Source organism: Microvirga yunnanensis (genome assembly GCF_025460875.1).
On record NZ_JAMXFI010000068.1, the window covers coordinates 1 to 42,143 of the forward strand.

The window sequence follows — 42,143 nt, forward strand, 5'->3', positions numbered from 1 at the left end:
GATCGACCATGATCAGCCGGCACTCGGCCGGCGAGAGCCGGTAGACCAGCGACAGGATCATGGTGTTGATCGCCACCGACTTGCCCGACCCGGTGGTGCCGGCCACCAGCAGGTGCGGCATGCGGGCCAGGTCGGCGATCACCGGCTCGCCCCCGATGGTCTTGCCCAGGCACAGGGCGAGCTTCTGCTTGGTGGCCTCGAAGTCCTGCGAGGCCAGCAGCTCGCGCAGGTACACGGTCTCGCGCTTGTGGTTGGGCAGCTCGATCCCGATGGCGTTGCGCCCCTGCACCACCGCCACCCGCGCCGAGACCGCGCTCATCGAGCGCGCGATGTCGTCCGCCAGCGAGATCACCCGCGACGACTTCGTCCCAGGCGCAGGCTCAAGCTCGTACAGCGTCACAACAGGACCCGGATTGACCTTGGTGATGGCGCCGCGCACGCCAAAATCCTCGAGCGTCCCCTCGAGCAGGGCGGCGTTCTGCTCCAGGGCCTCGGCCGAGATCGTCGGGACCGACGGCCGCTTGGGCTCGGCCAGCAGGTTGAGCTGCGGCAGCTGGTAGTTCTCCTCGTCGAGCAGGGAGGGCTGCGATTCGCGGGCCATGCGCTTGCCGGGCTTCGGCGCGGCGGGCGCCGGGGCGACGCGGGTCGGGGCGGGCTCCGGCCTTGCGGCGGGATGGAGCGGCGGCAGATGCGGCTCGTCCACGTCCCAGCCGGCCTCATCCTCGTCATGCATCGGCACGGAGGCCGGGGCGGGCCGCGGGCGCACCGGGGCGCCCTCGAGAACGGGCTCGCGCCGCAGGCCGGGCTGCCGGGACGGCCGCCGGGCCGGAGCGGGACCGTCTCCGTCGTCCTCCGCGAGGGCGGAGCGGCGGCTCTCCTTCCAGCGCCGGGCCGAGGCGCGCAGGCTCATGACTCCATGGGCGAGCGCTCCCAGGGACACGATGCCCCAGCCGGGCTCGTCCTGGCCGGACTCCTCCGCCTCGTCCCAATCCTGGATCTTGCGTCGCCGAACCGGCGGGCTTTCCTCGATCTCCTCGGGATCCTCGTGGGCGCGCTCCTCCTGCGGGCCGAGGCCGCAGGCGGCCGTGAGGCTGAAGATCGATACGCCCGCGAACAGGAGGCCCAGGACGGCGCTGGCGGACCCACTGGACAGGCCCGTGATGGCCTTGGCTCCGGCGAGCACCGCATCGCCGACCACGCCGCCGAGCCCGGTGGGCAGCGGCCAGCTCTGCGTCGGCGGCAGGGCGCTGGCGAGAGCCGTCGCGGCGCCAGCGCCGATCACCCAGAGGGCCAGGCGCAGCTGCAGGCGGCCGAGATCGCCCGACTTCATGAGGCGCCAGCCCCAGAGCGCCAGGGGCAGCAGAGCCGCGATGGCGCCGAGCCCGAGAAGCTGCATCAGCAGGTCGGCCACGATGGCGCCGGGCCAGCCGAGGAGGTTGCGGACGGGGAGGTCGGTGGCGTTGTTGAGGCTCGGGTCGTCGACCGACCAGGTGGCGAGGGCCACCGCGACCGCGCCGGCGGCCGTGATCAGGCACAGGCCCGTCAGCTCCTGCGCCCGGCGGGCCAGGAAGGCTCGGAAGGCGCTGAAGAGGCCATCATAGGCGGAAGAAGAACGGCGGGCCGTACGCATCAAACCACTCTAAAGAAACCATGGGACGGGACAGTATTGCCTGGATGCTAGCCGGGCCGGGTTAAGGGTCCTTTAACCGTAAGTGCATCGGGTGGGGAAAAGACGCGCCGGCTTTCCGTTGTTGACCTCGGGCCTCCGAACGATCAGTGTCCCGGCCATGACTCGCAGAGGCCCGAGATCCGCCTGGACGCGCGCCGCTATCGTGGCGGCGATGGCCTATGCGTTCGTGCTGCAGGCTCTGCTCCTGTCGGTCAGCGGTGCGTTCCATGTCGCGGCGGCGGCCGAGGCCCAGGGGATCATCTGCATCCAGGATGGCTCCTCCGGGCCCGATCACGGACCGAAGAAGGCGCACGAGACTCTCTGCTGCACCCTGAGCTGCCACGGCTCGACGGCGGCAGGCCCGGCCCCGGCTGCGGCGGTTCTCGAGCGGATCGCACCGGTCGCCGCGCCGGCCGGTCCGTCCGCCGGGACACCGCATCTGGGCCTCACCTCGAACGTCCTGCCTCTGGGATCGCGCGCGCCGCCTGGCCTCGGCTGAGTGCCGCCCGCTTCGATCCTACAGCATCATTCAAGGACGTATCCGATGACTTCGTCACGCTTCGGCGGCGCGTTGACCGCTGCCGCCCTCCTGATTGCCCAGCCCGCCCTCGCTCATGTCTCGTTCGAGAACGGGCAGGCGAATCCCAATTCCACCTACAAGGCCGTGCTGCGCATCCCGCATGGCTGCGACGGCAAGGCGACCCTCAAGGTGCGCGTGCGCATCCCCGAGGGCATCGTGGCGGTCAAGCCGATGCCCAAGGCCGGCTGGAAGCTGGAGACCGCCAAGGGCGCCTACGTGAAGGCCTATCAGGTCAACGGCGAGGCCGTGTCGGAAGGGGTCACGGACATCGTCTGGACCGGCTCCCTGGACGACGCCTATTACGACGAGTTCGTGTTCCAGGCCCGCTTCACCGACGCCTATCAGCCCGGCGCGACGGTGTATTTCCCCGTCGTGCAGGAATGCGACGGCGCGACCGAGGAATGGACCCAGGTGCCGGCCGCCGGCGAGGATCCGCACAGCCTCAAATCGCCCGCGCCCGGCGTGCGGGTGGCGGGCCTTGCCGCCGCGGCCTCTCAGGTCGTGAAGGCCGGACCGCTCACCCTCGAACAGCCCTGGTCGCGGGCGACCCCCGGGGCCGCCAAGGTCGGCGGCGGCTACCTGCGCATCACGAATACCGGCACGACGCCCGACCGCCTCGTCGGCGGCTCGTTCCCGCTCGCCTCCAAGGTCGAGGTGCACGAGATGCGCATGGACGGCGACGTCATGCGCATGAAGCCGGTCGAGGGCGGGCTCGAGATCAAGCCGGGCGCCACGGTCGAACTGAAGCCGGGCGGCCTGCATCTCATGTTCATGGACCTGAAGGAGCCCCTGAAGGAAGGCCAGACGGTCAAGGGAACGCTCGTCTTCGAGAAGGTGGGGCGCGTCGAGGTGGAATACGCGGTGCGCGGCATGGGCGGCGCCCCGGCCGAGCACCAGCACTAGCCCGGGAGATCGGCGATGACCATCAAGCGTCTTCTCGTGCCGCTTCTCGTCTTCACCACCGGCCTCTTGGTGCTGGTGGTGACGGCGGGCCTGCTCCTGTTCCCGTCGCAGCAGCAGAGCGCCGGCAAGGTGCCGATCGGCGGGCCGTTCCGGCTGACGAGCCACGAGGGCCGGCCGTTCACCGAGGAGAACCTGAAAGGCCGGCCCTTCGTGGTGTTCTTCGGCTTCACCCATTGCCCGGAGGTCTGCCCGACCACCCTGTACGATCTCACCCAGGACATGGCGGCGCTCGGCCCGGATGCCGACCGGCTCCAGGCCGCCTTCATCACCGTCGACCCGGCGCGCGACACGCCGGAGCTGATGAAGACCTATCTCTCGTCCTTCGATCCGCGCATCGTCGGCCTGTCGGGCACCGAGGAGGAGATCGCGGCCGCGGCGCGCGCCTACAAGATCTATTACCGCAAGGTCCCGACCGACGACGGCTACACCATGGACCACTCGGCCACCCTGTTCCTGATGGACAGCAAGGGCGAGTTCTACGGCACGTCCAACTTCCAGGAGCCCGAGGAGACCCGCCGCGCCAAGCTGCGGCAGCTCATTAAGAACGGGTGAGGCGCATCCACGCCCCCCGTCATCACCGGCCACGTGCCGGTGATCCCGATCGGAAAAGCGCTGCGCTTCACATCGTCGGGATGACTGGGACAGGCCCGGCCATGACGCGGCGAGATCCTTGGACCAATCATAGAGAAAAGCCCCGGCCTTTCGGTCCGGGGCTTTTCCGTTCGGGAGGATGGATCGTTCAGTAGTTGTAGGCGCGCTCGCCGTGGTCTGCGAGGTCGAGGCCTTCGTGCTCCTGGTCCTGCGTGACCCGCAGACCGACGATCATGTCGGTGATCTTGTAGAGCACGACGGAGCCGATGCCGGTCCAGGCCAGGGTCACCACCACGGCGATGATCTGGGTCCAGACCTGGCCGCCGATCGAGTACTCGCCGACCCCGTAGCCGCCCAGCGACGGAGCCGCCACGACGCCGGTGCCGATGGCCCCGATGATGCCGCCGACCCCGTGGATGCCGAAGACGTCGAGCGCATCGTCATAGCCGAGAGCGTTCTTCACGCCCGTGACGGCGAAGTAGCAGGCCGCGCCGGCCACCAGGCCGAGCACGATGGAGCCCATGGGGCCGGACAGGCCGGCGGCCGGCGTGATGGCCACGAGGCCGGCGACCGCGCCCGACGCGATGCCCAGCAGCGAGGCCTTTCCCTTGCCGAGGGCCTCCACGGTCATCCAGGCGAGGCCCGCGGCGGCCGGGGCCAGGATGGTGTTGATCAGCGCGAGGGCCGCGCCGCCCGTGGCTTCCAGGTTAGAGCCGGCGTTGAAGCCGAACCAGCCGACCCACAGGAGGCACGCGCCCACGAAGGTGAGCGTCAGCGAGTGCGGGGCGAGCAGGTCGCGGCCGTAGCCGATGCGCTTGCCGATCAGCAGGGCGCCGACGAGGCCCGCGACGCCGGAATTGATGTGGACCACCGTGCCGCCCGCGAAGTCGAGGGCGCCCAGGCCGAACAGGTAGCCTTCCGAGAACCACACCATGTGGGCGATCGGGAGATACACGAAGGTCAGCCACAGGCCGGTGAACAGCATCACGGCCGAGAACTTGATGCGCTCGGCGAAGGCGCCGACGATCAGGGCCGGGGTGATGCACGCGAAGGTGAGCTGGAAGGCCGCGAAGGTGAATTCGGGAATCGCCACGCCCTTGGTGAAGGTGTCGGCGGTGGAATCCGTGGTCACCCCGGCGAGGAACGCCTTGGAGAAGCCGCCGATGAAGGCCCCGATGCCCTCGCCGCCGGACGTGAAGGCGAGCGAGTAGCCATAGAATGCCCACAGGATCGACACCAGGGAGAACACCGCGAAGACCTGCATGAGCACCGACAGCATGTTCTTGGTGCGCACGAGGCCGCCATAGAACAGGGCGAGGCCCGGGATCGTCATGAGGATCACGAGGATCGTCGACACGAGCATCCAGCTGGTATCACCCTTGTTGACCGTGGGGGCGGCCGCGGCGGCGTCCTGCGCCAGGGCGGGATCGAGGGCCGTAAGGCCCAGTCCGAGCGCAGCGAGCGCCGGAACGAGGAGGGGACGGAACTTCATCGGATCTGAACTCCGGACAATCATTGCATGAATGGGATCATAGGGCGTCGATGTCGGTCTCGCCCGTGCGGATGCGGACCGCCTTTTCGAGCGAGGTGACGAAGATCTTGCCGTCGCCGATCTGGCCCGTGCGCGCGGCCGCCGTGATCGCTTCGATCACCTGGCCGACCAGCTCGCTCGCCACCGCGACCTCGATCTTCAGCTTCGGCAGGAAGCTGACCGCATATTCGGCCCCGCGGTAGATCTCGGTATGGCCCTTCTGCCGTCCGTATCCCTTCACCTCGGTCACGGTGAGGCCGTGCACGCCGAGAGCGGTGAGCGCGTCGCGCACCTCTTCCAGCTTGAACGGCTTGATGACCGCCATCACGATTTTCATGGGTCTGGCCCCCTTTTTGAGACGTCTGCCCGACCAATCAGGCAGCCTTTTCCAATTGAACCCGGCCTCGTGGACGGGTGTCGGGGGGATCTACGCAAGAAACATGCCAGGCCTCATTGCCATAGGCGCACGGCCGCTGCCTCTTTCCTAGGCAGGCCCAGCTGGGCTATAAAACAGCCTTATTGATCAAATTTTAGGCAGAACAGGTCAGGTCCGGCGTTCGCGGATGAGCCCTTCCTGGGCAACGGACGCCACCAGGGTGCCGTCCTGCTTAAAAATGAGTCCGCGCGAGAAGCCGCGCGCGCCGCCGGCGCTGGGGGTATCCTGCGCGTAGAGCAGCCACTCGTCGGCCCGGAACGGCCGGTGGAACCACATGGCGTGATCGAGGCTCGCCGGCTGGATCGCCGGGTCGAACACGGTCCGGCCATGGGGGAAGAGGGACGTGTCGAGGAGCGTCATGTCGGACGCATAGGCCAGGACGCATTGATGGATCGCCGGATCGTCCGGCAGGCGTCCGGTGGTCTTGATCCAGACGTGGAAGCGCGGCTCCCCCGGGTCGCGGGAGGTGTAGCGCTTGATCTCCACGGGTCGGATCTCGAGCGGCCGCTCGCGCTCGTAATAGGTGCGCATGGGCTCGGGCATCTGCAGGAGAAGCCGGCCCTTCACGTCCTCCTCGCTCGGGAGCTCGTCGGGTCCGGGCACCTTCGGCATCTCGGCCTGGTGCTCGAAGCCCTCCTCTTCCCGGTGGAACGAGGCCGACATGGCGAAGATCGCCTGCCCGTGCTGGATCGCGAGCACGCGCCGGGTGCTGAAGCTCTTGCCGTCGCGGATGCGCTCCACCTCGTAGATGATCGGGATCCGAGGATCGCCCGGCAGCATGAAGTAGCAGTGAAGCGAATGGGGCGGACGCCCGTCGACAGTGCGGGTCGCGGCCACCAGCGCCTGGCCGATCACCTGCCCGCCGAAGACACGCTGCCACCCGCTCTTCGGGCTCTGCCCGCGGAACAGGTTCACCTCGAGGGGCTCGAGGTCGAGGATGGACAGGAGATCGGAAACGGCACGGGACATGGGGTTCAAGGTCCTTCGATCGGCAGCAGCCATCCATCGGTGAGAGGCGCGAGAAGGTCAAGCTTGACGCTGGTCGATGGATCGCTGACACCCACCTATAATGTCGAAGGCATGGAGAAAGACGGATGAGCGCAGCAACCGGGATGGAGCGACCGCGCATCGTCATCGCGGGCGGAGGGCTCGCCGGGCTGTCCCTGGCGCTGGCGCTGAAGCAAGCGCTCGCCGACGGGGTCGACGTGGTCATGTGCGATCCGGCCCTCCGGCGCGATCCCCATGGGGACAAGCGCTCCTACGCCATCGCGGCGGCGGCGCGCCGGATGCTGGAGGCGCTCGGAACCTGGCCGGGGATCGCCGACAGGGCCCAGCCCATCCTCGACATGGTGATCACCGACAGCCGCCTGCAGGATCCGGTGCGTCCGACCTTCCTGACCTTCGCGGGCGAGGTCGACGGCCATGAGCCCTTCGCCCACATGGTCACGGCGGGCGACCTGACCGCCGCCCTGCTGGAGGCTTGCCGCGAAAGCGGCGTCGACCTGCGCGCCGAGGGCGTGAAGGGCTTTGCCCTCCAGGGCGCGCGCACGAACGTCGCGCTGGCGCAGGGCGGCAGCCTGACGGCCTCGCTCCTCGTGGCGGCCGACGGGGCACGCTCGCGCCTGCGCGAGCAGGCAGGCATCGGCTGGATCTCCTGGCCCTACCGGCAGTCCGGCATCGTGGCCACCATCGCCCACGAGCGGGACCACGAGGGCAGGGCGGTCGAGCACTTCCTGCCCTCCGGGCCCTTCGCGATCCTGCCGCTGAAAGACGAGCCGCAAGCCGATGGTTCGATCCGGCACCGCTCCTCCATCGTCTGGACGGAGCGGGCCGACGCCGTGTCCGCCCTGCTCGAATCGCATCCCGAGGATCTGCTCGTCGAATTGGAGCGCCGCTTCGGGCTCCAGCTCGGAAAACTCAGCTTCGAGACCCGTCCCCAGGCTTTTCCCCTGTCCTTCGGCGTCGCCCGTTCCTTCGTGGCCGAGCGTCTCGCGCTCCTGGGCGACGCCGCTCACGTGATCCATCCCATCGCCGGCCAGGGGCTCAATCTCGGCCTGCACGACGCGGCGGCGCTCGCCGAGACCGTCACCGACGCCATGCGCCTCGGCATGGATCCCGGGGCGGCCGACGTGCTCGACCGGTACGAGCGGGCCCGGCGCGCCGACATCACCGCCATGGGGGTGATGACCGACGGTCTCAACCGGCTGTTTTCCAACGACGTACTGCCCGTGCGCCTGATCCGCGACCTGGGGCTCGGCCTCGTCGACCGGATGCCCGGCCTCAAGCGCTTCTTCATCCGGGAGGCGGCGGGCGTCAGCGAGCGGCAGCCCAGGCTGCTGCGGGGCGAGGCGTTGTAGGACGGCCCCCAGGTCGTCATCACCGGCCCCGTGCCGGTGATCCCGATCAGGAGAAGCGCCGCGCCTCAGCGGATAGGGATGGCCGGGTCAGGCCCGGCCATGACGGGAAAGCGGGTCGATCCCCGCCGGGCGTGACGGGCAGGAGCCCCTGACTCCATCCTGCCGTGCTCGTGCCGGCACAGGTCATGATCCGCCAGCACCTGGATGATCCGGCACTCGCCCACCTGCCCGTGCCGGCAATCGTCGAGCATGTGCCGCAGCTCGGAGCGGAGCAGCTCGAGCTGGGCGATGCGGCGCTCGACGCCCTCCAGATGCCGCAGGACGATCCGATCGGCCGGTTCGCAGGGTCGCTCCGGCGCCGCGCTCAGGCTCAGAAGCTCGCGGATGGCCTCGACCTCGAAGCCGAGCTCGCGCGCATGGCGGATGAAGCCGAGCCGGGCCACGTGATCGGACCCGTAGCGGCGCTGCCGTCCCTCCGTGCGCGGCGGGGCCGGGAGAAGGCCGATCTGCTCGTAATAGCGGATGGTCGGTACTTTCACGGCCGTCCGGCGCGACAACTCCCCGATCGACAGATCCGTCATTTTCTCTCTTGAACCTCCAGTCGCTAGAGATTGTACGAGTCTCGCTGACGGACGAAAAGGAGATTCGGATGAGCGAGGGTCACAGCCATGGAACATGCTGCTCCTCACACGAGCACCAGGCGCAGGATTCCGTGAGCCACCCGCATCAGGACCATTGCCATGGAGAGGCCGCCTGCGGCTGCCACGGCGGCGTGCCGGTCTTCGACGGCGTCGACCCCCGCTACAAGCGGATCCTCTGGACCGTAATCGCGATCAATGCCGCGTTGTTCGTCACCGAGATCGTGGCCGGCCACCTCGCCCGTTCCCAGGCCTTGCAGGCCGACGCCCTCGACTTCCTCGGCGACACGGTCACCTACGGGCTGAGCCTTGCCGTCATCGGCGCGTCCCTGAGGGTTCGCGCCGCCGCGGCCCTGTTCAAGGGCGCGAGCCTGTCGCTCATGGGCGCCTGGGTGCTGGGCTCCACGGTCTACCATGTGCTGATCCTGGGCCTTCCCCGGGCGGAGATCATGGGCGGGATCGGGATCCTGGCGCTCGCCGCGAACCTCGCCAGCGTGCTCCTGCTGATGCGCTACAAGGATGGGGACGCCAACGTGCGCTCCGTCTGGCTGTGCTCGCGCAACGACGCCATCGGCAACGTCGTGGTCATGGCGGCTGCCGTCGCGGTCTGGGGCACCGGGAGCGCCTGGCCCGACCTGATCGTGGCCGGCCTCATGGCCGGCCTGTTCCTGTCGTCGGCGGTGCAGATCCTGCGCCAGGCCTGGGCCGAATACCGGGACGCCGGCGCGGCCGCTCCGGTTCCGGCCGCGTGAGCGCGGCCGGGTGAGGCGCGAGCCTCGCCCGGTCGCCGCCGGGCGGCCGGCCTTTGTGGCTTGGCAATCCGTGCCGAGCAGCGGGCCGTCGCGGCTCCTGCGACGGGCAGACAGTATCCGAATCATATGTAATGTTATATAGCAATATGATCCTGCATTTTTCAGATCGTCCGGACCCTTCATGACCAGCAAAATTTTCGACGCCTCGAACCCCCTCCCGGCCGCCGGCGACGTGACAGGACTCGACCTCGCGGTGATCGACCTCGACGTCACGAGCACCATCAAGGTCACCGACATCGGTCACATCCTCGTCCGGAAGACAAGGACCGTCCTGGCTCAGGCCGACGGACTGCAGCTCCTGGGCTCGTCCGACATCGTCACCAACGAGGGCACGATCGAGTCTCGGACCCCGGCCGGCGCCGCGATCCGCTTTTCGGCCGGGGGGATCCACACGGTCAACAATGCCGGAACGATCAAGGCCGCGGGCCTCGTGATCGAAGGCAATGTCGGGGCCGAGCGAATCGTCAACACCGGCACGTTGCAATCCACGTCCACCGCGGCCAATGCCGTCCTCCTGGACCTGAAGGACGGGAACGACTTCTATGACGGCGTCCTGGGCTTCGCGATCGGCGGGACGATCAAGCTCGGCGCCGGCAACGACACCGCCTATGGCGGCACCGGTTCGGACATTTTTTCCGGCGGGGGAGGCGACGATTATCTCGACGGCGGCGATGGTAACGACACGGCCGACTATTCGGATGCGACCGGCAGCATCAGCGTCGATCTCAGCCGGACGATATCGCAGTTGATCGGCGGCGGGCAAAACCACGACACCCTCGTCAACATCGAGAACGTCACCGGGAGCGGCTCCGACGACACGCTCGTCGGCAGCACGGGCAGCAATATCCTGCGCGGCGGCGGCGGCGACGATACCCTCGACGGCGGGCTCGGCGACGACCGGCTCGAAGGCGGCACCGGCACCGATACGGTCCGCTACAGCGGCTTCTCGGCCGCCACGGCCGACCTGTCGCAACCTGGAGCCCAGAACACGTTCGGATACGGCATGGACACCCTGATCGGAATCGCCAACCTGGAGGGCGGGTTCGGGGCCGACACCTTCACGGGCAACGATGCGAACAACAAGCTGACCGGCAACGGAGGCAACGACACCCTCACGGGCGGGAAGGGCGACGACACCCTCGACGGCGGCTCGGGCGAGGACACCGCCGTATTTTCCGGTGCCAGGGCCGACTACACCATCACACAGAGCGGCGACACCTTCACGGTCGCCGACAACCAGGGAGCCCAGAGGGACGGCACCGATACGCTCAAAGATGTACGGCTGGTGAGATTCCTGGGTTCGAACCAGACCATCGCGCTCGTCAACGGCAACCCTTCCAGCATCCTTCTGTTCCAGAACTCGCTGTTGTCCGAAGACGCGGCGATCGGCGCCACAATCGGGTCGCTCTCCGGCAGCGATCCGGACGGCGACGCCCTGACCTACAGCCTCGCGTCGAACCCGGACGGGCTCTTCGGCCTCGATGCCACCGGCAAGAAGATCGTCCTGGTGAAGGCGCTCGATTTCGAGACGGCCGGGCAGCACACGATCGCGGTCACGGCGAAGGACCCCTATGGCGGCACGTTCACCAAGTCTTTCACGATTTCCGTCTTCAACATCGTCGAGACGACCCCGCTCGCCCGCGTCGGCACCGACAAGGCCGAGCAGCTGTCCGGCGAGTCGGGCAACGACCGGCTCTCCGGCCTGGCAGGAAACGACACGCTCTTCGGCGGCGCCGGCGCCGACACGCTCATCGGCGGCGCCGGCAACGACACTCTCGACGGCGGGAGCGGGAGCGACGTCTTCCTGTTCGACAGGAAGCCGAACGTGAAGTCGAACCTCGACTACATTCAGGATTTCGTTGCGGCGGACGACGTCATCCACCTGTCGCGGCACGCTTTTTCCAAGATTTCCAAAGGCACCCTGTCGAAGAAGGCCTTCGTGGTCGGGGATCACTTCAAGGACAAGGACGACCGGATCCTGTACCTCAAGAGCGCCGGCGCGCTCTTCTATGATCCCGACGGGTCGGGTCCCGCGAAGGCCGTCCAGTTCGCCAACATCACGAAGAAGATCCCGATCTCCCACAAGGACTTCTTCATCGTCTGAGGCCTCTGCAACGAGAAGGCCTGGCTCACCCTGTGAGCCGGGCCCGATGCCTCATGACCGTTGCGGCGGTCGGCCGCTCGCGCGGATCAGCCCTTCGCGTCCGCCTTCGCGCGCTCGATCCCCTCGACGATCAGGCGGCGGGCCTCTTCGGCGTCGCCCCAGCGGATGATCTTGGCCCATTTGCCGGGCTCGAGATCCTTGTAGTGCTCGAAGAAATGCTCGATCTGCTTGATGGTGATCTCGGGCAGATCCGTATAGGTCGCGACCCGGTCGTAGCGCTGGGTCAGCTTGCTCGATGGGACGGCGATGATCTTCTCGTCCTGGCCGCCGTCGTCCTCCATCACCAGAACGCCCACCGGGCGCACGTTCATGACGGCGCCCGGCGCAATGGCGCGGGTGTTGGCGACGAGCACGTCGCAGGGGTCGCCGTCGCCCGAGAGCGTGTGCGGGATGAAGCCGTAATTCCCCGGATACCGCATCGACGTGTAGAGGAAGCGGTCGACGAAGAGCGTGCCGGATTCCTTGTCCATCTCGTACTTGATGGGCTCGCCGCCGAGCGGCACTTCGATCACGACGTTCACGTCGTCCGGCGGGTTCTTTCCAATCTTGATCGCATCAAGGCGCATAGAGCTGTTCTCCGGAACAAGGCTTGAAACATCGTTCCGGGCGAGGCTCCTCCGGAGGAGGATGCCGTCCCGCCGGAACAACGCGGCAGAAGATCGTCTCGAGAGCGGCTTGAACCGAGAGGCCGGACGACCGCTTTCTGAAGCTTGGACGCCTCACTAGAGCATTGGGTTCAAAAGGGGAACCCACTTTCAGGCCCGACGGGACGCGCCTCCTGTGCGGAACGTCTTGCGCGCAAAGCGGAATCGGGCTCCGGGAGGCTGCAACAGGGTTGCGGACCGGCCGTCCCGCGCGCCGTCAGCGGAACAGATAGGCGACCTTGGCGAGCGGCGTTCCGCCGATGCGCTCCTCGACCCGGGCGACCGTGCGCCCGCCCATGCTCTCGTAGAACGCGCAGGCGCGCTCGTTCTCTTCCAGGGCCCAGACGACGATCCGGTCCATCCCCCGATCCTTGAGATCGTTGCGCACCGCGTTGAACAGGCGCCGGCCGAAGCCGATGCCCTGGTATTCGGGCAGCAGGTAGAGCTCGTCGATCTCCCCGCCAGCCGGCAGCGCCCGGTCGCGGCAGCGCCCGTAGGAGGCGTAGCCAACCGCGCCCTCGCCGATATCGAGCACCACGAGCGGGCGCCCGCGCGACACGGTCGAGCGCCACCAGCGCGGGGAGCGCCGGGAGAACATCTTGTCCAGGGTCACGCCGGGGATGATGCCGGAATAGGCCTCCCGCCAGGCCGCATCGAAGACCCGCGAGAGGGCCGGGGCGTCGTCGGGCTTGGCGTGGCGGATACTGACGAGAAGGTCGCTCATGGACATGAAGGCGGCGAGAGGAAGGTCAGGATCGAGTGTCCGCCCGGCAGGGTTAACGGGCCCTTAACGGCACCGCGCCGCCAGCGGCGGAAGCCTGGTTTTGTAGGCGATCGGCCCACTGCACACGGGTGGGCAAAAGGACGCAAGGATCCGGCCGAGGTCGGGAAAGGACTTGATTCACTTGGAAACGTTGCATACCGATGTCGCAACGTTATATGGATTCCGACCCGGATCCGGTAAACCGCTGCCTGAGGAAAGCCGTCCGCAATCATGTTGCACGTCGTGTGCGGCCGCACCGCGCCTGAGCCAACTGAACAGTAACACCAATACGCAATATTGCGAGGAGTTCGTCGATGACCTTTCCGGATCAATGGAGCGACAAACGGACGATCCGGGGTGGGGTCCGGACTCCACTGCACGTGGCAAATTCCCTCCTTGGCCGGCGCGTGATCGGCTCGTCCGCCAGTTCCTCTAGGGAAATGATCGGCTTGCCTTTCATGGCGATCTTGATTGCCGCCAATGAAACATTATAAAGATTCGACGATATCTCCGCAGCCTATTCACTGACGGAATTCCCTAGCGGGACGAGTTCGCATGCACGTGCAGGAGCGTCGCGGCCTCGGAAGATTAACCACACGCCATGCCAACCTTTTCGTAATGGAGCTCGACAATGGCCTTTCCAAGTCAATGGAGTACCGAGCAAGTCGTCGGTAACACGCACTTGTTCAATGCTTATGACGTTGTCACAAGCACGACTGTCCTCAGAGATGGATGGATCGTCACCACATGGCGCGACGTGACGACCAACACAATAAGAGGCCAAGTTCTCAATGCGGACGGCAGTCCAATGGGTGGACCGTTCGACATCAGCGCGCCAGGAGAAGCCGGCAAGGACACTCCTTCCGTGGCTGCCTTGCCAAATGGACGGTTCGTCGTCGCTTATACGAAGCTGAACCAGCAATCGAAAATGCTCACTCTGGTTCAGGAAACATATGACGTATTCTACGGAAGGATCGACTCCAATCCAATCTATTCTAAAGCTCTAGACAGTAATCCCATCGTCAATCCTGTCATTACCACGTTCAACGATGGATCTTTCTACCTGACGTTTAATGATCGTGGCTTGAGATATTTCAAATACCATAATGATGCAGGCACCTCTGGATTCCTTGACACGGACGCAGGTTCCATCAACTTGGGCGAGGCAAGCTCAAGCCAGAACAATATCGCTAATCTTCAATTCAACAACAGCAAGAATATTCTATATGTAGACATCGCAAATCTGGACGGAGTAGTGTTATCCCATCAGGCACTTGTCAATAACACAAATTCGTATAGCGCCGAATTCTCAAGCATAACGACATTAAGTAATGGGAATTTCGCGGTCATAACTCCGGTCTGGAACTCCCAGGAGAATGTAACAGCCATAAAAGTCACGATCCTTTCGCCGCAAGGCGTGGTTGTGCAAACAACACAGCTTTCCGAGGAATCGGGTCAGCTCGCCCGGAAGATAACGTTGGCCCCGCTATCCAACGGTGATTTCGCTTTCACATACACCAGCGGAGCCACCGGCAACGGCATCGTCTTGGGAACATACAAGGGCGGCGTTGCAACGACCGAGCGTTTCTACGATAGCAACACTCAAAACAGCGTTACCAATCCGCAGATCAAGACCCTCAATGATGGGCGCTTCATCGTCGAATGGGTCGTCAAATATGGCCCCGAGGCCGGAGTCGTCAAAGCCAGGATTTTCGATCCCCGCGAAAGTGCCGTCGATTGGACCGGCGGCGATATCGGCCAGCAATATGCCGGCACCAAGTTCGACGATCATCTTCATGGCGGCAGCGGAGCGGACACTCTCTACGGAGGCGACGGCAGCGACACCATCGACGGCGGCAACGGCGCCGATGCCATGGATGGCGGCGCTGGCTGGGATCTCGTCACCTATCTCTTCCTGCCGCCCGAGAGAGGCGGCATCGTCCTCAACATGACCACCGGCCAAACCGGGGGCGCCGCCGCGGGCGATGTGCTGGTCCATGTCGAAGCCGTGGAGGGCACGAATTCAGACGACATCATCACCGGACTGGATCGCGGCAACGGCAATGGTGTCGCGCTCTACGGCCAGAAGGGTAACGACAAACTGACCGGGCAGGACGGCGGCGATCGTCTCTACGGTGGGGACGGCAACGACTGGCTCGATGGAGGAGCCGGCGGCGACAGCCTCGATGGTGGGGCTGGTTGGGACATCGTCTCCTATCTCTACACGCCTCTCGATAGTGGCGGCATCGTCGTCAACATGACGGCGGGGCAGACCGGCGGTGTGGCGGCGGGCGACACCCTGAAGGACATCGAGGTCGTGCAGGGCACCGACGTGGCCGATGTCATCATCGGCTTGGTCCGCGATAGCGGCCAGGGCGTCGAGCTCGACGGCATGGGCGGCAAGGACGCCCTGATCGGCAAGGAAGGAGCCGATCGTCTCCATGGCGGGGATGGTGACGACGTGCTCACGGGCGGCGGCGGCGGCGATACGATCGATGGCGGCGCCGACACCGACACGGCGGTGTTCACGGGCAACCGGCAGGACTATACGGTCACCAAGAATGCGGATGGCACCTACAAAATCGTCGGTCAGGACGGCACCGACCTGCTGAAGGATGTCGAACTCGCCAGGTTCGACGATCAGACGCTGACCCTTGCGGACATGAGCGCCAACAGGAATCCTGACCTCCTGGCGTTCACGGACAATACCAACGCCAAGACGATCGGAGACGACGGCGTGGCCACCGTGCTGGGAACGCTGAAGGCTCATGATCCAGACGATGCAGTCGAGACACTCGCCTTCGCGATCGATGCCAGCGATCCCAACCTGGGCAAGTTTGCGATCGTCAACGGCAATCAGCTCGCGGTGAGCTATGGCACCCTGGCGGCCGGAACCTACACCGTTAAAGTGAAGGTCTCGGACACCCATAGCGGCTCGCTGGTCAAGGATTTCACGATCACGAGCACGCACCTCAACCTGGCGCCCGTCGTCGATAAGGTAGATTCCTGGGGCGCCTCCGTCGGCACCGGCGCGGACGCTGGGAAATTCCTCATCAATGAGAATACCGCAGGCAACATCGCCCGCATCTATGCGCATGATGCGGACGGCGGCACGATCAGCTATGCGCTGAAGACGAACCCGAATAATCTATTCAAGGTTGACCAGGATGGGATTATCGGGCCAACCGGCGGCATAGCACCGGAGGTGACGCAGGACACCGAGTACTCCCTGGTTGTGACGGTTTCGGACGGGCAAGGCGGCGCCACCGACCAGACCGTCGTCATCAAGGTGAAGGACGTCAACAAAGCTCCCATCATCGATGGCCTGGACAACAGGCAGGTCTCGGAAGATGCCCAGCCCGGTGCATCGGTTGGAACTTTCGCAGCGCACGACCCTGAAGATGGCCAGGTTGGCCTCAGGTTCGAGTTGAAGGACATCCAAGGCAATGCCGCCGATGCGAACGGGCTGTTCGCCGTCGATGCGGCAACCGGCCAACTGACGGTCGCCAGGGCTCTCCCGGCCGGAGTCGGCAACCAGACATTCACCATCACCCTCAAGGTGTCGGACAAGAACGGTGGCACACAATCGAAGGCCGATTACCGCACCTTCACCATCACGGTGACGGATGTGGTGAACGGCAATCACGCGCCGAGCCACCTCACGCTGAATGGCGGCACGACCGTCACGATCAACGAGAATGACCCCTTCACCGGCATTCTCGCGGCGCAAGACAGCGACGGCGACGCCAATCTGACCTGGACCTTCGATGATGCGTGGGACAACACCAGCGGCAATCGTCTGTTCGAGATCATCGATGATGGAAACGGTCACAAGCAGCTCAAGCTGAAAGACCCCATCGACTATGAACAGCTACCGGAGAACCTGAAATATGTGACGGTTCATCTGAAGGCCTCCGACGGGAAGGACGGCGGCACCAGCGCCACACAGACCTTCACGATCAATGTCGCCGATGTTGACGAGACGACCCCGCCGCCTCCGCCGCCGCCGCCGCCGCCGCCTCCGTCTAACCATGCCCCGACCGACCTGAAGCTGTCCGCGACCGTGGCAATGGAGTATGCGGCGGTGGGCACGCTGGTGGGGACGTTAGCGGCGACCGATGAGAACAACGATCCCCTGTCTTATGCGCTCCTCGACGATGCCGGCGGCCGCTTCATGCTCTCCGGCAACCGGATCCTGGTCGCCGATGGTTTCCGGCTCGACTACGAGCAGGCGCGTTCGCACAGCATCACCGTTCAGGTCTCGGATGGCCAGGGTGGTGTCGCCACCCAGACATGGGCGATCAACGTTGACGATGTCGCAACCGAGGTGACCGCCGGCACGGCCCACAACGACGTCTTCTACGGCGGCGGCGGCAACGACACGCTTGCCGGCAATGCCGGCCACGACCGCCTGTTCGGCGCCGCCGGCAACGATACGCTCAAGGGCGAGGCCGGCAACGACACGATCGGCGGCGGCGCGGGGCTTGACAAGCTCTATGGCGCGAAGGGTGCGGCGAGCCGGGATGCATTCGTGTTCGACACCCGGCTCACCAGCAAGAGCGTGGCCGCCAGGAACAAGGACACGATCGTCGATTTCGGGCCGAAATACGATTCGATCTACCTCGACGACGCGGCCTTCTCCAATCGGACGATCGCCCAATACCTGAAGGGGAAAGGGGCTGGGCTCGACCATGCGTACAAGATGAAGAGCAGCTTCTTCCGGGTCGGCGACAAGGCGCTCGACCGGGACGATTTCTTCATCGCCAAGAAAGTCAAGCCGACCGAGGTCAAGCTGTACTGGGACGCGGACGGTTCCGGCGCGAAGGCCATGCTGGAGATCGGCACCGTGAAGCTCCAAAAGGGTGAGGGCACGAGCCTCACCTACAAGGACTTCCTCTTCATCTGAACGGGAGACGTTCGCCGGACAGGCGTAGCGCTTCACCGGATCGGGATGGCCGGGACGAGCCCGGCCATGACGTGAGATGGGGAATGCCCAGCCCGCCTCTCGGAGGATGGGCAATGCGGTATCGATCGAGTGCAAGGTCCCCCAAAAAGGACCCGGCAAAGAAAAGCCCGCCCCTGTGAAGGGGCGGGCTCGTTCGTTCGCGGGCGTTTGCGGTGCTTTAAGCCGCGAGCTGACGCAGCACGTAGTGCAGGATGCCGCCGTTGCGGAAGTACTCGACCTCCTCGAGCGTATCGATGCGGCAATGCACCGGCACCTTGCGCACCGAGCCGTCCGCCGAGGTGACCTCCATCTCCATGCGCTGGCGCGGCTTCAGCTCGCCGGCCAGGCCCTTGATGGTGATGGTCTCGTCGCCCTTCAGGCCGAGGGTCTCCCAGGACGTGCCCTGCTCGAACACGAACGGGGCCACGCCCATCCCGACCAGGTTCGAGCGGTGGATGCGCTCGAAGCTCTCGGCGATCACGGCGCGCACGCCGAGCAGGACCGTGCCCTTGGCCGCCCAGTCGCGGGACGAGCCGGTGCCGTATTCCTTGCCGGCCAGGATGACGAGCGGGACGCCCTCGTCCTTGTAGCGCATGGCGGCGTCGTAGATGAACATCCGCTCGCCGGAGGGCTGGTGGATGGTGTAGCCGCCTTCGACCACGTGGCCGCTCTCGTCCTTCACCATCTGGTTCTTGATGCGGATGTTGGCGAAGGTGCCGCGCATCATGACCTCGTGGTTGCCGCGACGGGTGCCGTACTGATTGAAGTCGGCGACGCGCACCTGATGCGACTGCAGGTATTCACCGGCCGGCGAGGCGGCCCGGATGTTGCCCGCGGGCGAGATGTGGTCGGTGGTGATCGAGTCCTGGAAGAGACCGAGGATGCGCGCGTTCACGATGTCCGTGACCGGCTTCGGATCCTTGGCCATGCCTTCGAAGTAGGGCGGGTTCTGCACATAGGTGGAGCCCATGTCCCACTCATAGGTCAGGCCCGGCTCGAAGGTGACCTTCTTCCAGTTCTCGTCGCCCGAGAACACGTCGGCGTAGCGGGTCTTGAACAGCTCGCTGGTGATCGTGCGGTCGATGAAGTCCTGGACCTCGGCCGAGGAGGGCCAGATGTCCTTGAGATAGACCGGCTGGCCGTCCGAGCCCGTGCCGAGGGGATCCTTGGTGAGATCCACCAGCATGGAGCCGGCGAGCGCGTAAGCCACCACCAGGGGAGGCGAGGCCAGATAGTTCGCGCGCACGTCCGGGTTCACGCGGCCCTCGAAGTTGCGGTTGCCCGAGAGCACCGACACGGCCACGAGGTCGTTGTCGTTGATCGCCTTCGAGACGTTCTCCGGCAGCGGGCCCGAATTGCCGATGCAGGTCGTGCAGCCGAAGCCGACGAGGTTGAAGCCCAGCGCATCCAGGTCGCCCTGGAGCCCGGCCTTCTTGAAATATTCCTCGACGATCTGCGATCCGGGCGCCAGGGAGGTCTTCACCCACGGCTTGGAGGTCAGGCCCTTGGCGACCGCGTTGCGGGCGAGCAGGCCCGCGCCGATCATCACGCTCGGGTTCGAGGTGTTGGTGCAGGAGGTGATCGCCGCGATCACCACGTCGCCATGGCCGAGATCGTAGTTCGCGTCCTCGACCTTCACGCGCTTGCCGATCTCGCCGGCCTTGCGGAACTCCTTCTCCATGGCGCCGAGGAACTCGGTCTTGGAGGTGTCGAGCGTCACGCGGTCCTGCGGGCGCTTCGGGCCGGCCAGCGAGGGCACCACATCGTCCAGGTCTAGCTCGAGGGTGTCGGTGAAGACCGGGTCGGGCGTCTCGGCCGTGCGCCACATGCCCTGCGCCTTGGCATAGGCCTCGACGAGGGCGACGCGCTCGTCCGTGCGGCTGGTGGTGCGCAGATACGCGATGGTCTTGTCGTCGATGGGGAAGAACCCGCAGGTCGCGCCGTATTCGGGCGCCATGTTGCCGATGGTGGCGCGGTCGGCGACCGACATGTCGTTGAGGCCGGGGCCGTAGAATTCCACGAACTTGCCGACCACGCCCTTCTTGCGCAGCATCTGGGTGACGGTGAGCACCAGGTCGGTGGCGGTCACGCCCTCTTTCAGCTTGCCGGTGAGCTTGAAGCCGATCACCTCGGGGATCAGCATGGAGACCGGCTGGCCGAGCATGGCGGCCTCAGCCTCGATGCCGCCCACGCCCCAGCCGAGAACGGCCAGGCCGTTGACCATGGTGGTGTGCGAATCGGTGCCGACCAGGGTGTCAGGATAGGCGGTCTCCTCGCCGGTCGCGGTGTCCCTGCGGGTCCAGACGGCCTGCGACAGGAACTCGAGGTTCACCTGGTGGCAGATGCCGGTGCCCGGAGGCACGACGGAGAAGTTCTCGAACGCGGTCTGGCCCCACTTGAGGAAGCGGTAGCGCTCGCCGTTGCGCTGGTATTCCAGCTCGACGTTGCGGTCGAAGGCCTTGGGCGTCCCGAACTCGTCGACGATCACCGAATGGTCGATGACCAGGTCGACGGGCACGAGCGGGTTGATCTTGCGCGGATCGCCGCCGAGGTTCTTCATGGCGTCGCGCATGGCGGCGAGATCCACCACGGCCGGAACGCCGGTGAAGTCCTGCATCAGGACGCGGGCGGGGCGGTAGGCGATTTCCTTCTCGTCCTTGCCCTTGTTGTCGAGCCAGGCGGCCACGGCCTCGATATCGGCCTTGGTGACCGTGCGGCCGTCCTCGTAGCGGAGCAGGTTCTCGAGCAGCACCTTCATGGAGAAGGGCAGCTTCGAGGCGCCGGTGAGGCCGTTCTTCTCGGCCTCCACGAGGGAGTAATAGGTGTAGGACTTGTCACCGACTTTGAGGGTCTGGCGAGCATTGAAGCTGTTGTTGAGCGTCACGGCGAATCCTCGCGTGCATTTGGGTTACGAACATGTGTTCGGCCGAAAGCGCGATAAGCGCGCGCCGCTCCGGGGGCGCCCGGACAGGGGAGTAAGCGCGCGAGGCGGATTGGACGCCTTGGCGCGCGGCGCAGCCAGGGGTGCTATAGATCATTTCGAACCATCCCGCTACACGGTTTAGAACCATTCCGGGGTGCAATCAGGGCAGGGGTCGTCGGGTTTGCGTCTGAGCGTTAACAATTTGGCCTGCGAGCGGGGGGAGCGCCGGATCTTCGCAGGCGTCTCGTTCACCCTGCGGGCCGGCGAGGCCCTGGTGATCACCGGCCGCAACGGGGCCGGCAAGTCCTCGCTCCTCGAGATCCTGGCCGGCCGCCTGCGTCCCGCCGCCGGGGTGATTCTCCTCGAGGAGGCGGGCGAGCGGACCTTGGCCGAATGCCTGCATTACGTCGGCCACCGCGACGCCCTCAAGGCCGCGCTCACGGCCGAGGAGAACCTCGCCTTCGCCCGCGACTTTCTCGGCAGCCCCGCGATGACGCCCTCCGAGGCCCTGGAGGCCGTGGGCCTCGCCCATGCGGCCCGCCTGCCGGTGGCCTATCTCTCGGCCGGGCAGCGCCGACGGGTGGCGCTCGCCCGCCTCCTGGTGGCGCACAGGCCCGTCTGGCTTCTCGACGAGCCGACCTCGGCCCTCGACACCGCCTCCCAGGACATCCTGCGCCTGCTCCTGGAACGTCACCGGGAGGGCGGGGGCATGATCGCGGCCACGACCCATTCACCCTTGTTCCTGGCGGATGCCAAGGAGATCCGGATCGAGCGCAGGCCCACGCGCCTCGAGGGAGAGCCCGAGGAAGAGCCCGCATGATTCGCTCGTTCCGCGCTCTCCTGGTCCGCGATCTGAAACTCGCCGCCCGCGTGGGCGGGTCGGGCGTCATGGGGCTGATCTTCTTCCTGATGATCGTGACGCTCATCCCCTTCGCGCTCGGGCCCGATCTCAACCTGCTCTCGCGCATCGGCCCGGCGATCCTGTGGATCGCCGCCCTGCTGGCCACCCTGATCGGCCTCGACCGGCTGTTCCAGGCCGACCAGGAGGATGGGTCCCTTGATCTCCTGCGCCTGTCGCACGCGCCCCTGGAGGTGGTCGTGCTGGCGAAGGTCGTGGCCTACTGGCTCGTCACCGGCCTGCCGCTGGCGGTTGCCGCCCCCTTCCTCGGTCTCCTGGTCGCGCTCTCGCCCGAGGGCATGCTCGCCATGGTGGCGACCCTGCTGGTGGGCACGCCAGCGCTCACCTTCATCGGGGCGGTGGGCGCGGCGCTCACCGCCTCGCTGCGGCGCGGCGGCCTGATCCTGGCGATCCTGGTCCTGCCCTTCATGATTCCGACCCTGATCTTCGGCGTCTCGGCAGCCAATGCGGCCCTGGGCGGGACGATTCCCTTCGCGACCCCGTTCCTGATCCTGATTGCCCTGTCGCTGATCGCGGCCGTCGTCGGCACGGTCGGGGCGGCGGCCGCCCTGCGCTCGGGGGAGTAGGCAAGCCGATGGGAGGCCGTCTCATTGTCCGAATGCGCCGTCTGCTCACCGGGCCCGTGCCGGCCCCCGTCTGGCCGGCCGGGATCCGGCCGGTCCCGTTCGAGCCGGACCGTCATGCGGAGCAGGTTCATGCGCTTCTCGGGGAGGCCTATTCCCGCGGCGGCGGCTATGTGGAGCCCTTCACGATCTGGTGGCCCAGTCTGCGGCACGATCCGGAATACGATCCGGCCCTGGTCGTCATCGCGGTGGACGGGCGGGACGAGGTCGTCGGCGTGGCGCAGTGCTGGACGAGCGCATTCGTGAAGGATCTCGCGGTCGCGCCGGCCACGCGCCGGCAGGGCCTGGGTTCGGCCCTGCTGCGACAGGTCTTCCGGATCCTGCGGGAGCGGGGCGCCAGCTTCGTCGATCTCAAGGTCGATGCCGACAACCCCTCCGGGGCTCTGCGGCTCTACCGCTCCCTCGGATTCGACGAGGTCGGGTCGTACCGGCTCTCCTGAGCGTCAGGCGGCGCGGGTGTCCTCGTCAGGGACCCGCCCGAACGTGGCGTCGAACCCTTCTGCGCCCTCGCAGGTGAAGGTGAGGACGCGGCCCGCGTCGCGCCGGACCCATTGCTTCTCGATCAGCCGGTCGAGGATCGCCGCGCCCAGGGCGCCCCCGAGATGACTGTGCCGCTCGCTCCAGTCGAGGCAGGCACGGCACACGGGGCGGCGGCCCTTTTCCAGCCTCGTCAGATCGATGCCGAATTCCGTGAAGACGACGCGGCCCTTGTCCGTGAGCGCGAGATCCTGCCCGCCCGCGAGCAGGCCCTGCCGCTGCGCCCCGTTCAGCAGCGCGACGCCGCGCTCGCCAGCGAGATGGTCGTAGCAGATCCGGGCCGAGCGCAGGGCCGCATCCTTGGGGCCGGTGCGGACCCGGGTCGCTCCCGTGCGCTGAGCCAGGCCCATCAGGGCCTCCAGGACCTGCGCCACATCCGGCCCCGAGAGCCGGAAATAGCGGTGGCGCCCCTGCTTTTCGGCGACCAGCAGGTTGGCCGCGTCGAGCTTGGCGAGATGGCCGCTGGCGGTCTGGAGGGTGACGCCGGCGGCCTGCGCGAGCTCGCTCACGGTCAAGGCCCGCCCGTCCATGAGGGCGGTGAGGATGTTGGCCCGGGCCGGATCGCCCAGGAGCGCGGCCACGGACGCGATGATGGGTCCTTCTTTCATACTTCGATCATAGCCGAACCATCGACGTCGATCAATCGTCTAAGAAGGAGGGGTCTTCGACAACAGGATGTTTGAACGATGATCACCTGCTTCATCCGCTACGAGATCGATCCCTTCAAGAGGGAAGCCTTCGAGGAATACGCCCGCAACTGGGGCCAGGCGATTCCCCGCTGCGGCGCGGACCTCATCGGCTATTACGCCCCGCACGAGGGCTCCGCCACCACCGCCTACGGGGTCTACACGGTTCGGAACCTCGCCGAATACGAGGCCTATCGCGAACGCCTGCGCGATGATCCCATGGGACGGGCGAATTATGAATTCGCCCAACGGGAACAGTTCATCCGCCGGGAAGACCGGATCTTCCTCCGGTTGGCCTCGGCCCCTCACGCGGAGTTGATCAGACCATGATCGCGGTCATCTTCGAAGTCTGGCCGGACGGGGACGCAGGCAGGCGGGACTATCTCGGCCTCGCGGCCGCCCTGCGCTCCGACCTCGCCGCCATGGACGGCTTCATCTCGGTCGAGCGCTTCCAGAGCCTGACCGAACCGGGCAAGATGCTGTCGCTGTCGTTCTGGCGCGACGAGGAGGCGGTGCGGGCCTGGCGCAACCTGCCGTCCCATCGGGCGACCCAAGGGGCCGGTCGCGCCGGCACCTTCAGGGATTACCGCCTGCGGGTCGCGGCCGTGATCCGCGATTACGGCCTGACCGACCGCGCCGAGGCGCCGACCGACAGCCGGGCGGTGCATGTCGGCCACCGTAACGGCCTTACGGGCGAAGGCTGATCCCGAAGGCCTGCTCGATGGCGGCCTTGCCGTCCCGCTCGACCCGATAGACGGCGCGGTAGAGGCCCGGCCGGAAGCCGCCGGACGGCTGCTTCACGCCGGCAAAGGCCATCCACTGCGCCTTGTCGCGGTCGAGGGGCGGCGCCTTGTTCTGGGCGACCGGTTGGCCGTCCGGATCGAACAGGGTGAGGGTCTGGACGTCGCCGCCTTTCAGCCCGATGGCCCGCACATAGGCCACGAGCGCCGGAGACCGGGTCGTGGGCGTGTCCTGCTCGACGGCGCCCGATTCGATCGCCGCCATGGTCACCGGCCCCAGGGCGAAGCCCTTGTTGAGGACGCTGCCGCCCTGATAGGCGAGCGCGCGCTGAAGCGAGGCCTCCCACAGCGACGTGCCGCCGCCGCAGGATTTCTCCGGCGCGCCATACGCGAAGGGGTCGACCGGCTTGCCGTCCTTGAGCAGGGTGAAATGCAGATGCGGGAATTCGGTCAGGCCCGACAGCCCGACCTGGCCGATCCTGTCGCCGGCCTTCACCTCCTGGCCCGAGCGCACCGCGACGCTGCCTTTCGCCATGTGGCAATAGGCCGTGCGCCAGCCGTTGCCGTGATCGATCACCACCGCGTTGCCGCAGCCGATCCGGCTGATCGCCTCGCGGGTCTCGGCGGTCACCGCGACGTCGGGAACCCCCTCGCGGGTGCTGGCCACCCGGCCGTCCGCGGCCGCGATCACGTCGATGCCGGCCTTCTGCGCCGCCATGGTCGGCACGCGGATGTCGGTCCCGTCATGGGTGTCGTAGGTGAGGGTGCCGCACTGGTAGTCGCTGGCGCCCGGCGAGGGGTCGCGATCCACGTAATGCTGGATGAAGCAGGTGCGTCCGACCTCGCAGGCGACCGGCAGACGCAGGCTGATCTCCTGCGCGGCGGCAGGAAAAGCGAGGGCGAGGCCGAGCAGGCTGAAAGGTCCAAGGCGCATGATCGCTCCGCAATGACGAGGCGGGATTATAGGTCGGCGTGAGCGGCCATGAAGGGCGGCGAGCTTTCACTCTCCCGTCATCACGGCCTCGTGCCGGTGGTCCCGGTCGAAAGAACGCCGCGCTCCAGACAAACGGGATGGCCGGGACAAGCCCGGCCATGACGTGACAGGGTGTCCGTTCCCGCGCAGCGATAAAGCCAAGCCTCTACGCATATTTCCGGAATGCCCCGCAGGTCTGGACGCGTCTAAAACCCGTTCTGGCGAAAACGTTATGCGGCTTGCGGCGATGTCTCCGTTGCAGGCGCAGCCCTGGACCGCTACATCGACACCATGATCCGAGACCTTGCCAATCCGACCCGCTTCATGAGCCTCAGCGGCACGCTGCTGCCGTGGGTGGGCGGTCTGGCGGCGCTTCTCATGGCGGCCGGGCTCTCCATGGTCTGGTTCACGGCGCCCGCCGACTATCAGCAGGGCGAGACGGTCAAGATCATGTACATCCACGTGCCGGCGGCCTGGCTGTCCCTGTTCTTCTACATGATCATGGCGTCCTCGGCGCTCGGCACGCTGGTCTGGCGCCATCCGCTGGCGGACGTGTCCCAGAAGGCGGCCGCGCCGATCGGGGCGGCGTTCACGCTGATCTGCCTCGTGACCGGGTCGCTCTGGGGCAAGCCCATGTGGGGCACCTATTGGCAATGGGACGCGCGGCTGACCTCCATGCTGGTGATGCTGCTGATCTATCTCGGCATTCTCGCGCTCTGGCGCGCCATCGAGGAGCCGAACCGGGCGGCCCGGGCGGTGTCGATCCTGACCCTCGTGGGGGCCGTGAACGTGCCGATCGTGAAGTTCTCCGTCGACTGGTGGAACACCCTGCACCAGCCGGCCTCCGTGTTCCGCCTCGGCGGACCGACGATCCATGCCTCCATGCTCGTGCCGCTCCTGGTCATGGCCGCGGCCTTCACCCTGCTGGGCATCGCCCTGCACCTGTCGGGCATGCGCACCGAGATCCTGCGCCGCCGGGTGCGCACGCTCACCATCCTCGAGGCCGAGCGCCTCGACGCACAGGCGGCCTGACGCCCATGTCGCACACGTTCTTCATCGCGTTCTCCTACATCCTGACGGCCCTCGTGGTGATCGGCCTGATCCTGCGCGCGGTCATCGACCACCGCATCCAGGTCCGCGCGCTGGCCGAGCTCGAGGCTCGCGGCATCGGCCGGAGGTCCCGCCGTGGCTGACGTTGTCGAGCGCCCGCGCTCCCGCCTTCTCTTCCTGCTGCCCGGCCTCGTCTTCGTGGCCCTGGTGGTGCTGTTCGGCGTGCAGCTGATCTCCGGCCGCAACCCGGCCGAGGTTCCTTCAGTGCTGATCGACAAGCCGGTCCCGATCTTCGATCTCGCGCCGCTCGAAGGCCTTCAGGCCGACGGCCGGCCGGTGCCGGGCTTCTCGAACCGGGACCTCAAGGGCCGGGTCACGGTGGTGAACGTCTGGGCGTCCTGGTGCGCGCCCTGCCGGCAGGAGCATCCGCTCCTGGTGGAGCTGGCCCGGGACCCGTCGGTCCGGGTGGTCGGCATCAACCAGAAGGACAACCCGGACAACGCCCGCCGCTTCCTGGGCGCGCTCGGCAACCCCTATGCCGCGGTCGGGATCGATCCGAACGGCCGCGCCTCCATCGACTGGGGCGTCTACGGCGTGCCCGAGACCTTCATCGTCGGGCCGGACGGTACGATCCGCCACAAGCATATCGGGCCTCTGACGCCGGAGAATTTCTCGGCCTTCAAGCAGCGCCTGGCACAAATCCCGCGCGCTTGAGCCGGTTGATCGCCACGTCGAGGGCCGACAGGAAGGCCGAGCGGTCCTTCTGCGAAAACGGCCTCGGACCGCCCGTGACCTCCCCCATGGCGCGCAGGTCCTCCATCAGGTTGCGGGTGGCGAGCGCCATGCCGACCGACGCTTCCGTGAAGGGTTTTCCGGTCGGGCCGATCACCTCGGCGCCCGCCTTGACGCAGCGGCTCGCCAGTGGGATGTCGGCCGTGACCACGATGGCGCCGCGCTCGGCCCGCTCGGCGATCCAGTCGTCGGCCGCGTCGAAGCCGGCGCTGACCACGACACGCTCGATCAGCGGATCCTGGGGCACCTGCAGGAAGGCGTTCGACACCACGAAGACTTTCACCCCATGGCGCCCGGCGACCCGGTAGATCTCGGGCTTCACCGGGCAGGCATCCGCATCCACGTAGAGGATGATCGGTTGGAACGTCTCGCTCATGGTCCCTATATTCCTGTGGGATGCGGGGATGCCGCCGGGTCGTCCCGGCAGGCCGTGACGGCGTAACCATTCGGTCATCGGCGTTGAGGCACGTCTCGGCCTGCAAGATCAACCCCTTCGGGAGCAAAAAGAAGCCCGTGACCCCCCGATCCCGCATCCGCGCCGCCCTGGGCCTGATCCACTCCCTCCGCACGACCCCGGTGCTGAGCGATGCCACGCACCGGCTGATCCGCGAGGCCGACACGGGCGCGCTGCAGCGGGCCGGGCTCGCGCGCATGGTCACGGCCGGGCTGCTGCTCATGGCCGTCCTGGTCACCACGGCGAGCGTCGAGCTCGCCAACCCGATGGCGCTCAAGCAGGTCTGGGCCGCGGAGCTGACCCTGGTGCTGTTCGGAGCCCTCGGCTGGACCGGAGCCTGGCTCGCCTCGAAGCGCATCGCCATCGAGAGGCTGCCGGTCGTCACGGCCATCCTCGATGCCTGCCTGGTTCTCGGCAACCTGGCCTATACCCATTGGGGCCTCGGGATCCCCGGCAGCCTCTTCTCGGTCTTTCCGGTCGCCTGGGTGGTGCCCATCACCATGGCGGCGGCGGCGATCCACTACCAGCCGCGGCTCCAGGCCTTCGTGGCGGCCATCTATGTGATCGGCCTGTCGCTCCTCGCCTTCGGCAGCGGCTACACGAGCCCGGCGGAGCGCCAGCAGGACCTGTCCGAGATCATCGGGGTGTTCTCCGCCCAGGCCAACCTGGTCCGCCTCGTCATGGTCTTTGCCGCCGCCCTGATCCTGATCCTGGTGGCGCGCCAGGGACGGCTGATGCTGGAGCGGGCCGTGCGCGAGACCACCCTGCGGGTGACGCTGACCCGCTACCTGCCGCGCGAGCTCGCGCCGATCCTGACCGACCAGGCCTTCGCGTCCCTGCGCCAGGGGCGGCGCATTCCCGTCACCCTGCTCTTCGTCGACATCCGCGCCTCGACCACCTTCGGCGAGACCATGGAGCCGGCGCAGCTCGCGGTCTTCATCACGTCGTTCCGGCGGCGGGTACTCCGGGCCGCGAGCCGCCACGGCGGCGTCATCGACAAGTTCACGGGCGACGGGGCGCTCGTCCTGTTCGGCGTGCCGGGCGCGCGCGACGACGATGCCGGCCGGGCGCTCGCCTGCGGGCGCACGCTTCTCACCCTGATCGAGCGCTGGAACGCCAAGCGCGGCTTCAACCCGCCCGTGCGCCTCGGCATCGGCATCCATACGGGCGACGTGTTCTGCGGCGTGGTCGGCGACGAGAGCCGGCTCGAATTCACCGTGGTGGGCGAGACCGTCAACATCGCGTCCCGCATCGAGCAGGCGACGAAGGGCGCCGGTTGCGAGCTCCTGGCGTCGCAGGAAACGGTCGTGGCGGCGGGCGAGGAAGGCCTCTGGACCGAGGTCGCGTGCGAACCCCTGCCGGGCGTGACGCGCAAGATGGTGCTGATGAAGCCGGCCGGGTGAGGGCTCGCATCCAATCCTCCCGGCCATCCCGCTTGTGTTGAGCGCAGCGTTCTTCCGATCGAGATCACCGGCACAGGGCCGGTGATCACGTGGCATTTGCTTAAGCTTCCTCCGCCTTCTTGACCTCGTGCTTGAGCAACAGCGGCGTCTGCGCCAGGGCGAACGCGATGGTGAGCGGCATGATGCCGAAGACCTTGAAGCTGACCCAGAAATCTGTGGTCTGCGTGCGCCAGACGATCTCGTTGAGCGCGGCGAGCGCGAAGAAGAACAGGGCCCAGCGCAGCGTCAGCTTACGCCAGCCCTCCTCGTCGAGCTCGAACACGCTGTCGAGCACGATCTGCAGCAGGGGCTTGCGGAAATACAGGCCGCCGAGCAGCACCAGCCCGAACATGGTGTTCACGATGGTGGGCTTGAGCTTGATGAAGGTCTCGTCCTGCAGGAACAGGGTGAGCCCGCCGAAGACCACCACGACGATGCCGGACACCATCGGCATGATCGGCAGCTTGCGGGTGAGCCCGTAGCTGATGCCGAGCGCGATCACGGTCGCCACGATGAAGACCCCCGTGGCGGCGAAAATGCGATGGTCTTCCGGGAAGCCGAACCGGTCCCCGTAGGCATTGCCGAGGAAGAACAGGGCGAGCGGCCCGAGTTCGAGGGCGAGCTTGAGCAGGGGAGGGAGGCGCTTGTCGTCGGTCATGAGGTTGCTTCTAACCCGGCAATGGCTTTTGCGAAATCCCGTGCGGTGAAAGGCTCCAGGTCCTCGACGCCCTCTCCGACGCCGATGAAGTGGACCGGGAGGCGGAATTTTTCGGCGAGCGCCACCAGGATGCCGCCGCGGGCGGTGCCGTCGAGCTTGGTCATGACGAGGCCGGTCACGCCCGCGGCCTTCTGGAACAGCTCGACCTGGCTGATGGCGTTCTGGCCCACCGTCGCATCGAGCACCAGGAGGGTGGCGTGCGGCGCGGTCGGGTCGAACTTCTTCACCACGCGCACGATCTTCTCGAGTTCGGCCATGAGCCCGGCCTTGTTCTGCAGGCGGCCGGCCGTGTCGATGAGGAGCACGTCGGAGCCGTTCGCCTTCGCCTCCTGCAGGGCGTCATAGGCGAGGCCCGCCGCATCGGCGCCCTGTGCCCGGGCGAGCACCGGCGCGCCGACCCGTTCGCCCCAGACCTTGAGCTGCTCGATGGCCGCGGCCCGGAAGGTGTCGCCGGCGGCGAGCATCACCTTCAAGCCCTGCTGGCGGAACTTCTGGCTCAGCTTGCCGATGGTGGTGGTCTTGCCCGCTCCGTTCACGCCGATCATGAGAATGACGAAGGGTTTCTTCGTCCGGTCGATGGCGAGCGCCTGGGCCACGGGCTGGAGCGCCTTCTCGACCTCGCCGGCGAGAATCGCCTTCACCTCCTGGGGGGAGATCTCCTTGTTGTAGCGGCCCGATGCGATCGCCGCGGTGATCCGCATGGCGGCCGGGACGCCGAGATCGGCCTGGACCAGGGCGTCCTCGAGCTCCTCAAGGGTCGCGTCGTCGAGCTTGCGCTTGGTGAAGAGGCCGGTGACGCTGTCCGACAGGGACGAGGAGGTGCGGCGCATGCCGTCCGTCAGGCGCTGCCACCAGCCGCGCGCCGCCGCAGGCGCCGCATCGGGGACCGGATCAGGCAGCACCTCGGCGGGCGCCGGTTCCGGCGCCGGCAGGTCCGCGGCCGTGATGTCGGGGCGCAGTTCGGGACCCGTTTCGGTCAGGATGCGCGGCAGCGGCTCCTGCGGGTTGGTGCCCTCGGGATCGAGGCCCTCCACGGGCTGGAGGTCCGCACCGGCCAGTTCCGGCGCCGCCTTGGCGTCTTCGGGCGTATCGGGGGAAGCCTCGGTCACGGTCGGGGGCGCGGACGTCAGGTCGTCCGCGGCGTTGGCCGGCGGCGAGGGCATCGTCTCGGGATGGCCTCCGGCCTGCGGCGTCTCCGGCGCCGCCTGCGGGGCGGCCGGGGTCTCGGTCTTGCGCCCGAACAGACGGGAGAGGAATCCGGGCTTGTCGGGCTTGGTGTCAGCCATGGGTGCTGCTGTGCCTTTTCATTCTTGTGCTTGATTGAGCGCTGCCGCCTCGATAGCGCATCGTGCACAAAAGTGGGAAACGGTTTTCGCTTGCGCGGCCCTCTGGGACCGCACCAAACGATGCGTCTGCATTCAGCGTAAGCATCGGATAAACTCTAACAGTGGGTTCCACTTTTGGCGCCGATGCTCTAGCCGAGGCCTCATGAATGCGGAAGAGATAGTGAGCCGATTGCTGTATCGCGATGCCCTGATGCTCGTAATCGACAAGCCCGCCGGCCTGCCGGTGCATCCCGGCCCCAAGGGCGGCGAGACCCTGTTCCATCACCTCGACGCCCTCCGCTTCGGTCTGCCGCGCCGCCCGGAGGCGGCGCACCGCCTCGACAAGGATACCTCGGGCTGCCTCGTGCTCGGCCGCCATCCCAAGGCCATCGCCCGCCTCAACGAGCTTTTCCGCAAGGGTGAGGTCGACAAGGTCTATTGGGCCGTGGTCGAGGGCGGTCCCCGGGCCGAGGAGGGCGAGATCGACCTGGCGCTCGCGCCGAAATCGCCGGATCGCGGCTGGTGGATGAAGGTGGACCCCAGGGGCCAGCCCTCCCTGACCCGGTGGCGGGTGCTGGGGCGGGGCGAGGGCCTCGTGCTGCTCGAGCTGCGCCCCATCACCGGCCGGACCCACCAGCTGCGGGTCCATTGCGCGGCCATGGACTTCCCGATCCTCGGCGATCCCATCTACGGCACCGCCCCGCGCTTCGGCGGCCCGGGCCTGCACCTGCACGCCCGCAGCGTCACCGTGCCGCTCTATCCGAAGAAACCGCCGATCCTCGTGGAAGCCCCGGTGCCGGAGCATATGCGGGAGCGCGTGGAGGCTTGCGGCATCAGGATGGACGGCAGGGGCGGCCCGACCTGACGATCCGCCGCATGTCGTCGCCGGCCTCGCGCGGGCGATCCGCCCGAACGAGCTCTTATGCCGCCAGCAGGTCCTTGCCGTCGTGGCCGGCGATCGTGGTCGGGACGATCTCGCCCGGCGTCACGGGCCGGTCGAAGCGCACCAGGGTGAATCCTTCCGTGCGGCCGAGCCGGTTCGTCTCGATCAGCACGTTGCGGCGCGCGCCGATCTCGCCGCCGAGATGCCTCAGCAGGGCGGCCTCGCCCTTTTCGCGCAGGCGCCGCGCCCGGTCCTTCACCACGTCGCGCGCCACCTGCGGCATGCGCGCGGCCGGGGTGCCGGGGCGGGGCGAGAACGGGAAGACGTGGAGATGCGTGAGGTCGCATTCGTCCACGATGGCGAGGGAGCGCGAGAACATCTCCTCGGTCTCGGTCGGGAAGCCCGCGATGATGTCGGCGCCGAAGACCATGTCGGGGCGAAGGCGCTTCACCTGTTCGCAGAACGCTATGGCGTCCTGTCGCAGATGGCGGCGCTTCATGCGCTTGAGCACCATGTCGTCGCCGGCCTGAAGTGACAGATGAAGATGCGGCATCAGGCGGCTCTCGCCGGCGATCGCGTCCAGGAGGTCTTCGTCCGCCTCCACGGAATCGATCGACGAGATGCGCAGGCGCTCCAGCTCCGGCACGTGGCGCAGCAGGCCCTTGACCAGGGTGCCGAGCTTCGGCTCACCGGGGAGGTCCCGGCCGTAGCTCGTGATGTCGACGCCGGTGAGCACCACTTCGCGGGAGCCGTGCTCCACGAGGGTCCTGACCTGCTCCACCACGGCCCCCATGGGCACGGAGCGCGAATTGCCGCGGCCGTAGGGGATGATGCAGAAGGTGCAGCGGTGGTCGCAGCCGTTCTGCACCTGCACGAAGGCGCGCGTGCGTCCGCGCATGCCGTCGATGAGGTGAACGGCCGTTTCCTTCACGGCCATGATGTCGTCGACGAGAATCTTCTCGCTCGAGCCCACGCCGAAGTCACGCATCCCGGCCCAGGTCTCGGCCTTCATCTTCTCGTGGTTGCCGACGACCTGGCTGACCTCCGGCATGGCCGCGAAGGTTCCAGGCTCCACCTGGGCGGCGCAGCCCGTCACGATGATGCGGGCGTCCGGCTTCTCGCGGGCGAGCTTGCGGATCGACTGGCGCGCCTGGCGGGTCGCCTCGGCGGTCACCGCGCAGGTGTTGACGATGACCACTTCGCCGAGGCCCGCCGCTTCCGCGTGGCGCTGCATGGCCTCCGACTCGTAGGTGTTGAGCCGGCAGCCGAAAGTGACGACCTCGACCGCCATCAGGCCACCTCGGCGAACAGGGCCGGGGAGAGGGTGCCCTCGTGCTCCAGTTCGGTCGGACCGGTCATGAGGACATGGCCGTCGCTCTCCCGCCATTCGATGACGAGGTCGCCGCCGGGAAGCGCGACCACGGCCTTGCGGCCGGTCAGCCCCTTGCGGGCCGCCGCCACGAGGGTCGCGCAGGCTGCGGATCCGCAGGCCCGGGTGGCGCCCGCTCCCCGCTCCCAGACCCGTAAGCTGATGTGCTCCGGGCTGGTCACCTGGGCGAAGGAGATGTTGGCGCGCTCCGGGAAGGCCGGGTCGTGCTCGAAGACCGGACCGATGACGGCAAGGTCGTAGGCCTGGGCGTCCTCGACCCAGAAGACCGCGTGCGGATTGCCCATGCCGACCGCCGAGGGGGCCCGCAGCTCGGGCGCCTCGGGCAGGACCGTGTCGATCGCGATCGTGCGGGTGTCCGGGTAGGGATCGCGCAGGGGAATCTCGTTCCAGGCAAGGCGCGGCGGGCCCATGTCGACGGTGAAGACCGTGTCCGAGACGCGCTCCACCGGCAGCAGCCCGGCCTTGGTTTCCAGCACCAGGTCGCCCGCGACCGGGCGGCTCATGACCGGATCGGTCGTCATCGCCCAGGCGACGCAGCGGGTGCCGTTGCCGCAGGCGCCGGATTCCGAGCCGTCCGTGTTGTAGATGCGCATATAGGCGTCGGTGCCCGGCGTCACCGGATCGTGCAGCACCATCAGCTGGTCGAACCGGGAGCGCGGATCGGACGCGATGGCGCGCGCTTCCGATGCGCTCACGCGATGGGCGGAGCCGCGCAGGTCGAGCACGGTGATCTCGTTGCCGAGACCGTTCATTTTCAGGAAGCGGCTGTTCGAAAGGGCGTTCATGCGGGCGTATATGGCTCAAAACGCCCGAAACCGCGAGAGGGGTCGCGCGCGTCTGCGGCAATATCGTCTGAAGCATCGGACCCGAAAGTGGATTTGCCCTTTTGGGACCGGTCCGATGCGTGCGTTAAAATGCCTGCACGATCCGGGGGATGCTGGTCGCCACGATGAGCAGGCCGACCGCGACCATCAGGGGCCGGGTCGGCACCCGGCTGACCACGAAGCCGCCCAAGGGGGCGGCCAGCACCCCGCCGGCGATCAGACCCGCGGCCGAACTCAGCTCCGACCAGCCCAGGTTCAGGATGAAGGTGGCCGACACCACGGATGTGACGAGGAACTCCGTCAGGTTGGCGGAGCCGATCACCTGCCGCGGGGCATGGCCGCGCCCGATCAGCGAGCTCGTGACGACCGGGCCCCATCCGCCGCCGCCCATGGCGTCGAGCAGGCCGCCGCCGGCGCCGATCCACGGCACCATCCAGTCCCGGACCTCCCGGGGCCAGAGCGGACGGAATGCCTTGAACGTAATGTAAAGGCCGATGGCCATCAGATAACCGGACACCAGGGGCTGGATCGTCTTCGCGTCGATGCTGGACAGGATGAAGGCCCCGACGGCTCCGCCGAGCATGCCGGCCGGCGCGAGGCGGGCCACGAGGCGCCAGTTCACGTTGCGGTGGAGCACGTGCGAGGCGCCCGAGGCCGCCGTGGTGAAGATTTCGGTCACGTGGGTCACGGCGCTGGCCGTGGCGGGCGGCACGCCGAAGGCCAGAAGGCTCGTGGTCGAGAGCACCCCGAACGCCATGCCCAGCGCCCCGTCGACGAGCTGCGCTCCGAAGCCGATCAGCGCAAAGATCAGAAAGTCTTCCATTCCTGAGCAGCCTCGACGGGGACGGACGGGAGCTCGAGCATAGGCCAAGGGGATGACGTTGGGGATGACGTTGCGAGAGGGATCGCGGCGCCCGGCCAGAGGATTTTTTGTGCAGCTTATGAAAGGATGGCCTGCTGCAATCCGTCCTCCATGGAAGCCCGTGGACGGCCTCGCCGCTGCACCAAAACACCCCTATGGTGCTGCACCGTCTCTCTTCTTGATTCGCGGGTAAGGCGTCCTTCACATGCGGCTGCGCTCTTCAGGTCTTCTCCTCGTTTTCGCCCTTTGCTCAGGCGTCGCCCTCGCGCAGACGCCCCCGCCGGCAAGCCCCCCGGCCACCGCCGAGACGCCGGCCTCTCCTGCGGCTCCGGCCCCTTCTCCCGCTCCGGCCGCCCCGCAGGCGCAGGGCGCGCCGACGCCGGTCACACCCGCACCGGCCGCTCCCGCACCCGCCACACCTGCGCCCGCGCAGGAGGCGGGCCGCACGACCCTGTTCCCGAATCCGAGCGATCCGTCCGGCGTGGAGGAGGGCGTGCTCGTGTCCAAGCCCACGGTGGTGCTCTCGGGCACCAGCACCTGGGACGACGCCTTCACCAACCTGAAGAACGCTTTCGCCAAGATCGACGGTGAGCTGAAGAAGGCCGGGATCGCGCCGGCGGGCCGGCCGGTGACGATCTTCGTCGACACCGACGACGACGGCTTCAAGTACGACGCGATGGTGCCCATCGCCCGGGTGCCGGACGGCAAGACCGAGCTCACGCCCGAGATCAAGTTCGGCAAGACCCCGGAGGGCAAGTCCTTCCGCTTCGTGCACAAGGACGCCTATGACGAGATCGACGGCACCTACGAGACGATCACGGCCTATCTCGACATCAAGGAGATCGTCGCCAAGGACGCGTTCATCGAGGAATACGTGAGCGACTTCACCGATTCCCAGGACACCAATTTCGAGGTGAACATCTACGTTCAGCCCAAAGAATGATCGCGCTCTTCGATCTCGACGGGACCCTGACCGACCCGAAGGCGGGCATCACCCGGTCCGTCCAGTATGCCCTCGAAAGGCTCGGACGCCCCGTTCCGGACGCGGGCGCCTTGACCTGGATGATCGGCCCGCCGCTGGTTTCGGGCTTCACGGAGCTCTTGGGCGGGGCCGAGGAGGTGCCGGACGCGGTTCGCTTCTATCGTGAACGTTACGGCGATGTCGGGCTGTTCGAGAACGAGGTCTATGCGGGCATCCCGGCCTTGCTCCGGAGCCTCGAGGAGAAGGGCGTCCGCCTCCATGTCGCGACGTCGAAGCTCCAGGTCTTCGCGCAGCGGATCCTCGAGCATTTCGATCTGTCGCGGTTCTTCGCCGGGATCTACGGCTCCGAGCCCGACAACCGCAACGCGGACAAGCGGGATCTCATCCGGCATATTCTCGACCGGGAGCGCTTCGACCCGGCCGGCGCCGTCATGATCGGCGACAGGAAGCACGATGTCATCGGCGCGGCAGCCAACGGCATCGCGACCATCGGGGTCTCCTGGGGCTACGGGTTCCGGGAGGAGCTGCGGCAAGCCGGGGCCGCATGTCTGGCCGACGATCCGCAGGGCCTCGAAGCGGCGATCCTCAGGCTGACGGGGTCCACGCCTCGCCCGGCCGCAACGGCCTGAACCGGGCCTCCGGGATTTCGGCCGCCCGGAGGGCCGCCGCCAGTTCCTGCGGCGGCTCGTCGACCCCCTCGTTGGTGAGCCGGAACGTCCCCCAATGGTGGCCCAGCGCCTGCTCGGCCTCGATGATCCGCAGCACCTTCACGGCATCCTCCGGGTTCATGTGCTGCGGCTCCATGAACCAGCGCGGCTCATAGGCGCCGATCGGCAGATGGGCGAGCCGCGGCCGGCCGAAGCGCTCGCGGACCGCGCGGAAGATTTCTCCCTCGCCGAAGCCGGTATCGCCGATATGGTAGACCGTGCCGGCCGGCGTGGTCAGCACATAGGCGCACCAGAGCGCCATGCGCCGGTCGTTGATGCCCCGCGCCGACCAGTGATAGGCGGGCTCGAGATGGGCCGTGACCCCGTTGCCGAGATCGACCGACCCGCCCCAGTCCCGCGTCTCCACGGGGATTTGCGGATGGTCGGCCCGGATGACCGCATCGTTGCCGAGCGGCGCGACCACCTTCGGGCGGTGCCGCTGCCAGAGGCGGCCGAGGGTGTCCGTGTCGAGATGGTCGTAGTGGTTGTGGGTAATCAGCACCGCATGGACCGGAGGCAGGTCGTCGAAGGCGATGCCGGGCGGGTTGACCCGTTTGGGACCCGCGAAGGAGACCGGGCTCGCCCGCTCCGAGAACACCGGATCGGTCAGGATGTTGAGCCCCGCCACCTGGATCAGGAACGAGGCGTGGCCGATCAGGGACGAGCGCAGGTCCCGCACCTCGGCCGGGGGCTTGTCCCAGAAGGGGCTCGGGAAGCTGTCCGGCCAGTCCTTGCGCCCGCCGCCGAGCTGCCAGCGCGCGAGCTCCAGAAAGCCCTTGTCCTGCGGCTGGTTGGCCAGGAAGAACCGGACCCCGTCGAAATGATCGGTGACCGGCCCCTGATAGTAGCGGTTCGTCGCCCGGGCGGCGGTCATCCAGCTTAACGCACCGGTTGCGGCCACGACGGGAAGCCCGAGGATTTTGAGAAGGGTGCGGCGGTTCATGGAGGTATCGTCTGCGGTGAAGCTTTAAGCGTGGGGACGACGGCCCGGATCGGCAAGGGGCTCGGTCCCGTTCTCCCGGAACACCCACTCCCATGGTGGCCGGGCTCGTCCCGGCCATCCCGACTTAGAAGGGCTCAGCGCCTCAAATCATCGAGATCACCGGCACGAGGCCGGTGATGACGAGGCGGGTCCGAGCCGCGGGGGCAGCCGGGCCCATCCCGATCAGGACGAGCGCGCCGCCTCGAACGATCGAGATCACCCGCACGAGCCCGGTGATGACGGGGGGCACGCCTTCGCCTCGTCCCGGCCGGCGACCGTCGAGACATCAAGATCCTCCATCGTCTGCCTTTTCCTTGACTTCTCGGTCTTTTCCCCTTAGGGGCTGACCGCAAATCTGTAGAGCGAGCCCTTTGAGCCGCCGACCAGCCCGCGAGGCTGGAGGTCAACGTCCGACAGCGCGATGCGCCCTCGGGCGCGTTTCTCTTTGGGTTTCCTTTGCGCCGTCGCAACCGGACGAGCCGGATCGCGACGCATGAGGATGAACGGATGTCGGACGACGCATTGCGCATCGAGGACGCGGTCAACGAGACCTGCCCGTGGTCGGGGAAGCCGATCGCGGCGGATTCGCTCACCCTCTACCGCGGCGAGGTGGTCGGTTTCTGCAATCCCGGCTGCCGCGACAAGTTCAAGGCGGCGATCGACCACTTTGAAAAGGCCCTTGCGAAGAGCGATGTACCTCTCATCGCAAAAGGAATTGAGTGATCATGTTCGAAGGCCTTTCCGAGAAGCTTTCCACCATCCTCGACTCGCTGACGCGCAGGGGCGCGCTCACCGAGGAGGACGTCAACGCGGCCCTGCGTGAGGTCCGCCGCGCCCTGCTCGAGGCCGACGTGGCCCTCGAGGTGGTGCGCTCCTTCACCGACAAGGTGCGCTCCCGCGCGGTCGGCGCCGAGGTGGTCAAGTCCGTCTCCCCGGGCCAGCAGGTGGTCAAGATCGTCCATGACCAGCTCGTGGAGATGCTGGGCTCGGACGCGGAAATCATCGACTTGAACGCGGTTCCGCCCGTCGGCATCCTCATGGTCGGTCTCCAGGGTTCGGGCAAGACGACCACCACGGCCAAGATCGCCCGGCGCCTGAAGGACCGCGAGAACCGCCGCGTGCTCATGGCGTCCCTCGATACCCGCCGCCCGGCGGCACAGGAACAGCTCGCCGTGCTCGGCAAGCAGGTGGGCGTCGACACCCTGCCCATCGTGGCCGGCCAATCGGCCGTGCAGATCGCCCGCCGCGCCATGGAAGCGGCCCGTCTCGGCGGCTACGACGTGGTGATGCTCGACACGGCCGGCCGCGTGACCGTGGACGAGGCCCTCATGGTGGAGGCCGCCGAGGTGCGCGCCGCCACCGGCCCGCACGAGGTCCTCCTCGTGGCCGACGCGCTCACCGGCCAGGACGCGGTCAACACCGCCCGGGCCTTCGACACCCGCCTCGGCGTCACCGGCATCGTGCTCACGAGAATGGACGGCGATGCCCGCGGCGGCGCCGCCCTGTCCATGCGCGCCGTCACCGGCAAGCCGATCAAGCTCATCGGCACCGGCGAGAAGGTCGACGCGCTCGAGGAGTTCCACCCCTCGCGCGTCGCCAACCGCATCCTCGGCATGGGCGACATCGTCTCGCTGGTCGAAAAGGCCGCCGAGAACTTCGACCAGGCGCAGGCCCAGCGCATGGCCGAGAAGATGCGCAAGGGCAAGTTCGACCTGGAGGATCTGCGCGACCAGCTCGCCCAGATGGAGAAGATCGGCGGCCTGAACGGCATGCTCGGCATGCTGCCCGGCGTGGCCAAGATGAAGTCGCAGCTCGAGAACGCCAATCTCGACGACCGGATCATCAAGCGCCAGCGCGCCATCATCGATTCCATGACCCCGGCCGAGCGCCGCAACCCGGACATCCTCAAGGCCTCGCGCAAGAAGCGCATCGCGGCCGGCGCCGGCGCCAAGGTCGAGGAGATCAACAAGCTGCTGAAGATGCACCGCCAGATGGCCGACGTCATGAAGATGATGGGCGGCGGCAAGGGCAAGGGCATGGCGGGCGCGCTCGGCAAGATGTTCGGCCTCGGCGGTGGCGGCATGCCCCAGCCGACGCCGGAGCAGATCGAGGCGCTGCAGAAGCAGATGGGCGGCAAGCTGCCCGACTTCCCGGGCGGCGCCGGCGGTCTTCCGCCCATGCCCAAGGGCGTGCCCGGCCTGCCGGGCCTGGGCGGGGCCAAGATCCCGGGCCTGCCCGGCATCGGCGGCTTCCCGTTCGGCAAGAAGAAATAGGTTTCGTCATTCCCGCCCGGGCGGGAATGACAGGCAAGAAGTTTGATCACAGGACACCAAAAGGAGTTTCCCATGTCCCTGAAGATCCGTCTCACCCGTGGTGGTGCGAAGAAGCGTCCCTACTACCGTATCGTCGTCGCCGACTCGCGCTCCCCGCGCGATGGCCGCTTCATCGAGAAGGTCGGCACCTACGACCCGATGAAGCCGAAGGACGATGCCGGCCGCGTCGTTCTCGAGACCGAGAAGATCCAGGCTTGGCTCGCCAAGGGCGCCCAGCCGACCGACCGCGTCCTGCGCTTCCTCGACGCCGCCGGCCTCCTGAAGCGTCCGGCCCGCAACAACCCGCAGAAGGCCGTCCCGGGCAAGAAGGCCCAGGAGCGCGCGGACGCGAAGGCCGCCGCGGCTGCCGCCGGCGAAGGCGAGGCTGCGTAAGCGCCATGTCAAAGCGCGAGCGTTTCCAAAAAAAGCGCTCCGCCTCACCCCTCCCCCTTGTGGGGAGGGGCAGGGGTGGGGGTGTCAGCGCAAACCTCTTCAAGGGTACGCTGACACCCCCACCTCCCACTCCTCCCCACAAGGGGGAGGAGAGCAGGACGGCGCCCGTTCGGGACGATCTCGTCCTCGTGGGCGAGTTCGGCCGCGCCCATGGCCTGAAGGGCGAGGTGCGGCTAAAATCCCATACGGGTGACCCGCAGGCGATCGCCGGCTACAGGCCGCTCATCGCATCCGACGGCCGATCCTTGTCCCTCAAATCCGTGCGGCCCGCCCCGGGCGGCGCACCCGATCTTCTCATCGCGGTGGTCGACCGCGTGACCACGCGCGAGGCCGCCGAGGCGCTCAACCGCGTACACCTCTACGTCGAGCGCGACAGGCTTCCGCCGCCCGACGAGGACGATGAATTCCTGCTCGCCGACCTGATCGGGCTGTCCGTCCAGACCGAAGCCGGCGAAACCATCGGCACCGTGATCGACGTGCCCAATTACGGCGGCGGCGACCTCCTCGAAATCGCGCCCGCGCAGACGGGCCCGACCGCGTTCCTGCCCTTCACCAAGGCGTTCGTGCTGGTTGTGGACCTCGTGGCCAAGCGCCTCGTGGCCGTGCCGCCGGACGACCTGTTCGAACCGGCGAAAGCCGCGCCCGACTCCGGGGACGAGGCGTGAGCTTTTCCGCCACCGTCCTGACCCTCTATCCCGACATGTTCCCCGGCCCCCTGGGCATGTCCCTGTCGGGGGATGCGCTCGCGCGCGGCGTGTGGTCGCTCGCGGCGAGGAACATCCGCGACCACGGCCTCGGCCGCCACCGCACGGTGGACGACACGCCGGCGGGCGGCGGTCCCGGCATGGTGATCCGCTGCGACGTGCTGGCCGCCGCCATCGACGCCAATATTCCGCCCGACGATCCGCGCCCGAAGCTGCTCATGAGCCCGCGTGGGCGGCCGCTGACGCAATCCCATGTCCGCGACCTCGCGGCCGGCCCCGGCGTCGTCATCGTGTGCGGCCGCTTCGAGGGCGTGGACGAGCGCGTGATCGAGGCCCGCGGCTTAAGGGAAGTCTCCATCGGCGATTACGTGCTCTCCGGCGGCGAGATGGCCGCGATGATCGTGCTCGACGCCTGCGTGCGGCTGCTGCCCGGCGTCATGGGCAAGGAGGCCTCCGGCACCGAGGAGAGCTTCGAATCGAACCGCCTCGAATATCCGCACTACACCCGGCCGCGCGAATGGGAGGGCCGGCCGATCCCGGACGTGCTGCTCTCCGGCAACCACGCCCTGATCGAGCGCTGGCGCCAGGAGGAATCGGAACGGATCACGCGCGAGCGCCGGCCGGATCTTCTGGAGCGCTAGCTGTCTGGATGCGAGACCTCCTTGGCGTGAGCGACAACCTGGAGGGCTGGTGGCAAAGCGTCTGAATCGGGTGGCTTGTAGCGTCGGTTGGCCAGCTTCGGCTCGGCGGCCAGGCGGCTGTGCACGAC

The 42,143-nt window shown here is 67.2% G+C and carries 43 protein-coding genes and 1 pseudogene; 25 read left to right on the plus strand and 19 right to left on the minus strand.

The genetic code is table 11. The features are described 5' to 3' along the window. On the minus strand, nucleotides 1-1,630 hold a 1,630-nt coding region (locus NF876_RS26955; protein ID WP_262271442.1), incomplete at its 3' end, for a DNA translocase FtsK 4TM domain-containing protein. Between the two features lie 157 nt (nucleotides 1,631-1,787). Between NF876_RS26955 and NF876_RS26960 the strand changes: the two genes are divergently transcribed. Genes NF876_RS26960 through NF876_RS26970 form a run of 3 tightly spaced genes read left to right on the plus strand, consistent with a single transcriptional unit; the run spans nucleotide 1,788 to nucleotide 3,764 of the window. Then, nucleotides 1,788-2,168 carry a hypothetical protein gene (locus NF876_RS26960; protein WP_262271443.1) on the plus strand — a complete coding sequence of 127 codons (381 nt, stop codon included), beginning with the start codon at nucleotides 1,788-1,790 and terminating at the stop codon, nucleotides 2,166-2,168. A 45-nt stretch (nucleotides 2,169-2,213) separates the two neighbouring features. Continuing rightward, a complete protein-coding gene (locus NF876_RS26965; protein WP_262271444.1) occupies nucleotides 2,214-3,152 on the plus strand; it encodes a DUF1775 domain-containing protein in 939 nt (312 codons plus the stop codon). Between the two features lie 15 nt (nucleotides 3,153-3,167). Continuing rightward, entirely contained in the window at nucleotides 3,168-3,764 is a 597-nt protein-coding gene (locus tag NF876_RS26970) for an SCO family protein (protein ID WP_262271445.1), read from the plus strand. Nucleotides 3,765-3,951: 187 nt separating this feature from the next. On the opposite strand, the gene NF876_RS26975 is transcribed toward NF876_RS26970, so the two are convergent. The 3 genes from NF876_RS26975 to tesB all read right to left on the minus strand — a co-directional run bounded on the left by NF876_RS26975 (nucleotide 3,952) and on the right by tesB (nucleotide 6,739). Next, a complete protein-coding gene (locus NF876_RS26975; RefSeq protein ID WP_262271446.1) occupies nucleotides 3,952-5,295 on the minus strand; it encodes an ammonium transporter in 1,344 nt (447 codons plus the stop codon). A 37-nt stretch (nucleotides 5,296-5,332) separates the two neighbouring features. Beyond that, complete coding sequence (locus NF876_RS26980; protein WP_262271447.1) at nucleotides 5,333-5,671, minus strand: P-II family nitrogen regulator; 339 nt, start codon at nucleotides 5,669-5,671, stop codon at nucleotides 5,333-5,335. A gap of 207 nt (nucleotides 5,672-5,878) precedes the next feature. After that, nucleotides 5,879-6,739 (minus strand): acyl-CoA thioesterase II, encoded by an 861-nt coding sequence (tesB, locus tag NF876_RS26985; RefSeq protein ID WP_262271448.1) that lies wholly within the window; start codon nucleotides 6,737-6,739, stop codon nucleotides 5,879-5,881. Between the two features lie 125 nt (nucleotides 6,740-6,864). Between tesB and NF876_RS26990 the strand changes: the two genes are divergently transcribed. Next, a complete protein-coding gene (locus tag NF876_RS26990) occupies nucleotides 6,865-8,127 on the plus strand; it encodes a ubiquinone biosynthesis hydroxylase (protein WP_262271449.1) in 1,263 nt (420 codons plus the stop codon). A 65-nt stretch (nucleotides 8,128-8,192) separates the two neighbouring features. Here NF876_RS26990 and NF876_RS26995 read toward each other — a convergent pair whose 3' ends face one another. Then, the gene (locus NF876_RS26995; RefSeq protein WP_315974457.1) at nucleotides 8,193-8,708 is read right to left on the minus strand and encodes a MerR family transcriptional regulator; all 516 of its coding nucleotides are present in this window, start codon (nucleotides 8,706-8,708) and stop codon (nucleotides 8,193-8,195) included. Between the two features lie 68 nt (nucleotides 8,709-8,776). Between NF876_RS26995 and NF876_RS27000 the strand changes: the two genes are divergently transcribed. Next, the gene (locus NF876_RS27000; protein WP_262271450.1) at nucleotides 8,777-9,517 is read left to right on the plus strand and encodes a cation efflux transmembrane domain-containing protein; all 741 of its coding nucleotides are present in this window, start codon (nucleotides 8,777-8,779) and stop codon (nucleotides 9,515-9,517) included. Between the two features lie 181 nt (nucleotides 9,518-9,698). Further along, a complete protein-coding gene (locus NF876_RS27005; RefSeq protein ID WP_262271451.1) occupies nucleotides 9,699-11,681 on the plus strand; it encodes a cadherin domain-containing protein in 1,983 nt (660 codons plus the stop codon). An 86-nt stretch (nucleotides 11,682-11,767) separates the two neighbouring features. Here NF876_RS27005 and ppa read toward each other — a convergent pair whose 3' ends face one another. Together ppa and NF876_RS27015 are read right to left on the minus strand one after the other, a co-directional pair. Continuing rightward, complete coding sequence (ppa, locus tag NF876_RS27010) at nucleotides 11,768-12,307, minus strand: inorganic diphosphatase (protein WP_262271452.1); 540 nt, start codon at nucleotides 12,305-12,307, stop codon at nucleotides 11,768-11,770. Nucleotides 12,308-12,602: 295 nt separating this feature from the next. Then, nucleotides 12,603-13,109 (minus strand): GNAT family N-acetyltransferase, encoded by a 507-nt coding sequence (locus NF876_RS27015; RefSeq protein ID WP_262271453.1) that lies wholly within the window; start codon nucleotides 13,107-13,109, stop codon nucleotides 12,603-12,605. A 353-nt stretch (nucleotides 13,110-13,462) separates the two neighbouring features. Here NF876_RS27015 and NF876_RS27020 point away from each other — a divergent pair, with 353 nt between their 5' ends. Both NF876_RS27020 and NF876_RS27025 read left to right on the plus strand, forming a co-directional pair. Beyond that, complete coding sequence (locus NF876_RS27020) at nucleotides 13,463-13,642, plus strand: hypothetical protein (RefSeq protein WP_262271454.1); 180 nt, start codon at nucleotides 13,463-13,465, stop codon at nucleotides 13,640-13,642. A 137-nt stretch (nucleotides 13,643-13,779) separates the two neighbouring features. Further along, nucleotides 13,780-18,054: a cadherin domain-containing protein gene (locus NF876_RS27025; RefSeq protein WP_262271455.1), complete on the plus strand. Its 4,275-nt coding sequence runs from the start codon at nucleotides 13,780-13,782 to the stop codon at nucleotides 18,052-18,054. Nucleotides 18,055-18,271: 217 nt separating this feature from the next. Here NF876_RS27025 and acnA read toward each other — a convergent pair whose 3' ends face one another. Continuing rightward, nucleotides 18,272-20,977 carry an aconitate hydratase AcnA gene (gene acnA, locus NF876_RS27030; RefSeq protein WP_262271456.1) on the minus strand — a complete coding sequence of 902 codons (2,706 nt, stop codon included), beginning with the start codon at nucleotides 20,975-20,977 and terminating at the stop codon, nucleotides 18,272-18,274. A gap of 220 nt (nucleotides 20,978-21,197) precedes the next feature. Here acnA and ccmA point away from each other — a divergent pair, with 220 nt between their 5' ends. From ccmA to NF876_RS27045, 3 genes are read left to right on the plus strand one after another with little or no spacing between them, the layout of a single operon-like run. Next, the gene (gene ccmA, locus NF876_RS27035; RefSeq protein ID WP_262271457.1) at nucleotides 21,198-21,836 is read left to right on the plus strand and encodes a heme ABC exporter ATP-binding protein CcmA; all 639 of its coding nucleotides are present in this window, start codon (nucleotides 21,198-21,200) and stop codon (nucleotides 21,834-21,836) included. Further along, nucleotides 21,833-22,501, plus strand: a complete 669-nt coding sequence (gene ccmB / locus NF876_RS27040) for a heme exporter protein CcmB (RefSeq protein WP_262271458.1) — start codon at nucleotides 21,833-21,835, stop codon at nucleotides 22,499-22,501. The genes ccmA and ccmB overlap by 4 nt, the downstream gene beginning before the upstream one ends. Before the next feature lie 8 nt (nucleotides 22,502-22,509). Next, nucleotides 22,510-22,998 carry a GNAT family N-acetyltransferase gene (locus NF876_RS27045; protein ID WP_262271459.1) on the plus strand — a complete coding sequence of 163 codons (489 nt, stop codon included), beginning with the start codon at nucleotides 22,510-22,512 and terminating at the stop codon, nucleotides 22,996-22,998. Between the two features lie 3 nt (nucleotides 22,999-23,001). Here the strand turns inward: NF876_RS27045 and NF876_RS27050 are convergent, their stop codons facing one another. After that, nucleotides 23,002-23,703 carry an ArsR/SmtB family transcription factor gene (locus NF876_RS27050; protein ID WP_262271460.1) on the minus strand — a complete coding sequence of 234 codons (702 nt, stop codon included), beginning with the start codon at nucleotides 23,701-23,703 and terminating at the stop codon, nucleotides 23,002-23,004. Between the two features lie 78 nt (nucleotides 23,704-23,781). Here NF876_RS27050 and NF876_RS27055 point away from each other — a divergent pair, with 78 nt between their 5' ends. Together NF876_RS27055 and NF876_RS27060 are read left to right on the plus strand one after the other, a co-directional pair. Next, nucleotides 23,782-24,111, plus strand: a complete 330-nt coding sequence (locus NF876_RS27055; protein ID WP_262271461.1) for an NIPSNAP family protein — start codon at nucleotides 23,782-23,784, stop codon at nucleotides 24,109-24,111. Beyond that, complete coding sequence (locus NF876_RS27060; protein ID WP_262271462.1) at nucleotides 24,108-24,485, plus strand: antibiotic biosynthesis monooxygenase family protein; 378 nt, start codon at nucleotides 24,108-24,110, stop codon at nucleotides 24,483-24,485. Before NF876_RS27055 ends, NF876_RS27060 begins: the two co-directional genes overlap by 4 nt. On the opposite strand, the gene NF876_RS27065 is transcribed toward NF876_RS27060, so the two are convergent. Then, the gene (locus NF876_RS27065) at nucleotides 24,469-25,455 is read right to left on the minus strand and encodes a M23 family metallopeptidase (protein ID WP_262271463.1); all 987 of its coding nucleotides are present in this window, start codon (nucleotides 25,453-25,455) and stop codon (nucleotides 24,469-24,471) included. The two genes, NF876_RS27060 and NF876_RS27065, sit on opposite strands and share 17 nt — an antisense overlap. A 330-nt stretch (nucleotides 25,456-25,785) precedes the next feature. Here NF876_RS27065 and NF876_RS27070 point away from each other — a divergent pair, with 330 nt between their 5' ends. From NF876_RS27070 to NF876_RS27080, 3 genes are read left to right on the plus strand one after another with little or no spacing between them, the layout of a single operon-like run. Next, complete coding sequence (locus NF876_RS27070; protein WP_262271464.1) at nucleotides 25,786-26,526, plus strand: heme ABC transporter permease; 741 nt, start codon at nucleotides 25,786-25,788, stop codon at nucleotides 26,524-26,526. Nucleotides 26,527-26,531: 5 nt separating this feature from the next. Continuing rightward, entirely contained in the window at nucleotides 26,532-26,687 is a 156-nt protein-coding gene (gene ccmD, locus NF876_RS27075; RefSeq protein WP_210810955.1) for a heme exporter protein CcmD, read from the plus strand. Beyond that, nucleotides 26,680-27,258, plus strand: coding sequence for a DsbE family thiol:disulfide interchange protein (locus NF876_RS27080; protein WP_262271465.1), 579 nt, complete (start codon nucleotides 26,680-26,682; stop codon nucleotides 27,256-27,258). Before ccmD ends, NF876_RS27080 begins: the two co-directional genes overlap by 8 nt. Here NF876_RS27080 and NF876_RS27085 read toward each other — a convergent pair. Next, nucleotides 27,224-27,712, minus strand: coding sequence for a YaiI/YqxD family protein (locus NF876_RS27085; protein WP_262271466.1), 489 nt, complete (start codon nucleotides 27,710-27,712; stop codon nucleotides 27,224-27,226). The two genes, NF876_RS27080 and NF876_RS27085, sit on opposite strands and share 35 nt — an antisense overlap. Before the next feature lie 137 nt (nucleotides 27,713-27,849). On the opposite strand from NF876_RS27085, the gene NF876_RS27090 reads away from it, so the two are divergent. After that, complete coding sequence (locus NF876_RS27090; RefSeq protein ID WP_262271467.1) at nucleotides 27,850-29,193, plus strand: adenylate/guanylate cyclase domain-containing protein; 1,344 nt, start codon at nucleotides 27,850-27,852, stop codon at nucleotides 29,191-29,193. Between the two features lie 100 nt (nucleotides 29,194-29,293). On the opposite strand, the gene NF876_RS27095 is transcribed toward NF876_RS27090, so the two are convergent. Together NF876_RS27095 and ftsY are read right to left on the minus strand one after the other, a co-directional pair. Next, the gene (locus tag NF876_RS27095) at nucleotides 29,294-29,890 is read right to left on the minus strand and encodes a septation protein A (protein WP_262271468.1); all 597 of its coding nucleotides are present in this window, start codon (nucleotides 29,888-29,890) and stop codon (nucleotides 29,294-29,296) included. Next, a complete protein-coding gene (ftsY, locus tag NF876_RS27100; protein WP_262271469.1) occupies nucleotides 29,887-31,236 on the minus strand; it encodes a signal recognition particle-docking protein FtsY in 1,350 nt (449 codons plus the stop codon). Before ftsY ends, NF876_RS27095 begins: the two co-directional genes overlap by 4 nt. A gap of 202 nt (nucleotides 31,237-31,438) precedes the next feature. On the opposite strand from ftsY, the gene NF876_RS27105 reads away from it, so the two are divergent. Then, complete coding sequence (locus tag NF876_RS27105) at nucleotides 31,439-32,140, plus strand: RluA family pseudouridine synthase (protein WP_262271470.1); 702 nt, start codon at nucleotides 31,439-31,441, stop codon at nucleotides 32,138-32,140. 55 nt (nucleotides 32,141-32,195) lie between these two features. Here NF876_RS27105 and mtaB read toward each other — a convergent pair whose 3' ends face one another. The 3 genes from mtaB to NF876_RS27120 all read right to left on the minus strand — a co-directional run bounded on the left by mtaB (nucleotide 32,196) and on the right by NF876_RS27120 (nucleotide 35,195). Continuing rightward, complete coding sequence (gene mtaB, locus NF876_RS27110; RefSeq protein WP_262271471.1) at nucleotides 32,196-33,449, minus strand: tRNA (N(6)-L-threonylcarbamoyladenosine(37)-C(2))-methylthiotransferase MtaB; 1,254 nt, start codon at nucleotides 33,447-33,449, stop codon at nucleotides 32,196-32,198. After that, entirely contained in the window at nucleotides 33,449-34,333 is an 885-nt protein-coding gene (dapF, locus tag NF876_RS27115; protein WP_262271472.1) for a diaminopimelate epimerase, read from the minus strand. The genes mtaB and dapF overlap by 1 nt, the downstream gene beginning before the upstream one ends. A gap of 124 nt (nucleotides 34,334-34,457) precedes the next feature. After that, nucleotides 34,458-35,195 (minus strand): sulfite exporter TauE/SafE family protein, encoded by a 738-nt coding sequence (locus NF876_RS27120; RefSeq protein WP_262271473.1) that lies wholly within the window; start codon nucleotides 35,193-35,195, stop codon nucleotides 34,458-34,460. 244 nt (nucleotides 35,196-35,439) lie between these two features. Between NF876_RS27120 and NF876_RS27125 the strand changes: the two genes are divergently transcribed. Further along, nucleotides 35,440-36,177, plus strand: coding sequence for a GyrI-like domain-containing protein (locus NF876_RS27125; RefSeq protein ID WP_262271474.1), 738 nt, complete (start codon nucleotides 35,440-35,442; stop codon nucleotides 36,175-36,177). Then, nucleotides 36,174-36,845, plus strand: a complete 672-nt coding sequence (locus tag NF876_RS27130; RefSeq protein ID WP_262271475.1) for an HAD family hydrolase — start codon at nucleotides 36,174-36,176, stop codon at nucleotides 36,843-36,845. Before NF876_RS27125 ends, NF876_RS27130 begins: the two co-directional genes overlap by 4 nt. Here NF876_RS27130 and NF876_RS27135 read toward each other — a convergent pair. After that, on the minus strand, nucleotides 36,802-37,866 hold the full coding sequence (locus NF876_RS27135) for an MBL fold metallo-hydrolase (protein WP_373696724.1): 1,065 nt from the start codon (nucleotides 37,864-37,866) through the stop codon (nucleotides 36,802-36,804). The genes NF876_RS27130 and NF876_RS27135 overlap by 44 nt on opposite strands. A gap of 142 nt (nucleotides 37,867-38,008) precedes the next feature. Beyond that, nucleotides 38,009-38,155, minus strand: coding sequence for a hypothetical protein (locus NF876_RS27140; RefSeq protein WP_262271476.1), 147 nt, complete (start codon nucleotides 38,153-38,155; stop codon nucleotides 38,009-38,011). Nucleotides 38,156-38,412: 257 nt separating this feature from the next. Between NF876_RS27140 and NF876_RS27145 the strand changes: the two genes are divergently transcribed. The 5 genes from NF876_RS27145 (at nucleotide 38,413) to trmD (ending at nucleotide 42,015) form a co-directional block, all read left to right on the plus strand. Further along, the gene (locus NF876_RS27145) at nucleotides 38,413-38,628 is read left to right on the plus strand and encodes an eL24 family ribosomal protein (RefSeq protein WP_173947754.1); all 216 of its coding nucleotides are present in this window, start codon (nucleotides 38,413-38,415) and stop codon (nucleotides 38,626-38,628) included. Nucleotides 38,629-38,630: 2 nt separating this feature from the next. Then, nucleotides 38,631-40,178, plus strand: coding sequence for a signal recognition particle protein (gene ffh, locus NF876_RS27150; RefSeq protein WP_262271477.1), 1,548 nt, complete (start codon nucleotides 38,631-38,633; stop codon nucleotides 40,176-40,178). A 72-nt stretch (nucleotides 40,179-40,250) separates the two neighbouring features. Continuing rightward, nucleotides 40,251-40,610 (plus strand): 30S ribosomal protein S16, encoded by a 360-nt coding sequence (gene rpsP / locus NF876_RS27155; RefSeq protein WP_183453851.1) that lies wholly within the window; start codon nucleotides 40,251-40,253, stop codon nucleotides 40,608-40,610. Nucleotides 40,611-40,615: 5 nt separating this feature from the next. Continuing rightward, nucleotides 40,616-41,335 (plus strand): ribosome maturation factor RimM, encoded by a 720-nt coding sequence (gene rimM, locus NF876_RS27160; RefSeq protein WP_373696725.1) that lies wholly within the window; start codon nucleotides 40,616-40,618, stop codon nucleotides 41,333-41,335. Next, complete coding sequence (gene trmD / locus NF876_RS27165; protein WP_262271478.1) at nucleotides 41,332-42,015, plus strand: tRNA (guanosine(37)-N1)-methyltransferase TrmD; 684 nt, start codon at nucleotides 41,332-41,334, stop codon at nucleotides 42,013-42,015. Before rimM ends, trmD begins: the two co-directional genes overlap by 4 nt. Here trmD and NF876_RS43860 read toward each other — a convergent pair. Beyond that, nucleotides 42,012-42,143 (minus strand): annotated as a pseudogene (locus NF876_RS43860) (IS481 family transposase); the annotation flags it as partial. The gene trmD and the pseudogene NF876_RS43860 sit on opposite strands and share 4 nt — an antisense overlap.

Coding starts and splice junctions, on each gene's coding strand:
- NF876_RS26960 (WP_262271443.1), top strand. CDS start 1,788: ATGACTCGCAGAGGCCCGAGATCCGCCTGGACGCGCGCCGCTATCGTG.
- NF876_RS26965 (WP_262271444.1), top strand. CDS start 2,214: ATGACTTCGTCACGCTTCGGCGGCGCGTTGACCGCTGCCGCCCTCCTG.
- NF876_RS26970 (WP_262271445.1), top strand. CDS start 3,168: ATGACCATCAAGCGTCTTCTCGTGCCGCTTCTCGTCTTCACCACCGGC.
- NF876_RS26975 (WP_262271446.1), bottom strand. CDS start 5,295: ATGAAGTTCCGTCCCCTCCTCGTTCCGGCGCTCGCTGCGCTCGGACTG.
- NF876_RS26980 (WP_262271447.1), bottom strand. CDS start 5,671: ATGAAAATCGTGATGGCGGTCATCAAGCCGTTCAAGCTGGAAGAGGTG.
- tesB (WP_262271448.1), bottom strand. CDS start 6,739: ATGTCCCGTGCCGTTTCCGATCTCCTGTCCATCCTCGACCTCGAGCCC.
- NF876_RS26990 (WP_262271449.1), top strand. CDS start 6,865: ATGAGCGCAGCAACCGGGATGGAGCGACCGCGCATCGTCATCGCGGGC.
- NF876_RS26995 (WP_315974457.1), bottom strand. CDS start 8,708: ATGACGGATCTGTCGATCGGGGAGTTGTCGCGCCGGACGGCCGTGAAA.
- NF876_RS27000 (WP_262271450.1), top strand. CDS start 8,777: ATGAGCGAGGGTCACAGCCATGGAACATGCTGCTCCTCACACGAGCAC.
- NF876_RS27005 (WP_262271451.1), top strand. CDS start 9,699: ATGACCAGCAAAATTTTCGACGCCTCGAACCCCCTCCCGGCCGCCGGC.
- ppa (WP_262271452.1), bottom strand. CDS start 12,307: ATGCGCCTTGATGCGATCAAGATTGGAAAGAACCCGCCGGACGACGTG.
- NF876_RS27015 (WP_262271453.1), bottom strand. CDS start 13,109: ATGAGCGACCTTCTCGTCAGTATCCGCCACGCCAAGCCCGACGACGCC.
- NF876_RS27020 (WP_262271454.1), top strand. CDS start 13,463: ATGACCTTTCCGGATCAATGGAGCGACAAACGGACGATCCGGGGTGGG.
- NF876_RS27025 (WP_262271455.1), top strand. CDS start 13,780: ATGGCCTTTCCAAGTCAATGGAGTACCGAGCAAGTCGTCGGTAACACG.
- ccmB (WP_262271458.1), top strand. CDS start 21,833: ATGATTCGCTCGTTCCGCGCTCTCCTGGTCCGCGATCTGAAACTCGCC.
- NF876_RS27045 (WP_262271459.1), top strand. CDS start 22,510: ATGGGAGGCCGTCTCATTGTCCGAATGCGCCGTCTGCTCACCGGGCCC.
- NF876_RS27050 (WP_262271460.1), bottom strand. CDS start 23,703: ATGAAAGAAGGACCCATCATCGCGTCCGTGGCCGCGCTCCTGGGCGAT.
- NF876_RS27055 (WP_262271461.1), top strand. CDS start 23,782: ATGATCACCTGCTTCATCCGCTACGAGATCGATCCCTTCAAGAGGGAA.
- NF876_RS27060 (WP_262271462.1), top strand. CDS start 24,108: ATGATCGCGGTCATCTTCGAAGTCTGGCCGGACGGGGACGCAGGCAGG.
- NF876_RS27065 (WP_262271463.1), bottom strand. CDS start 25,455: ATGCGCCTTGGACCTTTCAGCCTGCTCGGCCTCGCCCTCGCTTTTCCT.
- NF876_RS27070 (WP_262271464.1), top strand. CDS start 25,786: ATGATCCGAGACCTTGCCAATCCGACCCGCTTCATGAGCCTCAGCGGC.
- ccmD (WP_210810955.1), top strand. CDS start 26,532: ATGTCGCACACGTTCTTCATCGCGTTCTCCTACATCCTGACGGCCCTC.
- NF876_RS27085 (WP_262271466.1), bottom strand. CDS start 27,712: ATGAGCGAGACGTTCCAACCGATCATCCTCTACGTGGATGCGGATGCC.
- NF876_RS27095 (WP_262271468.1), bottom strand. CDS start 29,890: ATGACCGACGACAAGCGCCTCCCTCCCCTGCTCAAGCTCGCCCTCGAA.
- ftsY (WP_262271469.1), bottom strand. CDS start 31,236: ATGGCTGACACCAAGCCCGACAAGCCCGGATTCCTCTCCCGTCTGTTC.
- NF876_RS27105 (WP_262271470.1), top strand. CDS start 31,439: ATGAATGCGGAAGAGATAGTGAGCCGATTGCTGTATCGCGATGCCCTG.
- mtaB (WP_262271471.1), bottom strand. CDS start 33,449: ATGGCGGTCGAGGTCGTCACTTTCGGCTGCCGGCTCAACACCTACGAG.
- dapF (WP_262271472.1), bottom strand. CDS start 34,333: ATGAACGCCCTTTCGAACAGCCGCTTCCTGAAAATGAACGGTCTCGGC.
- NF876_RS27120 (WP_262271473.1), bottom strand. CDS start 35,195: ATGGAAGACTTTCTGATCTTTGCGCTGATCGGCTTCGGAGCGCAGCTC.
- NF876_RS27125 (WP_262271474.1), top strand. CDS start 35,440: ATGCGGCTGCGCTCTTCAGGTCTTCTCCTCGTTTTCGCCCTTTGCTCA.
- NF876_RS27130 (WP_262271475.1), top strand. CDS start 36,174: ATGATCGCGCTCTTCGATCTCGACGGGACCCTGACCGACCCGAAGGCG.
- NF876_RS27135 (WP_373696724.1), bottom strand. CDS start 37,866: ATGAACCGCCGCACCCTTCTCAAAATCCTCGGGCTTCCCGTCGTGGCC.
- NF876_RS27145 (WP_173947754.1), top strand. CDS start 38,413: ATGTCGGACGACGCATTGCGCATCGAGGACGCGGTCAACGAGACCTGC.
- ffh (WP_262271477.1), top strand. CDS start 38,631: ATGTTCGAAGGCCTTTCCGAGAAGCTTTCCACCATCCTCGACTCGCTG.
- rpsP (WP_183453851.1), top strand. CDS start 40,251: ATGTCCCTGAAGATCCGTCTCACCCGTGGTGGTGCGAAGAAGCGTCCC.
- rimM (WP_373696725.1), top strand. CDS start 40,616: ATGTCAAAGCGCGAGCGTTTCCAAAAAAAGCGCTCCGCCTCACCCCTC.